This is a genomic window from Halomonas maura (genome assembly GCF_030409305.1).
Classification (GTDB): domain Bacteria; phylum Pseudomonadota; class Gammaproteobacteria; order Pseudomonadales; family Halomonadaceae; genus Halomonas; species Halomonas maura.
Genome location: NZ_JAUFPQ010000031.1, coordinates 113,142 through 170,076 on the forward strand (window position 1 = coordinate 113,142; position 56,935 = coordinate 170,076).

Below are 56,935 nucleotides of genomic sequence, written 5' to 3' on the forward strand. Positions count from 1 at the left end.
CGGCCGTTACATTGTGACGCGACGGCCTCCTTCAACGTCACCAGGTACTCCGAAAACGCCTCCCTCGAGACGACGCCGACATTGGGATCATCGAAGGTATAGCCGTCCGCGCTGGCCTGCAGGATCATCTCGGCATCGCCCTTGGACCAGCCTTCCGCATAGGCACTCAAGTATTCCACTGTGTTCATCGTCGTCACCCTCTCGTCATCCTGGGATAGCACTCACGGGAGGGGGCGAAGCACAGTGCCGCAACACGGCGGCGAAGTGACGGGCACGCTGACGACCTGCCCCCTTGATCAGTGTTGGCATCATGATGCCCCCTCATAGGCTGATCTTTTTAAACGCCTATCATGACCAGGGATGAGCGGGGCTCCCCACAGCACCGGGGTAATGGCCGGACAAGCCGCTCATGCTGCCTCGTGCGGCGCAGGCAACGTCGTCGACGGGAGCGCCTCCGGCATCCCCTGTCGGCGATTGCCGCGCGCGATCACCGCAACGGCTTGCGGTAGCGCAGTTCGCACAGTTCCTTGCCGCCGAGCCGCAGGGATTCCCGGCGGCCGTCCGGCACATAGCCGACCCGGGCATAGAAGCACCGCGCCCGATGGTTGGCCTCGAGCACCCAGAGGCTGGCCAGCCGGTGGCCGTCCCCGGCCAGTCGCCGCTCGGCGGCGGCCAGCAGCGCCCGGCCCACGCCCCGCCCCCACTGCTCGGCCCGCAGGTAGATGGCGTAGACCTCGCCGGCCTCGGCGACGTCCTGGTCACGGCTGCGCCCCATGGCGACCCAACCCACCACGCGGCCGCCGGGCGCCGTGGCCACCAGGGTGCCGCCCGGCGTGGCCGTCAGCGAGCCGAGCCAGCGGCGGGTGAAGCGCGCCGCCGAGAGGCGCTGCAGGTAGCCATCTGGCACGATGCCGGCGTAAGCATCGTGCCAGGCGCCCACGTGGATGCGGGCGATGGCGCGGGCGTCCCTCGGGCCGGCGTCACGGATCACGGCGGCGGGTCCACGGATGAACGGCATCGGCTGGTATCTCCCCAGTGGTTGGCAGCGGAACGGGGCCGGCATGACGGCTCCGCCAGCCTAGCATCCCGCGGGAATGGCGCGCCCGCCCGGGTACGGTCGCCAGGATGATGGCCCAGCACGTATGCTGAGGGCCTGTCGGGAGCAAAGGGGGAAGGAACCAGCATGTCATCCTTGACGCTCAAGCCGCCCCGGCGCGGCGGCAGGTGGCCCAGGCGCCTCGCCTGGCTGGCGGTGATCCTGCTGATCGTGGCCGCCCTGCTGATGGGCGGCGCGGGGCCGGCCTACCGGCTCGAGCTGGTGTCGCTGTCCACCTCCTTCGCCTGGCTGCGCCAGGGCGCGCATCTGCTGATCGGTGCCGGGGTGGTGGCGCTGGTGACGCTGGTCGTCGCCATGGTCTGCCGGCGCTGGCGGGTGGCGCTGGTGGGCGCCCTGGTGATCGCCGCCGGGGCGAGCCTGGTGGCCCTGCCGGCCCAGTGGATGCAACTCGCCCGCAGTGTGCCGCCGATCCATGACATCACCACGGATCTGGAGAACCCGCCCGCCTTCGACGCTCTGGTACCCGCCCGGGAGGCGGCGCCCAACGCCGTGGCCTACCCCGGCGAGGCCACCGCCCGCCAGCAGCGGGCCGGCTATCCGCGGCTCGGGCCGCTGACCCTGGACGCCACGCTCGGCGAGGTGCGGGGCGCCGCCGAGGCCACGGCCCGGGAGCATCGCTGGGAGATCGTGGCCATCGAACCGACACGGATCGAGGCCACCGCCACCACCCGCTGGTTCGGCTTCCGGGACGACGTGGTGATCCGCCTGACCGAGATGGACGACGGCGTGAGGGTCGACATGCGCTCCGCCTCCCGGGTCGGCAAGAGCGACCTCGGCACCAACGCGGCGCGCATCCAGGCCTTCATGGAGGTCCTGGCCCGGCGGGTCGACGGCGCCACCGCGCCGTGAAGCGAATTGCGAATCGCACGCAAAGATAATCGCAACATTCTGAATTAAAAGGAAAACTTGACCAAGGACGTGACTCTTCATAGGATGCAGCCCTGACATCCCCTGCGCCAGGAAAGGACTCCCATGAAAGGCCATCCCGAGATCATCGACGCCCTGAACGGCCTGCTCGCCGCCGAGCTCGCCGCCATGGACCAGTACTTCATCCATGCCGAGATGTACGCCGACATGGGCCTCGGCAAGCTCCACGAGCGCATCGCCCACGAGTTCGACGACGAGAAGGGCCATGCCAAGCAGCTGATCGAGCGGATCCTGTTCCTCGAGGGCAAGCCCGACATGCATACCCGCACCCCGGTGCGCATCGGCCAGGACGTGGAGGAGATGCTCACCAACGACCTGCAGCTGGAATACGAGGTGGGCGACGCCCTGAAGGCCGCCATCGCCCTGTGCGAGCGGGAGCGCGACTTCCAGACCCGCACCGTATTGCTGCCGCTGCTCTCCGATACCGAGCAGGACCACGCCTACTGGCTGGAGCAGCAACTCCGGCTGATCAAGCTGGTCGGCCGGGAGAACTACCTGGCCGCGCAGATGTGACCCGACGCGCTCGCCGGGTCAGACAGCCCCGTTGGGCCGGATGGCCCGGCCTCACCGCGGGACCGGCAGCGCCTCCAGCCGGCGCAGCACCGCCCGGGTGATGGCCTCGCGCTTGGGCAGGTCGGCCAGGCGCTCGGGCGTATCGAGGTTCAGGGCGAAGAACACCGGGCCGCCGGGCCGCTCGACCCACCCCACCCACCAGCCGACCTGGCCGTCCCAGCCGCTCTTGGCGCGCAGGATCCAGTCACGGCCCGCTTCATTGATCATGATGTCCTTGACCAGCCGCTGGTCGGCCTCGGCGAAGGGCAGCGCCAGCGCGTAGAGCCGCTCGAGGAAGTCGACCTGCTCGATGGCCGTGACCCGCAGGCTGCCGTCGAGCCAGAAGCGCTCGACGTCGTCGCCGAGCGTGGCGTTGCCGTAGCCGATCTCGCTCAGGTATGCCCGCTCGCGCTCGCGGCCGATCTGCTCGGCCAGGCGCTGGAAGACCCAGACCGTGGAGTAACGAAGTGCCGAGCGCAGGGTCTGGTCCTGGTTCCAGGCCGCCACGTCACGTTCTTGACCGTCCCAGGGAATCACCTCGAACTCGTCCTCGACCACGCCGGCACCCAGCGCGAAGAGCGCATGGGGCACCTTGAAGGTGGAGGCCGGCGAGAGTCGCTCTGCGGCCCGCTCGGGATTCACCACCCAGCGCTCCTCGCGACCCTCCCGCTGGTCGACGATCACCAGGGTCGCGTTCTCGGCCCCCTGCTCGGCGAGGATCCCGGCCCAGTCGGGGCGTGGCTGCCAGTCGCCAGCCAGAGCCGACATCGGCAAGAGGGTCAACAAAGCCTGGCCTAGCAAGGTGGGTAAACGTTTCATCGTCAATGTCTCTCTCGCCGAGTGTCGCCACCATATCCAGTCTGGTGGCCATGGAGAGGCAAGCGTAGCCGCCCGCTTTGCGAGAGGACAAACCATGATATCTTGCATGACCCATTAGCTGAGCTTGGCCTGGCATGACACGTCCCTACCTGCCCCTCAATGCCTTGCGTGCCTTCGAGGCCGCTGCCCGGCATGCCAGCTTCACCCGCGCCGCCGAGGAACTGCACGTCACCCAGGCGGCGGTCAGTCATCACGTCAAGCAGCTGGAACTGCACCTGAACCGCAGCCTGTTCCGTCGCTTGCCTCGGGGCCTCGCGATCACCCCGGAAGGGGAGGCGCTGCTGCCGGTCCTCGGCGATGCCCTCGACCGCATGGGCGAGATGCTGCAGCGCCTTCAGGATGGCGAGGTCCGCGAGATCCTGACGGTCGGGGCGGTCGGTACCTTTGCGGTGGGATGGCTACTGCCGCGGCTGAATGACTTCCACACCCGGCACCCGCTGATCGAGGTGCGTCTCTCCACCCACAACAACAAGGTCGACCTGGCCGCCGAAGGGCTGGATTGTGCCATTCGTTTCGGCGACGGGGGCTGGCACGGCAACGAGGCGATGCCGCTGTTCGAGGCCCCTCTGTCGCCGATCTGCACGCCCATCCTGGCAGCGAGCCTGACACACCCGACGGACCTGCTGTCCCACACCCTGCTTCGCTCGTACCGCGATCAGGAATGGTCACAGTGGTTCGCGACGGCGCGGGTGGCCCACCCACCGCCAATGCGTACGATGCGCTTCGATTCCTCTCTGGCGATGATGGAGGCGGCACGGCAGGGCGCCGGAATCGCGTTGTTGCCACCGTGCATGTTTGCCCATGCACTCGCCATGGGCGAGGTGGTGCAGCCCTTCCCCACCAGCATCTCCCTGGGCAGCTACTGGCTGACGTGGTTGAAATCACGCAAGCCAAGCCCAGCCATGGCCGCCTTCCGGGACTGGCTGGTCGGAGCCGCGGAAGAGCCAGGCTAGCCGCGGGCCGCCAGCGCGCGTTGGAACTCGTCCCGCCAGGCCTCGGCATGGCCCGACGGGTCGGCCGGGAAACGCCCCAGTTCCACGGCGAGGTCGAAGAAGCCCTGCGCCGGCAATCCCTCGCCTCGCCGGCTGACCACCAGGGCGGCGATGAAGGGACGCCCCTGGCGGGCGTCCTCCCCCATCAGCGCCTCCAGTGCCCGGGCGACGCGCTGGATGGTCCGCGGCGGGGCGAGCCCCAGCGCCTCGGCGAGCTGCTGGTAGGTCATCGGCAGCAGGCTCTCGGGGGCCTGCTCGAGCACCCGACGGGCCCGGACGGCGAGCGCCGCCACGGGGTCTGGTGTCGTCATGGCGGTGTCTCCTCCGTAGGACTGGGTAGCGTGGTGGCTCAGGCCAGGGCCTCGGTGATCACGCGCTCGCCGTCCAGCAGGTGGAACTCCCGGTCGACCAGCCACCGGGCCTGCACCAGGTGCAGCAGCGCATGGGCCACGTTGGCCCGCGACACGGTGTTCTCGCCGCCGGTCTCCTCGAGCGAGGTGGCGACCCTGTCCGTGGCGGGCTCGTCGGTGAGCCGGCCGGGCTTGAGGATCAGGTGCGGCACGCCGGCCGAGCGCAGGTAGGCATCGGCGGCGAACTTGGCGGCCATGTAGGGGCGCAGTGTCTCGGGCGCGGCCTGGGGATCCTCGGCGCGCAGGGCGCTGACCATCACGAAGCGCGCGAGCCCCAGCTCACTGGCCAGGTCGACGGCGCGGGTCGCGGCGTACAGGTCGATCAGCAGCGTCTTGTCGGGCCCGGTATGCGGGCCGGAGCCGGCGGTGAAGAGCACCTGGTCGCAGCCCGCGAAGGCGTGGCGGAAGTCGCCCTCCAGGTCGGCCACCACCGTGGCGATGCCGCGCTCCTCGAACCAGGCGCGCTGTTCCTCGCGGCGGACCATCGCCTTGATGGGCACGCCGGCCGTCTGGGCGAGCGCGCAGAACTGGCGGCCGATCTGGCCGTTGGCGCCGATCACCAGTGTCGTCATGCTGCTTCCTCCCTGTCGGTTGCCTGTCGCGGGCCGTGGCGGAGACGGCGCGTCGCGCGAACGGCAAGCCTAGCATGAAGGATAGGCCGACTGGCCTGGCAGGCGGCGGCCCGGTGCCGTAAGCTGCCACGCCATGCTTACCGCACCCCAGCGCGCCGAGGAGCGAATCCCGTGAACCCCGAAGACCTGGAACGGCTGGTCACCCTGCGCATGCCCTTCGGCAAGTACGAGGGCACCCTGATCGCCGACCTGCCCGGCCCCTACCTCAACTGGTTCGCCCGGGAGGGCTTTCCCGAGGGCCAGATCGGCCGCCTGCTGCAGCTGATGCACGAGATCGACCACAACGGGCTGAGCGAGCTCCTCGAGCCCCTGCGCCGGGGCACCTGAGCCCCCTTACGAGGTTGCCATGCTGCGTATCTCCAACACCGTGGAGCTGGCCGAGCACGAGATCGAGATCACCCAGATCCGCGCCCAGGGCGCGGGGGGACAGAACGTCAACAAGGTCGCCTCGGCCGTCCACCTGCGCTTCGACATCCCCGCCTCCAGCCTGCCGCCCTTCTACAAGGAGCGGCTGATGGCGCTCTCCGACCAGCGCATCAGCAAGGAGGGGGTGGTGATCATCAAGGCCCAGAACCACCGTACCCTGGAGCTGAACAAGGAAGACGCTCTCACCCGCCTGCGCGAGCTGATCCGCCACGCCATCAAGCAGCAGAAGGCCCGCAAGCCGACCAGGCCCACCAAGGGCTCCCAGCGGCGTCGGGTCGACAAGAAGGTCAAGAAGGGCAAGACCAAGGCGCTGCGCGGCAAGGTGAAGCCCTAGGCAATATGTCTGAAAAGTGCCTGCGCTCGGCTATACGGCGTTAAAAATCGGCTCAAAGTGCTCATTTACTACCTGTAAACTCCGCCTTTTCACCGATTTTTGCCTTGTCTAGCCTTCGCTCGTCGACTTTTCAGAAAAAGCCTAGGCGCCTGTCGGACCGCTCGCCAGGTGGGCTCGATCGCGGCCGACGCTCGCCCGGCCCGACGCCTATAGTGACTCCTGACGTCCCTTCATTCGCAGGAGATCGCCATGAGTGCCGACAAGACCCCGGACGGCCCCGACCTGGCCGCCGGCATCGAACTGAACGCGCTGGCCGAGGGCCAGATGCTCACCGGCCATGTCGGCGAGAAGGCCGTGCTGCTCGCCCGCAGCGGCGGCGACTTCCACGCCGTCGGGGCCCACTGCACCCACTATGGCGCGCCGCTCGGCGACGGCCTGATCGTCGATGACACCCTGCGCTGCCCCTGGCACCACGCCTGCTTCAGCCTGCGCAGCGGCGAGGCCCTGGCCGCCCCGGCGCTGGACGGCCTGACCTGCTGGAAGACGGAGGTGGTCGGCGACCGGGTGATCGTGCGGGAACGTGCCGACCCGGGGCCCGCGCGCCGCCCGGCCCGCTCGCCGTCCTCGGTGGTGATCGTGGGTGGCGGGGCGGCCGGCGAGGCGGCCGCGGAGATGCTGCGCCGCGAGGGCTACACCGGGCCGGTGACGATCGTCAGCGATGACACGCACCCACCCTGCGACCGCCCCAACCTCTCCAAGGACTACCTGGCCGGCACGGCGAAGGCCGCCTGGATTCCCCTGCGCGGCGACGACTTCTATGCGCAGCACGACATCACCCTGCGACTCGCCACCGAGGTGGTAGCGATCGAGCCCGAGGCCTCGCGACTGCGGCTCGCCGACGGCGAGACGCTCGACTACGGGGCGCTGCTGCTGGCCACCGGCGCCGAGCCGCTGCGCCTGACGGTGCCTGGTGCCGAGCTGCCCCACGTGCATACCCTGCGCAGCCAGGCCGACAGCGAGGCGCTGATCAGTGCCGTCGAGGCCGGCGCGCGCCGCGCCGTGGTGGTCGGCGCCAGCTTCATCGGCCTCGAGGTGGCGGCGTCGCTGCGCAAGCGCGGGCTCGAGGTGCGGGTGGTCGCCCCCGAGACGCGCCCGCTGGCGCGGGTGCTCGGCGAGACGCTGGGTGACTTCATCCGCGCGTTGCACGAGTCGAAGGGGGTGGTCTTCCACCTCGAGGAGCAGGTGGCCGGGATTACCGCCGATGCCGTCGAGCTGGAGGGCGGCGAGCGCCTCGACGCCGACCTGGTGGTGGTGGGCATCGGCGTGCGCCCGCGCACCGCGCTGGCCGAGGCGGCCGGCCTCAGGGTGGACGATGGCGTGTGGGTCAGCGACACCCTGGAGACCAGCGTGCCGGGCATCTATGCCGCCGGCGACAGCGCCCGCTGGCCGGACCCGATCAGCGGCGAGCGCGTGCGCATCGAGCACTGGGCGGTGGCCCAGCGCCAGGGGCAGCGCGCCGCCCGCAACATCCTCGGCGCCGGGGATGCCCGGGCCGCCGTGCCCTTCTTCTGGAGCCAGCATTACCACATCGCCATCAACTACGTGGGGCATGCCACGCACTGGGAGCGCATCGAGACCGACGGCGACCCCGCGGCCCACGACTTCACCGCGCGCTTCATCGCCGATGACCGCCTCCTGGCAATGGCGACGATCTTCCGCGACCGGGAGAGCCTCGAGGCCGAGGCGGAGATGGAGGCCCGCTTCCAGGCGCCTTGACACCGTCACCCTGGCGGGTCGTCCAGCAGAGACTGGCGTGGAAATTGCCCCGGCTGGTGCCTGCTGGCCCGGCCCCACGTCTGCGTCTCTCGCGAGGAAACGGCCGATGCGATCGACGCCGGGGAGGGCCCTGGCGTCGATCGAGTTGAAGTTACTCGGTGGGGGTGGCCATCTCGTCGAATTCGCTCTTGAACTCCTCCAGGTCATACTGCATCCCGTTCAACACCGTGCTCCAGTGCCGCGTTTGCGCGGCCAGTGCCACCGCCTCGCGAATCTCGTCATCGGTCGCCCCCGCGGCCCGGGCGCTCGCAGTGTGGGCGTAGGAGCAATACGAGCACGGGATCTGGGCCGCAACGGCGAGGCCGATCAACTCACGGGTCTTGGCATCGAGTACGGCCTCTTCCCCATTGAGGGCACCCTGCGCCTCCATTGCCGGCTGGAGTGCATGAGCGGGATAGGTCTCGGTGTAGAACTTCGGCGCGTCCTGGGCCAGGACGGTGCCGGACACCCCGAGAAGCAGGGCGATGGGCAGAACGAAAGCTTTCATCTTGGTGCCTCCTCCAATCAATCATCTGATCACCCAATTTCCAGTATAGAAGCGGCAACTTCGGTGGTAGGGCCCCTGCGACGATGCCAACGACGAGCCCTTGGCCTTCGCTTATCAGGTCGTGAGCCTTGCCCCCGATAGCCGCCGCGAGGAGGCTCAGGGGCGGTCGAAGGGGAGCATGGTCGGCTTGCGCGATGAGGGCCAGGCGAGGCGCGCCGTGTGGCCACGACCGTCGATGAAGGCCCGCCTGCGTGCGGGCCGGCAATCCGGAGGCGCCCCCCCGATCACCCCGGCCCGCGCCACTCGCGTTCAGGCCATCCGGGCGATGACCCGCTCTCTCGGCCAGCGCACCTTCTTGAGGCCGGCGAGCCAGTCGGCGTCCTGGTCCCGGTAGCCCAGCGCCACCACCACGGCGCTGCGCAGCCGGCGCGCCTCCAGGCCGAGCACCGCATCCAGGGCCGCCGGATCGAAGCCCTCCATGGGCGTGGCGTCGACTCGCTCCAGGGCGGCCGCGGCCAGCACCATGCCCATCGCCAGGTAGGCCTGCTTGGCCGCCCAGTGCCGGCGATCCGCGGCGCTCTCGAAGCCGTTGACCACGCCCTTCAGGGTGTCGCGATAGCCCGCGAGGCGCGCCTCCTCGAGTCCGCGCTCCCGGGCCACCAGGCGGATCAGCTCGTCGACCTCGGCCTCGCCCGTGGTCTCCCAGGTGGCAAACACCAGCAGGTGCGAGCATTCGCCGACCTGGGGCTGGTCGAAGGTCGCCGGCCGGCAGCGCTCACGCAGCGCCGGGTCGTCGACCACCACCACCGAGTAGGGCTGCAGGCCGTAGGAGGAGGGGGCGAGATGGGCCGCATCGAGGATGCGTTCCAGGGTGGCCTCGGGAATGCGCTGGCCGTTCATGCGCTTGGCGGCATAGCGCCAGTGCAGGGCGGTATCGAGGGACATGCGGTGACCTCCGGGAGTGTCAGGGGAACGAGGTGGCGTCAGGGACGCCCGTAGCAGGACGCGTCCGGCGCGGGCCTCGCCGGCCGGGCGGCGCCGCGCTGGAAGATCAGGGTGCCGGCGACCACCAGGCCGGCGGCCAGCGCCAGGTTGGGTGGGGCGGGCTCGCCGAGTCCCAGCACGGCGACGGCGGTGCCGACGGTGGCGGCCACCGTGCCGATCTGGCTGAGATACACCGGGCCGGCCAGCCGCTGGAGGATAAAGAAGAACAGGTAAAGCACGGTGAATACCGTCACCTCGAGCCCCAGCAAGCCTGCGCTCGCCGGCGAGGCGAGCAGCTCGCCGATCCGCCCGGGCTCCATGGCCAGGCTGAGCGGCAGCAGGGTCAGGGCGGCCCCGGCCAGCACCAGCGCGGTCAGGTACACCAGCGGAACACCCGCCGGCCAGCGCAGGGTGCGATAGATGTTGCCCAGCGCCAGGGTCACCGGCATCAGCAGGACCAGCAGCGACCAGCCCAGCGGTCCGCCGCCGGCGCCGGCCTTGGAGAGCGCCAGCACGATGCCGCCGGATAGCCCCAGCAGCACGCCCCCCAGACGATCCCAGCGCAGCGCCTCGAGGCGCAGCAGCACGGCCAGCAGCCAGGTCACCAGGATGGGAAAGGCGAAGCTCAGCGAGATGAAGCCCGCCCCGACGTGACGCACCGCCAGGAAGCCGAGCGCGTTGGGCAGCGCCAGCAGGCTGCCGGCGACGGCGGCGTACTCGAGCACCCGGCGGTCGAGGCGCCAATCGCCGCGCCGCGGCAGGCCGATCAGCAGCAGGCAGCCACTGGCGCTGGCCAGGGCCACCATCAGGAAGGTCAGGCGAGGCAGGGCCGCCGCGTCCGCGAACTTGGCCACGGTCAGCGACATGGCCAGCAGGGTGCCCACCAGCAGCAGGCAGCCCAGGGCCTTGAGCCCGCTGCGATCGTGGCGCTTGTGTCCGGCGTGGGCGTTGGTCATCCTTGGGCTCCTATAGCTTGGCATCGTGTATCACGATGAAAAGAATCTTAGTATCAAGATAAACAGGTGGCAAGTCCCATGAACCGAGTGAGTGTTGCGATCGACCAGTGGCGCCAGGAACGGCCCGACCTGGACCTGCTGCCCATGGAGCTGACGGCCCGGCTGACCAGCGTCGGCCGACACCTCAGCCAACAATACCTGGACCCCTTCTTCAAGGCGCGGGGCCTGCAGCCCAGGGAGTTCGATGTGCTGGCGACCCTGCGCCGGGCCGGCGCCCCCTACGCGCTGACCCCGACCCAGCTGTTCGAGGTGCTGATGCTCTCGTCGGGGGGAATGACCAACCAGCTGGACCGCCTGGAGAGAGCCGGGCTGATCGCCCGACAGCCCAATCCCGCCGACCGGCGCAGCATGCTGGTGACCCTGACCGAGGCCGGCCTCGGCCTGGTGAACGAGACCGTGCCGCAGCACCTGGACAACGAGGCTCGGGCGCTGGCGACGCTGAGCCGCGAGGAGCAGCAGGCCCTCAATGCCCTGCTGGGCAAGTTGCAGGATGGGCTGGAGGCACAGGCTGCCGAATCATGAACGCCTGACGAGGCGGGTCAGCCATCGCCCTCGATGAGCGGCTCGACCCGCCGAGCATCCACGGCCGGTCGCCCGGCGCCGGCGCTAGTCCGCATCGATGCGCTTGATCAGCAGCAGCCAGTCGCCGCCGTGCTTGCCGCCGGGGTAGGGCTCGATCGGCAGCGAGGCCGCTTCGCGAAAGCCCTGGTGCTCGTAGAAGGTCCTGGCCACGCCGTTCTCGGAGGCGACGATCAGGCTCATCTCGGTACAGCCGGCGGCGATGGCCGAGGCCTCGGCCTGGGCCATCAGCAGGCTGGCGACGCCCCGGCGGCGCGCCGCCTTGTAGGTGGCGATGGCATTGATGTACCAGCTGCCCGGTGCCTGGGCCTCGAGGCGCAGCAGTGGCTGGACGACCCGCGGGCAGTCGTCGAGATCATCGAGGTCGTAGGGATCCGGCAGCCGGTAGTCCAGGATCATCCCCAGCAGCTTCTTCTTCTGCAGGCAGACCTTGGCATGCCGATAGCTGAAGCCGCCCTCCTCCCGGGCGGCGCGCTGCTCGCCGACGTCCATCGGCGACTCGTTGCCCGTGGTCATCTGCCCCCACAGGTACTCGGGCAGGCCCTCGCCCGCGAGGTTGATCAGGTAGGCCAGGTCCCTGGCATGGGCCTTGGTGGCATCACGAATGTTCATCTCACCTCCCGGACGACTGGCCGACACGGAGGACGCCGACTGGCGCCCCTGCCGATCTCGCTGGGGTCGACACAGCAAGGATAGATAAGGGACCACGATGGCCGGAGGGAATTCCGGGAAAGTCGCCCGACATGCCCCCCGTCTCGGGGCCCGCCCCCAGGGCTGCTAGCTTGAAGGAAAGCCCCCTGAGAGGACCGGGACATGAGCGACGCCTTTGAGCTGACCGACGAACTGGGACCGGAGAAGGTCCTCTACCTGCATGATCCCGCCACCCAACTGCGCGCCATCCTGGTGATCGACAACGTCGCGGCCGGCCCGGCGATCGGCGGGACGCGCATGGCCCCGGACGTGAGCCTCGAGGAGTGCGCCCGCCTGGCCCGCTCCATGACGCTGAAGAACGCCTCGGCCGGTCTGCCCCACGGCGGGGCCAAGGCGGTGATCTTCGCCGATCCCCACATGCCCACCGCCGACAAGGAACGGCTGATGCGGGCCTATGGCTACGCGATCCGCGCGGTGACGGACTACATCCCCGGCCCCGACATGGGCACCGACGAGATCGCCATGGCCTGGGTGCATGACATGACCGGCCGCGCGGTGGGCCTGCCCCGTGAACTCGGCGGCATCCCCCTGGACGAGATCGGTGCCACGGGGTACGGCCTGGCCGCGGCCATCGACGAGGCGCAGGCCCATGGCGGCTTCCGGCTCGCGGGGGCACGCATCGCCATCCAGGGCTTCGGCGCCGTGGGCCAGCATGCGGCGCGCTACCTGGCCGAGCGCGGTGCTCTGCTGGTGGCGGTCAGTGACTCCGCCGGGACCCTGGCACGCCCGCAAGGTCTCGACGTGCCGGCCCTGATCGACTGGAAACGCGGCGGCCATGGGGTGGCCGAGTTCCGCAGCGGCGAGGCCCGCGAGCGGGACGCCATCATCGATGTCGAGTGCGAGGTGTGGATTCCCGCGGCGCGTCCGGATGTGCTTCACGAGGGCAACGTGGACCGACTCCGGGCCAGGGTGGTGGCCGAAGGCGCCAACATCCCCGCGACCGAGGAGGCCGAGCGCCGGCTCGCCGAGCGGGGCGTGCTGGTGTTGCCCGACTTCATCGTCAATGCCGGCGGGGTCATCTGTGCGGCGGTCGAACACGCCAACGGCAGCCAGGGCGAGGCCCTGGCCCGCATCGAGGAAAAGATCCGCCACAACCTCGACGAGGTGCTCGGCCGGGCCAAGGCCGAGGGCCGGCTGCCCCGCGCGGCGGCGGTGCAGATGTCGCGGGAGCGGGTGTGTTCCGCGATGCGCTTCCGCCGGCCCTGGTGATGTCCGGATGGAGCGGCACGCGTCGGGGCGTCGATCCCGCCCGCCTCGACGAGGCGCCGCGCCGCCAGTCGAAGCCGAACGCCATGCACTGAACCAACGGATCTTCCCGGGCCTGAATCCCGAGCGGTGCGCCCACGAGGTCATCGCGCCCCGATCGACGCGGGCCCGGTCGTCACCGGGCCCGCGGTCATGAGGCGGAGGCGTGGTAGGGCTACTGGAAGGTATCGCAGACGGCCGTCTGGGCCGAGGGATCGTGGCTCTCCACATGGGTGGTAGCCTGGCCGCCCGCCTCGAGGGTCACGCTCCACTGGTGGTCGTTGTCCATGGGATCGCAGTTGCCGGCGCTGCCGCCGCCGAAGTTCGAATCGATCCAGTAGTGCACGGCATAGCTGCCGCCTTCCTGCATCACGCCGGGAAACTCCAGGGAGAATGCCGGATCGCCGTCGGCGGAGACCTCACCGGTCTCCACGGCGATGGTCTCGTCGTTGGCCGTGTCCACCAGCGCCGCCTGGATCGCCTGGCCGCCGTGCGGCCCGTTGAAGCTGGCATCGCCCTGGAAGGTCAGGTCATGGCCGTCACTGGCCAGGGCCGCGCCTGCCACCAGGGGCAGCGCCAACAGCAGGCCCCGTCCGAGGCGTGCCGCGCAGAGCATCGTGGTCGTCATGGTGCACCTCCCGAAGAGTGACGGATCAACGTGAAGCCCCGAGGGCTGACTCCAGCATAGTGCCCCATGCCGCCCAGTGCCGAAGTCGTCGGGCCGGCGATCGGCACGACGCGGACGCCTGGGCGCCTGCCGGCCAGCGGCGCTCCCCGGGCGCACCGCCCTCGAGGGTCACGGACGCGGGGCAGAATGATTCGAAATGGCTTATATTCTGGTCCACGCCCTGCCCAGGCGGGCTCGACGGTCGCGCCGCGGTGCGGTGAGCGGCCAGGACGAGGAGGTCCGGCGTTTGCCCAGGCAATATTAAAACGATCGTTTGCATTTCTCGAGCGGCCGGCTAGGCTGATTGACGAACACTGTTTCAAAACCTTCCAGGGACGGGAGACTCGATCATTCCAGCCCCTCACCCTCGATCCCGCCGCGAGGTTCGCTGATGGATACGCATTCGCTACTGATTCAGGTCCTGCTGTATGTCTTCCTGCCGCTGTGGGGCATCGCCGGCTTCGTCGACTGGTGCTGCCACCGGGCCACCCGCATCGAGGCGACCTCGGGGCTCAAGGAGTCGCTGGTCCATTCGCTGATGGGCGTGCAGGTCGGCCTGCCGATCCTGCTGTGCCTGCTCTACCGGGTCAACGTGCTGGTACTGCTGATCTGCCTCGCGGCCTGGCTGCTGCACGAGCTGGTGGCCCACTGGGACGTGCACTATGCCGCCCCGCGGCGACATATCAGCATCTGGGAGATGCACGCCCACAGCTACCTGGCCAGCCTGCCGTTCTACATGCTGGCCATGATCGTGGTGATCAACTGGCCGGTGATGCGGGACCTGCTGACCCTGGACTGGGCCGGCCAGCTTCGGCTGGTGCCGCTCGACGCGCCCCATGGCGGCGAGGGTTACCTGCCCGTCTACCTCGGCTTCATGGCCCTGCTGGCATTCTTCCCCTATGCGGAGGAGAACCTGCGTTGCCTGCGCTATGCCCTCAAGCAGCGAGGGACGACGGCATGAGCGTCTACATCACCAGCACCGGCCACCATCTGCCCGGCGAGCCGGTCGACAACGCGCACATCGAGGAGGTGCTCGGCCGGGTCCACGGCCGGCCCAGCCGGCTGAAGCGGCGCATCCTCAAGTCCAATGGCATCCAGACGCGCCACTACGCCATCGACGCCGAGCACCGCACCACCATCGGCAACGCCGCCATGGCCGCCCGGGCGGGCGAGGACTGCCTGGCGCAGGGCTACCTGGCCAAGCGGCGCATCGAGATGCTGAGTGTGGCCACCAGCCAGGGCGACCTGGTGCTGCCGGGGTTCGGCAGCATGGTGCAGGCCGAGCTGGGCGTGTCGGACGTGGAGCTCAACACCAGCCACGGCATCTGTTCGAGCAGCATGATGGCGCTGAAGGCGGCCTACACCGGCGTGAAGGCGGGCGAGCACGGCAACGCCCTGGTCATCGCCAGCGAGCTGGCCTCGCGGCTGTTCAAGGCCAGCCGCTACGAGGCCGCCGGGGCGGAGGTCGACTTCGACGCCGAGTTCCTGCGCTGGATGCTCTCCGACGGCGCCGGGGCCCTGCTGCTGGAGACGCGTCCCCGGGAGCTGTGCTTCCGCATCGACTGGATCCGCGGCATGTCCCACGCCGATGCCTTCCCGGTGTGCATGAGCGTCGGCCGACCGGCCGGCGGCGAGGGCCACGCGAGCTGGCAGGACTACCCCACCTACGCCGAGGCGGAGGCCGCCGGCGCCTTGCTGATCCGCCAGGACGTGCGGCTGCTCGACAACCTGGTCAAGCTCGGCGTGGACGGCCTGCTGCGGCTGATCGACGAGGGCCGGGTCGCGGTGGACAAGCTCGACCACCTGCTCTGCCACTACTCCTCGCATCACTTCCGCGGCAAGATCTTCGACATGCTCAGCCAGGCCGGGGCGGCCATTCCCGAGGAGCGCTGGTACACCAATCTCTATACCCGAGGCAACACCGGCTGCGCCTCGCTGTTCATCATGCTCGACGAGTTCCGCCGCACCCAGCGCTACCGCGAGGGCGACACCCTGCTGTGCTTCGTGCCCGAGAGCGGTCGCTTCAACAACGTCTACATGCACCTGACGGTCGTCAAGGAGTCGTCATGAACAGCGTCATGAACCATCGGGTCACCACCCAGGCCGGGCAGGACTGCCTGCAGGGGCTGATGCGCATCTGGTTCGATTTCGAGCGCCAGCTGGGACGCGTTCCCGTGATCCAGCGTCTCGAGCGCGGCCGCTTCACCCTGGAGGACTATCGCCACCTGCTGCTGCACCTGCGCCAGCAGGTGGTCGAGGGCGCGCGCTGGATCACCCGCGGCGCCTCGAGCTTCGACCGCGACTTCACCGAGGTTCGCGCGATGGTGATCGGCCATGCCGGGGAGGAGCACCGCGACTACGAGATGCTCGAGGCGGACTACGTGGCCGCCGGCGGGGAACGCCGGGCCATCGTCGAGGGCGAGCGCAATGCCGGCAGCGAGGCCCTGCACGCCTTCATGATGTACCGGGCGAGCCAGCCCAACCCCGTGGACCTGATCGGCGCCATGTGGATCATCGAGGGGCTGGGCCAGAAGATGGCCAGCGACTGGGCGCGCCGGGTCGACGACGCGACCGGCGGCGACGGCGGCTACACGCGCTTCATGCGCTATCACGGCGAGAACGACGACGCCCACCTGGACAAGCTGTATGCCCTGCTCGACCGGGTCTGTCGCGATGCGGCCGACCGCCGGGCCATCCTGCGGACCGCCCGGGTCGTGGCCCGGCTCTATGCGCTGCAGCTCGAGGAGGTGGACCATGACTAGCCGGCGCAGCCCCTTCCTGCGGGCCCTGGAAGTCGACGACTCGCTGCCCATCGAACCCGAGGCCATGCGCCTGTGGCTCGCCGACCTCGAGCGCCCGACCCGCTGGTGGCTGCGCCCGCTGCTGCAGGGACTGCTCGGGGCGCTGCTGCATTTACTCTGGTTCCTCAAGCGCCTGCCGCTGCCCCAGTTCCGGGCCCACGGGCTGCTGCAGCGGCTGATCTGCTGGTTCTGTACCCATGCGGTCAGCCCCGAGGCCAACCTGCTGATCCTGCGCCACTTCGCCACCGAGTCGAACGTGATCAACTTCCTGGTCGATAACGGCGAGGCGGCGGACGTCGCCCCGCTGGCGCTCTATCCCCGGTGTATCCGGGACATGCGGGAGGCGAGCTTCGTCGACCACGACCAGGAGCTGTTCCGCGCCTTCGCGGCGATGGGCCACTGGCGAGCGCGTCCGGCCCCGCTGGCCCCGGAAACCCTGCGCTGGACACACTGGCGGCCGATCGCCATGGCGGACTTCAGGGTCCGCCGGCGGCGCACCCAGGTGCTGGACTTCGAGAGTGCCCATGGGCTGTTCATGTGCCTGTTCTGCCTGCTGCTGACCCGGGAGGAGTACCGCGACGCCATCAACGGCTTCAACCTGGACCAATCGCTGGCCATCCGCATCGGCCAGCTGATCGGCGACCCGGGCCTGGCCGAAATGGCCTACAACAAGTACCCGCATTACCTGGTGGGGCCGTGGAACCTCAGTCAACGCTTCCTGATGCATGGCTTCTTCACCGAGTACCTCTACGCGCGACTGGAGGGGCTGCGACAGGCGTCGGCAGGAGTGCCTCGCTCGGCGCAGCGCCCGGCCGGCCGCCAGAGTTACACGACGTGACATTTCCCGGGGCCTTGACCATATTATCCGGGTGCGCCAGGCGCACGGCCTCTCATCGCAAGGGATAAAGGGATTATGTCGATCTATCGCAAGGCTGCGCTCGTGGCCCTTCCACTACTGTGCTACACGGCGGGGGCCCAGGCCCTGGAATGGGAAGCTGCCCCCTCCTACGGCACCGTGAACCTCGTCTCCGGGTTCCAGCCCGACCCGCACCGCACCAGCCTCACCGCGGGCGGCAACCGCTCCGCCGACGAAGCGGGTCGCAACTGCAGCGGCTTCGTCAGCGACAAGCCCGACCTGGACCTCAACTACGAGGCCGGCCAGCACGTGCTGAGCATCTTCGTGGAGTCCCCGGCCGACACCACCCTGGTGGTCTACGACGGTGCCGGCAACTGGCACTGCAACGACGACTACTCCACCGCGGCCGGCAGCAACCCGGGCATCAAGTGGAACAATCCGCCATCCGGCAACTACAACATCTGGGTCGGCACCTATGCCGCCGGCGAGCTGCAGGACGCCGTGCTCAGCATCTCCGAGGCCAGCCCGTCCTGGGGCGCCAGCAACGCCAGTACGGACAGCCGCACCGGCGGCATCGAGTGGGGGGACAACACCAGCCGCTGGGCCAACGACGGCGAGTGCGACGACCCGCGCTTCGGCGGCCCCGGGGTGCACTCGCTCAACATCGACGAGGACCGCTACCACGACGCCAGCGACTGCCGCGGCCTCTACGAGCAGGGCCAGGTCTACCTGAAGTGAGCCGGCCGTGATCCCGCTGCCGGCCACCGGCCGGCAGCGGACCCGCCTAGTGTTGCTTGACCCGCCAGATCCGCCACGCCAGCAACCCGATGACCAGCACCGCCAGCGGGCCGAATACCCCGGCGGCGACGCGCGGCTCGATGGGCATGCCCAGGGCCCCCAGGCTCTCCAGGGCGAGCTTGATCAGGCTGAAGATGTAATAGCTGATGACGATGATCGACAGGCCCTCGACGGCCTTCTGGATCTTCAGCTGGCTGCTGGTGCGCTCGTTGAGGCTCTTGAGCATCTCGGCGTTCTGCTCCTCGATCTCCACCTGGGCGCGGGTTCGCAGCAGGTCGTTGAGGCGCGCCACGTTCGTGGCCAGCTGCTCCTGGCGGCGGTCCACCGCGGCGCAGTAGCGCACCGTGGGCAGGAAGCGTCGCATCAGGAAGACCCCCAGCCGCTGGCAGTCGCCGACCCGGGTCTCGCGCAACTCCTCCACCCGGGTGAAGACGATCCTGGCGTAGGCCTCGGTGGCGCTGAAGCGGTGACGACTGCGGGCGCCGCTGCGCTCGAGGCGGGCGGAGAGCGAGGCGATGGCAGCCAGCAGCGGGCGCGGCCCCTCGGAGCCGTCCTCGGCATTGCGGTCGGAGAGCTCGCCCAGCTCGGCCTCGAACCCCGCCAGCTCGCTGCCGAGCCGCTTGGCCTGGGGCAGCGCCAGCGAGGCCATCATGCGGTAGGTCTCGATCTCCAGCAGCCGCCGTGCCATGCGCCCCAGGCGGAAGTCATTGAGGGCACGATTGACGATCAGCAGCCGATTGACGCCCTGCGCGTCGAGGCGAAAGTCGCTCCACACCGTGGCATCGCCACCGCCGATGCGCGACCCGGCGGGGTCGCGAAACCCGCAGGCCTCGGTGTCGCTGCCCCAGGAGGCCTGTGACTCGACCAGGATCACGGTGGCGTTGATCAGGGCTTCCCGGTGGGCCTCGGCGATCTCGGCCAGGCGCGGCGGGGGCGGCGGCCAGATCTCCCCGTCGGCTGCCCTGGGCACCATCAGGGTCAGGGTGAAGAACTCGGTATGCCGCTCCCACTTCAGCACCTGGCCATCCTCGAGGGTCAGGATGCCCTGCACCGCACCGGGGGCGAGGCTGGTCCCGGCCAGCTCGCAGAGGCGCGTGATGATGCCGTCGCAGACACCGTCGGTGTCGAGGAAGGCGTAATGGTGGAGGTGGGCCGGCTCCGAGAAGTAGATCGACGGGCGGGCATGGAGCTCGTTGTGCAGTTGCTCTCGCTGGGGATGCATGGTCGGGTCCGAAGGGGATGGGTAGACCGAGACTAAGGTCCAATCCCCGTCGGGCCAACCGCCGCCCTCAACGCGGCGCGACCCGACGGGCCCGCCTTGCCGCCCCCCCGGCTGTGGAATCAACGGCTTGCAATGCCCTGCCAAGGATAGCGAAGCAGCGACGACCGGCCGACTGCGTCCTTTTGCCCCACCCGGCCTCAGGGCACGCGACTCACAGGCGCCGGCTCCCCACAGCGGGCCGGTAGCGGTCATATCATCGCTTGGTCATCCTTTGACGCAACACTGTGAGCAGTTTGCGGCACGAGCCCTCGTCTTGCCCAGTCCCGCCACCCCATCATCGCCCGGAGTCAGCATGACCGACAGCCATCGCGCCGGCGAGGTCTTCCGCGCCTTCCTGCTGCTGGGGCTGAGCGCCTTCGGCGGTCCCATCGCCCACCTGGGGTACTTTCGCCACGAGTTCGTCACCCGTCGAGGCTGGCTCGACGAGCACGCCTACGCCGATCTCGTGGCGTTGTGCCAGTTCCTGCCCGGCCCGGCCAGCAGCCAGGTGGGCTTCGCCCTGGGCCTGCTGCGCGGCGGCCCCCTCGGTGGCCTGGCGGCCTGGACGGCCTTCACCCTGCCGTCGGCGCTCCTGCTGATGCTGTTCGCCCTGGGTGCGGCCAGCCTGGAGGGGCCGCTGGGCAGCGGGCTGCTGCATGGCCTGAAGGTGGTGGCGGTGGCCATCGTCGCCCACGCGGTCTGGGGCATGGCCCGGACCCTCTGCCCCGACCGGGCGCGTGCCACCATCGCCGTGGCGGCTGCCCTGCTGGTGATCGCGGCGGCGGGTCCCGGCGGCCAGGTGTTGGCCATCGGGCTCGGCGGCCTGGCGGGGCTGGCCTGCTGCCGCGGGGACGGCCAGGCCAGGCCCCCGGTGCCGGGCTTCGCCATCTCGCGCCGGACGGGGCTCGCCTGCCTGGTCGCCTTCGTCGGGCTGCTGCTGGGGCTGCCGCTGCTGGTCCAGGCGGGCGCCGGCCAGGGCGTGGCCCTGGTGGATGCCTGCTACCGGGCGGGCGCCCTGGTGTTCGGCGGCGGGCATGTGGTGCTGCCGTTGCTGGAGGCCGAGGTGGTGCGGTCCGGCTGGGTGGCCGCCGACGACTTCCTGGCGGGCTATGGGGCGGCTCAGGCGATCCCCGGCCCACTCTTCACCTTCTCCGCCTACCTGGGCATGGTCATGGGCCCTGCGCCGGGCGGGGTGCTCGGCGCGCTGCTGGCGCTGGTGGCGATCTTCGTGCCGGGGCTGCTGCTGCTGGTGGGCACGGTCCCGTTCTGGAACGCCCTGCGCGCGAGACCCGCCGTCCAGGCGCTGATGCGCGGCGCCAATGCCGCCGTGGTGGGCCTGCTGGCGGCGACGCTCTATCAGCCGGTGTGGACCAGCGCCATCCTCGGCCCGGCGGAGTTCGCCCTGGCCCTGGTGGGCTTCACCCTGCTGTCGGTATGGCGGCGGCCGGCCTGGTTGGTGGTGCTGGTCTGTGGCCTGGGGGGCATGGCGCTGGGGCTGCCCTCGCCGCCGTGAGGCCAGGGAACCGCTTGCCGGTGGGCGGCGAGCGCCACCGGCGATGGCCGTTCCGGGTCAGGCCTCGGCTTCGTGGGCCGACTTGAGCCGGTAGAACTCCTCGACCACCTCGTCCATGGCCGCGGCGTCGTAGGGGCACAGGCCACTCACCACCAGCTTCTTGGAGCCGGTACCGACCTCCTCGCCGCCGGCGATGATGCGGAACTCGAGCAGCGCATCGCCACGCTTGCCGGTCACCGCCAGGGAGGAGTCGACCAGTTGCAGGCCAGGCGCGATGCCGTCCAGGCGCTCCAGGGCAAAGCCCATGCTGTCGTAGATGACCAGTGGGCGCCTGGGGTTGAACATCACGCCCTGGTCTTCCATCAGCGGCTTGAGGTAGTGCGGGAAGTTCTTCCCCGAGAAGGCCACGTAGCAACGGGTGAAGGCCTCGACCACGGCTTCGTCGTGGGTCACCTCACCGTTGCGCTCCGCCTCGAGATAGCACTTGCCGCCGTCGTCACGCACGCGAATCAGGCCATCGTCGTCCTCGGCGAAGGTCAGCGGGACGTTGTCCCCCACCATGCTCAGGAAGCGGAAGGTCATGCGCTGGGAGAGGCCGAAGCGCGCCAGCACCAGGGCGAAGAGCAGATCACCCGGCACGCAGAAGCGGCGTGCGTCCGGGTTATGGATGGGGTTGAAGTCACCGGCGACACGCTTGGCAAAACGGCTGGCCTGCTCTGCGGAGATGCAGAGGCGTGAGCCCGTGCGCGAGTGGTAGTCATCGAGAAACATGCGTCTTGAGCCTGCCCTGAGTCATTGGCGTTGCGATGGTGCGCCCGGTCGCGACCGGAAGGGGCAGATGATGCCATAAATTCCCCCTCGGCGGGGGATCGAATCGCGGCGAGCTGCCCGGGATCAGGGAAGCGCCGGAAGGCTTCCGCCCCCTACCAAAGGGGCAGTCCAGAAAGCGTTCCGATTCAGCACGATATGGTAAAATTCGCGCGTTTTCGAACCCTTTCACCCACTTTCTGCTCATTGGATGAACACCGCCATGCTGACCACCTGTTGCTCCCCCAGCATGCCCAGGCACCCCGCTCGATGGCCTGGCTGTCTGATTCTCTTCCTCTCGCTCGTCGCTTTCGCCTCTCCCGCCGTCGCTTCCCGAGGTGAGCTCGACCTGACCACCTCCTTCGTCGGCCTGCTGGCCGTGGTGATCTTCGTCCTCGCCTATGCCCTGGTCATGGCCGAGGAGAAGATCCACATGCGCAAGTCCAAGCCGGTGCTGGTGGCGGCCGGCATCATCTGGGGCCTGATCGGCTGGGTCTATGTCAAGGCCGGGATCCCGGCGGAATCCGAGCACGCCTTCCGCACCACCCTGCTGGAGTTCACCGAGCTGATGCTCTTCCTGCTGGTGGCGATGACCTATATCAACGCCATGGACGAGCGTCGCGTCTTCGATGCCTTGCGCGCCTGGATGGTACGCAAGGGCTTCAGCTACCGGACCCTGTTCTGGATCACCGGCCTGCTGGCCTTCGTCATCTCGCCGGTGGCCGACAACCTGACCACCGCCCTGCTGATGTGCGCGGTGGTCACCAAGGTGGCCGAGGGCGACAAGCGCTTCATCAACCTGGCCTGCATCAACATCGTGGTCGCCGCCAATGCCGGCGGCGCCTTCAGCCCCTTCGGCGATATCACCACCCTGATGGTCTGGCAGGCGGGCATCATCCAGTTCCAGGAGTTCTTCGAACTGCTGGTGCCGTCGTTCGTGAACTTCATCATCCCCGCCGTGGTGATGAGCGCCTTCATCAAGAATCGCGTCCCGGCGAGTCTCGAGGAGGACGTGCCGCTCAAGCGCGGTGCGCGGCGGATCATCCTGCTGTTCCTGGTCACCGTGGCCACCGCCGTGGGCTACCACACCCTGCTGCACCTGCCGCCGGTGCTGGGCATGATGACCGGGCTCGGCTACCTGCAGTTCTTCGGCTACTACCTGCGCCAGAGCCTGCCGCGCTCCCTGGAACGCAAGCGCAGCCTCTACACCCGGCGCGGCGACTGGAAGATGCTCGAGCAACTGGGCAGCGTGGTGCCCTTCGACGTCTTCAACCGCGTGGCCCGGGCCGAGTGGGACACCCTGCTGTTCTTCTATGGCGTGGTGATGTGCGTGGGGGGCCTCGGCTTCATGGGCTACCTCGGCCTGCTCTCGGATGCGCTCTACACCGGCTGGAACGCCACCTGGGCCAACGTCGCCCTGGGCGTGATCTCGGCGGTGGTCGACAACATTCCGGTGATGTTCGCGGTGCTGACCATGGAACCGGACATGTCCCACGGTCACTGGCTGCTGATCACCCTCACCGCCGGCGTCGGCGGCAGCCTGCTGTCGATCGGCTCCGCGGCCGGGGTGGCGCTGATGGGCCAGGCCCGCGGCAACTACACCTTCATGGGACACCTGCGCTGGTCGCCGGTGATCGCGCTGGGCTATGTCGCCAGCGTCCTCGCCCACCTGTGGATCAATGCCGCCAGCTTTAGTACTTTCGGCTGAGTTGCTCGCCCGGCGGTCTCACCCGCCGGGCTTAGTCTTCAGAATCAGTCATCGCGTTGAAATCCCTCCTGTACATTGGCCTCCCTTGATGTAGTTTATGAAGGTAAGCTGTGACAAAGCCTGAGGCTGGGCACTGAGAGATGCCCCACGTTTGCCTGATATCGATAATAACCAGGCCCGATACGGGCTGCAGGGAGAATGCGTCATCGACTCACCAATGCCCCATTTTCCAACACGGGCCACCGAGCACCGCTGGCCCCGCAGGCCAAGCGAGTTCAGCGCGCCATGCGAGCTCCATCTCTGAGCCCTCCCCGCCTGCCGTCGCCCCTCCGCGATATCGACGACCGCTGGAGGCCCGGCGCATGAGGCGGCTGAGATTCGTGGCCCTGCTGGTGTGGGGCCTGATGAGCGTCATGCCCTCGGCAATGGCCCAGGACGCCGACGTGCTGCTGGTGGCCAATGCCGATGTCGAGACCCACCGCCTGACCCGGGATACCACCCGGGCCATCTTCGCCATGCGGCAACGCACCTGGCCCGACGGCCAGGCCGCCAGGGTCTTCGTATTACCCAATAGCCACCCGGTGCATGCCCGCTTCGTCAAGGGGCGCCTCTCGGTCTATCCCCATCAGCTTCAGCTGGCGTGGGACCGGGTGGTCTTCTCGGGTACGGGGCAGGCTCCCAACCGAGTCCGCACCCAGGCGGAAATGCTCGAACAGATTGCCAGCACTTCCGGTGCCCTGGGATATGTAGAGAGGGAGTATCTGGATGACCGTGTCCAAGTCATTTCGATGGAGTAAGCCGCGCCCTGCCCTGCTCATGGGTGCCGCGCTGCTCGCGACCGTCACCCAGGCACACGGCGAGGAAGAGAACGTGCTGGATACGCTCCAGTTGCATGGCTTCCTTAGCCAGGCGCTGGTGATCACCGATGACAACAACTTCTTCGGCCCCAGCAGCAGCGACGAAGGCAGCCTCAAGTTCACCGAGATCGGGGCCAACGTGTCGCTGCGCCCCCACGAGGACGTGCTGATTGCCGCCCAGGTGCTCAGCCGGCGGGCCGGTGGGGACGGCAGCGAGGCCAGCCCCGAGCTCGACTATGGCCTGATCGACTACCAGATCCAGTCGAACCAGCAGCGCAACTTCGGCGTCCAGGTTGGCCGCTTCAAGAACCCCTTCGGCTTCTATAACCAGACTCGGGACGTGGCCTTCACGCGCCCGAGCATCCTGCTGCCGCAGTCGATCTATTTCGACCGTACTCGGTCGCTGGCACTGTCGGCCGATGGGGTGCTGAGCTACTACGAGGAACGCCTGTCCCAGGGCACGCTGCGCTTCCAGGCCGGCGTGGGACGCGTCCAGGCCGGCGACGACCTGCGCCGCACCCTGCGCCTCGACCGGATCCCCGGCGATCTCGAGCCGGAAACCTCGGCGATCGGGCAGGTCCGCTACGAACACGACGGAGGACGCATCGTTGCCGCCTTGGGAACCGCCCAGGTGGGAGCGTCGTTCGAATCGAACACCCCGGGCCTGAGCGATGGCGATTTTTACTTTCGTCCGGTGATCCTGTCGCTCCAGTACAACGCCGAGTATTGGAGCCTGACGACAGAATATGCCCTGCGCGAGTCGGGAATGGAGAACTTCAATGATCCACGCCTCAACTTCGACGCGACGGGGGAAAGCTGGTACATCCAATACACACGACGCTTCCTGGATGACTGGCAGTGGCTGGTACGTTACGACAGCTTGATCAGCAACCGCGATGATCGTTCAGGCAAAGCCTTCGAAGCCGCGGGGGCCGGGCCGGCTCACTCCCAGTTTGCCAAGGACATGACCTTCGGTCTTCAGTGGACCCCTCACCCAAGGTTGTTGCTCTCCGGTGAGTACCATCATGTCGATGGCACCGGCTGGCTACCGGCCCAGGACAACCCGGACCCTTCCGAGACGAGTCGATACTGGAACATGCTGCTGTTCCAGATGTCGCTGCGTTTCTGACGCTCTCTCCGCGCCCCCCATCCGCATCAGGGAATCGGAGAGATGACCACCACACCATTCTCCTCCAGCCGCCATCGACTCAGCCTGACCTGGCGCGTCATCGCACTCAGCAGCCTCCTGCTGCTCGTGCTGGTCACGCTGTTCACCTGGCTGGGTCACCAGAACCTGACCCGCCAGTTCCAGGAAGGCCGGATGCAGCACCATGCACGCCAACAGCGTGAGATCCAATTGGCCCTGCGTCGCTCAGAGGAGAACCTGCGTCAGTTGGCCAGCCTGGCGGCGGCCTCTCCACGACTCGGCCCCTCGCTGCAGTCCGGCGATAACGATGCCATCCTGGCCGCCCTGAAGCCCCAGTGGCCGACCTTGCAGCTCGATGCCGGGGTGGAGGAGATCATGGTCTTCAATCGCCAGGGAAGCGCGATGGGGAACTGGGGCGATGACATGGTCAGCAATGAGCGCACCGTACAGGCCTGGGTGGATCGCGTGATGAGCACCGAGATGCCGTTTACCACCCTGCGCTGCACCATCGACTGCCGGCAGTATGCCGCCGTTCCGGTGCTGGTGGAGGGGCAGAGCGTGGGCCTGGTCATCCTGTCGCGCTCGCTGGCCGACGTCACCCGCCAGGCCAAGTCGGTCTCTGGCAGTGAAGTGGCGCTGTTGGTGACCGGCCCCATGGACGCCAGGGGCTTGCCCCAGGAGCGCCGCCTGGACGACTGGGACGGCCAGTTGATGGCGTTGACCGAACAGGAAGAGAGTCTGCCCTTGCTGCGCCAAGCCTCGGGAAAGGCCAGCCTGACCGTGCTGATCGAGTCTCCCTTCTACCTACAGCACGAGGGACTCCACCTGGAGGTGTCGGCGTCGCGAATGGAGGAGGAGGAGGACGAGGACAGGCGCAGTACCGGCTATTTCCTGCTGGTCTCCGATATCACCGACCAGATCCAGGCCATCAACCACGATACCCGAACCCTGCTGTACGCCGGCGTGGCGGGCTGGTTGGCGGCCGAACTGCTGCTGCTGATCATCCTGCTGGGCCCCATGTCGCGGCTGCGCCGGATCGCCAGTGTGCTTCCCGCTCTCGCTCGTGGCGGCTTCGCCGAGGCCAGGGAGGCCATTCCCGGCAAGATTCGCCGGCTGCCGGACGAGATCGACGTTCTGGAAGGCACCACCCTCGAGTTGTCACGGCAGCTGGAGCTGCTCGAGGGAGAGGTCCAGGCAAGAGGTGAGCAACTGGCCGAGCGCGTCGATGAACTGGCCCAGGAACGGGATTTCGTCGGCAGCCTGCTCGATACCGCTCGCGTCTTCATCATCGCCCAGGATGGCGTGGGCCGCATCAGCCTGGTCAATGCCTATACCCTGTCCATGCTCGATATCGGCGAAGACGTGCTGATCGGTCGACATTTCGACGATATCTTCGAAGCGCCCGGCCATTCTCCCGTCGCGACGGCCGAAGCCCCCCAGCAAGAGGAACGCACCTTGCTGACGCCCGACAATCAGGTCCATACCATCGTCTGGTACCATGCCCCCCTGCCGACCGGCAACGATGCCAGCATGGCTCGCATTTCCGTGGGCCTGGATATCACCGAGCGCAAGGCCGCCGAAGGGCGCCTGACCTGGCTGGCCGAGCGCGACCCCCTGACCTCGCTCTACAACCGCCGCTACTTCCAGGAAGCCATCCAGCTGGCCTTGCAGCAAGGCCATACGGGCGCCGTACTGCTGCTGGACCTGGATCAGTTCAAGGAGGTCAACGAGCTCAGCGGCCATCATGCCGGGGACCGCCTGCTGCGCGAAGTGGCGGATACGCTCCAGCTCAATCTGGATCACCGCAGCATCATCGCCAGGCTCGGCGGTGACGAGTTCGCCCTGTTGCTGGAAGATGCCGACGCCGACCAGGCCATCACCATCGCCCAGCATTGCAACCAGTTGCTGGAAGGCATCAGTTTCTCCGCCGGGGGGCGCCGTCACCGGGCGGTGGCCAGTATCGGCATCGTCCAGTTCCCGATTCACGGCGAGACCCCCATCGACCTGATGGCCAGTGCCGACGTTGCCATGTACAAGGCCAAGGAAAGTGGCGTGCAACGCTGGCACCTGCTCTCCACCCTGGAGAGCGCCAAGGACGAACTGCAGGAGCGGGTCTACTGGGTCGAGCGCCTGCGCAAGGCCCTGCAGGATGATGATTTCATGCTGATGGTGCAGCCCATCGTGCGGCTCGAGGATCGTGACGTGAAGCACTACGAGGTGCTGATCCGGATGCGTGAAACGGATGGCCGATTGATATCCCCCGCCAACTTCATTCCCGTCGCCGAGCGCACCGGCATGATCGTCCAGCTCGACCGCTGGGTGCTGCACCACAGCCTGAAGGCCCTGCGACAGCTGCAGGAGCAGGGAGTCAGCCTGGCGGTGAACCTCTCGGGCCATTCCCTCCACGACAAGGGGCTCGAATCCTTCCTTGCCGAGGAGCTGGCCAGCAGTGGCGCCGACCCCCATCACCTGATTCTGGAGATCACCGAGACGGCCGCCATCACCGACTTCTCCACCGCACGCGGCGTGCTCCAGGCCATCCGAGACCTTGGATGCCGGACCGCCCTCGATGACTTCGGTGTTGGCTTCAGCAGCTTCCATTATCTCGGACAGCTGCCCGTGGACTACATCAAGATCGATGGTTCGTTCATCCGCAGCCTGATCCTCAGCTCCGATAGCCGGGTGATCGTGCGCGCCATTGCCGATATTGCCACCGGTTTTGGCAAGCAGGCCATCGCCGAATTCGTCGATGACGAGTCCTTGCTCCCCATACTACGTTCCTATGGCATCGTGTATGGACAGGGATTCCATCTTGGAAAGCCCAGGTTGCTGCAAACAATAATTGAAACCGCAACTTGAAACCTCTTACCTATCAAGGCTTTGGGAATGCGGAAACCAGGCACACCGTCTCAAGGAAACCGGATCATGCCATATAAAGCGCTGGCTGACAGGGAACGCAAAGAGCAGGAGCCCAACCGGCTGCTCGAGAGGTTTCGTAACGATTTCACCTTCAGGCTTGCCCAGGATGATGCAACCCGCAAGCGCGTATATCGACTTAGATACGACGTCTACTGTGCAGAACTTGGCTATGAGCATCCAGACAATCCATCAGAGCACCAGGAGCATGATGCGCATGATGAGCATGCCATCCAGTGTTTGGTGGAACATCGGAAGAGTGGGCTGGCAGCGGGCTGTGTAAGGCTCGTGCTACCTCAATCCAGCGAAGAGGGGGATGCCCAGACACTGCCGCTACAGGAATATGGTGGCAATAGCCTTAATCACGTCACGTTACATCCCTCAAGGTTCTGTCATGGCTCCATCTGCGAAATATCGCGACTCGCCATTTCCCCGCTTTTCCGCAAACGCTCAACACGCGATGAGATTGCCAGCATTGTCCGCACGAATCACGCCTTTACGGACGCCGAGCGCGAAACCTTTCCGCTGATTGTCATTGGCCTTTTCCTGGCGACCTATGCCCTTCTCGGGCTCTCGAAACGCCCCCACGCCTTCGCCATGATGGAGCCAAGGCTGCCTCGCCTGCTCAGGATGTCGGGATTTTATTTCACCAAGGTCGGTGAAACCATCGATTTCCATGGCAAGCGAAGCGCCTTCTACATTGACCAAAGGCGGGTCGAAAAAGACATGCACAAGGAGCTGATGCCCCTTTATCAGCACATCCAGTCGACCTTGGCCCCCCAAATCGAAGGTGCACTCGCCAGCGTCGCCACAGAATCCATCTACTGAACCGGCAGCTCCAGCAATGGACCTGGGTGCAGGCGACCCGGCCAGTCGAGCAGCATGATTGCCAGCACATTGCGGTGCTCACCACGGCTCAGGTCGGTCCCACCGCGCTCCGATGGCACCATTTTCGCCCGGGAATCATAGGCCCGCACCAGCGCATCCCGTAACCGCTGCACCGCCGGGTGATCCTCCCGGCCCGCCAGCAGGAAGCCGATGCCCACCTCGGTGTAGATATCTTCCTTGGTGTCGGCCAGGATGCGATCCAGGTGGGACGCGAAGTATGCCAGTATCCAGTCGAATTCCCCATCCGGCACCCGTCGCTGATAGTAGTCGCTCGCCGCGATCACCAGGTGCGTCATGCCATAGATCTTGTTGCGATAGGAGGCTCGGGAGAGTTCACCATCCCGCGACGGGGGATAATGGTGTCGGAGGGCCGCGATCACCGGTTCACGCAGGTCCGCCACGCCGAGATGGTGGAGGTAGTACACCAGGTTGGCCACCTGGGCGGCATAGATCTCCATCACCCCGGGATCGGTCAGGAAGGGCCGGAAGTCGACCCCCTCGAGATAGGCCAGGGCGCGGCGATATCCCGGCAGGTGTTGCTCATCGAGCAGGCCATGATAGCTGGCCTGGACGAGCCGAAAGGCCAGGCTCTTGGCGTAGCCGATCTCCCCCCACTCGCCGAGCATGCGCTTGCGCCGCCGCTGCTTGGGCGAACGCGAGGGGTAGTCCGCCACCTTCTCCCGGGCCCGTCGCGCGACATAGCCGGGCTCGGCCAGGCCGTCGATCTCCTGGCGCAGGGATATCAGCAGGCGTTTACCATAGGCCCGATTGAGGGGCAGATAGCGGTCATCCCCGGTCAACCGATAGAGCCGCTGGGCATAGTGGCGCTGCTTGCCGGCCGGCAGCGTCGGCAGCGCCTGCTCATAGGTCGCCCGGATCTCGGCCGCCACCTCGGCGGGCGGCAAGGCGGTCGTGCGACCCTCGAGGGCGCAGCCGACCAGCAGGGCCAGGATCCACAGCCACAGCAGCGACGACCGGCACGCAAAGCGGCTCATGACGATTTCCCTTTCCGCCGCCGGGCGCGTTTCGGCGGGATGAGTTTCACGCGAGCCTTGGGCCGCCGGGGCTTGGGAGGCGGCTCGCCCGACGCCGGCGCCTGCTCGGGAGGTGGCGGACGCGACACCACGACCCAGGCGAACACCGGCAGGGCGAGCCGCCAGTGGATGGCGGCCAGGCGAAGCCCCAGGGTGATGGCCAGCGAGGCGGCGATGGAGACACCGAAGGGCGCGTCCAGTGCCTCGAGGGCCACGAAGGTCACGCCGCCGGCGATGGAGGCCGTGGCGTAGACTTCCTGGCGCAGCACCATGGGCACCCGACGGGCCAGCACGTCGCGCACCATGCCGCCGGCCACACCGGTCAGCAGGCCCATCAGCACCGCGACCACCCCGGGGGCCTCGAGCGTCAGCGCCTTGTGGGTACCGATCACGGTGAACAGCGCCAGGCCGAAGGCATCCGCCACCGGCAGGAAGACCCGCGACAGGCGATGGATGTAGTGGAAGCCGAGGATCGAGAGCGCCACGGTAACGAGGATCACCCACAGGTAGGCCGGATCCGTGACCCAGAAGACCGGTCGCACGCCGAGGATCAGGTCACGCAGGGTACCGCCACCGATGGCGGTCACCGCCGCGAGTACCAGCATGCCGAAGGGATCCATCCGCGAGCGACAGGCGAGTATCACGCCCGAAAGCGCGAAGACGATCACCCCCGCAATATCCAGCCAGTAGACCAGGCCTGTCACCGTCGTCCTCCCCGTGTGATTGCCGCCAGCATAGCAGCCGGGCCGGGGATGCCCCCCAACGCAAGCGGGCGGCCCGCAGGCCGCCCGGAAGCACTGGATCCCAATGAAAGAAGAAAAGCGCTGATTGACGTGGCGAGCAAGGATAGGCCGGTCGTCGAGCGCAGCAGAAAATCGGCCTTGTCTCAGCCGACGGTGCCGCCGCCGTGACGCGTGATCGCCACCACCGAGGGCCGCGGCGGCATGCCGTCCTCGAAGTCCGGCCAGCGGGTGGCGGGCGTCTCGAAGCTGGAGCGGCCCGAGTGCCCCGGGAAGGCTTCGGCGCCATCGGCGGCGGGGTGCTGTACCGCCACGAACAGGGCGGTATCGTCGGGGGTAAAGCAGGGGCCACACATCTCGGCACCGATCGGCACGCGGAAGAACATCTTGCCGGTCCCGCGTCGCTCGCCCTCGGTCTCCAGCGCCCAGACGCCATCGGCGGTGCCCGATTTGGGCCACTTGTCGCCCTGGTCGGTGGTCACCCAGAGGCGGCCCCGGGCATCCACCACGCAGTTGTCCGGCGAGGCGAACCAGCCGTTCTCGCTGGTCGCCGGGTTCCACGTCGTCCCGACCTCGCCTTGCGACGGGTCCCCACAGCACACCAGGACTTCCCAGCGGTTCTCGGTGGCGGTATGGCGGCCTTCGGTGACGATCTCCAGCACATGACCGAAGAGGTTCTCGGCCCGCGGATTGGCCGCATCGACCTGGTCCTCGCCGCGCTCGTTGTTGTTGGTGAGCATCACGTAGACGTCGCCGGTGAGGGCGTTGGCCTCGATGTCTTCCGGCCGATCCATGGGGGTGGCGCCCAGGGCATCGGCCGCCAGTCGGGTATCGATCAGCACGTCGGCCTGGCTGGCGAAGCCGTTGTCGGCGGTCAGCGGCCCCTCGCCATGGACCAGCGGCAGCCAGGTCACGCCGCCCTCGGCATCGAAGCGGGCCACGTAGAGGGTGCCGTGATCGAGCAGGTCGCGGTTGGCGGCCGGCTCGGCGGTGTTGACCACGTCGCGGCTGACGAACTTGTAGACATAGTCGAAGCGCTGGTCATCGCCCATGTAGACCACCAGGCGGCCGTCCTCGGCGATCAGCGTCGCCGCCCCCTCGTGCTTGATGCGGCCCAGGGCGGTGCGCTTGACCGGCGTGGAGGCGGGATCGAGCGGGTCGATCTCCACCACCCAGCCGAAGCGGTTGGGCTCGTTGGGCTCCCGGGTGATATCGAAGCGGGCATCGTGGCGCCCCCAGCTGTAGGACGCCCCCGGCACCCCGTAGCGAGCCAGCTTGTCCTTCTCCGGGTGATGGGTCGCGTCCCCCAGGAAGTAGCCGTGGAAGTTCTCCTCGCAGGTGAGGATGGTCCCCCAGGGCGTCATGCCGCCGGCGCAGTTGTTCAGGGTGCCGATCACGCGGCGTCCTTCGGGGTCGGCGTCGGTGCGCACCCGGGCATGGCCGGCCACCGGCCCGCCGAGGGCGATCTCGGTGCTGCGCGGGGTGATGCGGCGGTTGTAGCGGCTGTCCTGCACATAGCTCCAGCGACCGCCCTGGCGGCGGATCTCGACCACCGAGAGGCCATGCGCCGCCTTCTCGATCTCAGTCATCTCGGCGGTGATGCCGCTGAAGTCGTGCTCATCCTGGGGGCCGGGAAGCCCGGGGAACATCAGTTCCTCGTTGGTGTACTCGTGGTTGACCACCAGCAGGCCGCGATCCAGGCGACCCTCCAGGGGCACGAAGCCGACATAGTCGTTGTTGTAGCCGAACTGGCGTTCCTGGACATCGGCCTGCTGGTCGTGCGGGTCGAAGGCCGGCGCATCGGCGAACAGCGGGTCGCCCCAGCGGATCAGCACCGCGGCGTCATGGCCGGGGGCCACATGATGAGTGGTATCGACGCCGTGGCGGATCTCGTCGAAGGCGAAGCGGTCGAGGCCGTCCCCCTCGGCCGCCATGGCGGCGGCCAGCGGGTTCATGGCACCGATGGCCGCCGCGCCCAGGCCGGCCGATCCCGCCCCCTTGAGAAACCCGCGACGCGAGAAGCGACGCTCGATGATCTCGCCGATGGGCGAGCGGACCTCGGGGTTGCTGGGCGTGTTCTCGGCGTTCTCGTAATGGGCGCGACGGTTGAAGGCCATGACAGCGTTCCTCTGATGATCGGCGGTGACGGGCCACAAGTGATACGCCCCTAAGGTGTCAATCTAGTTAAGCGGACGTGATTCGGCATTGCCGCGGGCCGCATGCACCGCATTATGCTAATAATGGCTTGTAGTCCTCATGCCGAGGCGGCAGACAGCTTGTCAGCAGTGCCTCCTAGGCAGGATAAACGACACCAAGGAGCGCCCATGGACTGGAATCCCGCCTATGCCTGGCTGGCCATTGCCCTGCTGCTGGGGCTCGCCGAGCTGACGTCGGGCGCCCTGCTGCTGCTGGCCCTGGGGGTGGCCGCCGCCCTGACCGCCGGACTCGCCGCGTTGGGCCTGTCCCTGACCTGGCAGCTGCTGGGAATGGGCGTGTTCTCGGGCCTGCTCGCGCCGCTGGCGATCATGGTGATCCGCCCCTGGTTCTCGCCCAAGGGGGTGGCCTACGGCACCACCGGCACCGGCGTGGAGAAGGGACGCACCTTCACGGTCCTGGCGCGGGACTTCGACGACGCCCGCGGGATCAAGATCAATGGCGACTTCTACCGGATCCGCCTCGCCGGCAACGGCGATGGCGATCTGCCGGAGGGGACCCTCGTGACCTTCGAGGCATTCGATGGCACCACCGCCGTCGTCAGCCTCGCCACTGCCAAGGAGCAATAAGCATGGACCTGCCCATCAATCCGGGATTGATTCTCAGCCTGATCATCGTCGTCATCGGCATCCTGATCATCGCCAAGGGCCTGGTGGTCGTTCGCCAGTCCGAGGTGATGGTCATCGAGCGACTGGGGTCCTTCAGCCGGTTTCTGGAAAGCGGCATCAACATCATCATCCCCTTCATCGAACAGCCCCGCGCCATCACCATGATCCGCTACCGCAAGCTCGGCGAGGACTACCAGGCCATCACCAGCGACGAGGTGCGCATCGACCGCCGCGAGACGGTGATGGACTTTCCCGGCCAGCCGGTGGTGACCACCGACAATGTCACGGTCACCATCAATGGCGCCCTCTACTACCAGATCATCGATCCCAAGCGCGCCGTCTACGAGGTGGAGAACATGAGCCAGGCGGTGGAGGTGCTGGCCAAGACCACCCTGCGCTCGGTGGTCGGCAAGATGGAACTCGACAAGCTGTTCGAGTCGCGTGCCGAGGTCAACAACGAGATCCAGTCCTCCATGGAGGAGGCCGCCTCCAAGTGGGGGGTGAAGATCTCCCGGGTCGAGGTGCAGGATATCGCCATGCCCGAGGAGGTGGAGTCCGCCATGCGCCTGCAGATGGCCGCCGAACGCCGGCGCCGGGCCACCGTGACCGAGGCCGAGGGCGAGAAGGCGGCGGCCATCGCCAAGGCCCAGGGCCAGCGGGAGTCGGCGATCCTCAACGCCCAGGGCGACAAGGAATCGGCCATCCTGCGCGCCCAGGGGGAGCAGGAGTCGATCAAGCTGGTACTGGGCGCCATCGGCGACAGCGAGGAGAACAAGCGCACCGTGGTGGGCTACCTGCTGGGCCAGAGCTATATCAAGGCCCTGCCCACCATGGCCCAGCACGGCGAGCGGGTCTAAGTATAGAGCAGTTTTTGTGTAATTTACTGACTGACTGACTGAATGGCCCATGAATACTGCGCCTGTGGTGCATCTTCATATTTACACACTGTGTAGCTTGGTGTGTAAAGAAGATTCGCTGCGTGTCTGGCACCGGGAGATGGCCGCTGGTACCGCTTGATATCATGCGACTCTAGGTTCTGTCTGGAAAGTCGGCACGTAGGCAACGATCTATGCAGGCCAGGCATACCATCGCTCTGAAGCTGCTGGCCAACTTGTCGTAGCGGGTGCAGACGTGGATCGCTGGTTCAGAGATGAAGCCACCTCAGGGGCTTATCAAGGCCAAGCAAAGGAAGGGCCTCAGTGAGCTAATGAGCCATGTCCGAGAGGGAGATACCGTCATCGTCTACGCCATAGACCGACTAGGACGGAACACCATCGACGTACTAGAGACGGTGGATGCCCTCAAAGCTAAGGGAGTAGCCGTCTTGTCTCTCCGTGAAGGCTTCGATAAGCCTCGTTTCTCTGAATGACTTGGCCGCCTGTCGGAATGGCAGAGCTTGTATTCAGCGAAAAATTCGTGTGAAGTGATTGAAGTTAAAATAAATAAGGACATGAAATGGATTCGGAAGGTGGCGACAACTTAAAAAAATGTCCGGAATGTAGAGAAAGTATCGACAAGGATGCTAAACGTTGTAAGTACTGCCACTCCTCATTATCTTGGCAGCGCCACCTTTATCTTTCTAGGTTCTGTACGAAAAGTCAGCTCGTAGGCAGCGGCTTATGCAAGCCAGGCATACCATGGCGCGAAAGCTACGAGCCAGCTTGTCATAGCGCGTAGCGATTCGCCGTAGCGCCTTGAGCCAGCTAAAGGCACGCTCTACCACATTGCGCTCCCGATACTTGGGCTTGTCGAACCCTCGGGGGAGGCCAGGACGAGGCTTTCGGTACATCTTGCGCTGCGCGATGATCGGCTTCATCCGGTATCGATCGCAGTAGCGGCGTAAGTCATCGCTGTCGTAGCCTTTGTCGGCCACGATATAGCGACAACGCTTTCGTGGCCGCCCCGCCTTTCCTGGCAGGCGGATCGTCTCCATCGTGGGCATGAAATGACGTGTGTCGGCGTCCTGACCCGGTGACAGCGTGAAGGTCAGCGGCCATCCATGTCGGTCGCAGACCAGATGGAGCTTGGTGGTCAAGCCGCCCCGGCTGCGCCCCAACGCATGGTCTACCGGTTCGTCCGGTCCCCCTTTTTTCCGCCTCCCGAGGCGGCCCGTGTGGCACGAACGGCCGTGGAGTCGATCATCCAGGTATCCAAGTCCATCAGGCCATCCTCGCGAAGCTGGAGCTGGAGGCCTGTCTGCACGGCGCCGAAGGTGCCATCATCACGCCACTGGCGGAATCGGTCATACACCGTGGACCAGGGACCGTAACGCTCGGGAAGATCGCGCCACTTGGCGCCCGAGCAAAGGATCCAGAAGATGCCGTTCAACACCTGGCGGTCATCGCGACGGGGACGCCCCCTTGTCTTCGGCGGCGACACGATATCCTCGATGAGGGCCCAACCGTTGTCGGAGATCTCGTAGCGTCCTGCCATACCTCACCTATGTTGTTGCGGCATAGGGGGAATTAGCAAATTCTACTTTTCGTATAAACCCAAGAATACCCGGTCCGCTTCAGACCCTACACGTAGCCATCTTGATCAGCACACCAGTTTAGCCCAGATAAATTAGAAAAAAATACTTGACCTGGCGGGGCAGGGAGGTATAAATATATAAGGGATAGAGTATATATCGTTTTTTGGTGCAGTAATGGCACAATCAAGTGGAAAGAACAGGGGTCGCTGCCTAATACGTGATACGCCATTGCCTTCATCAACCACCTCTTCGTTAGCGAGCTAGCACGCGCTTTATCACTTTGTTGTTTCTGATTCTCCACCACCAAGCATCACTGAAAGGTTTCGCTAGACCCTTAGACTCTACAGTCATGGATAGGGAGATCCAAAAATGAAGAACTATAAGATTAACCTGCCATATACTCGCATGGCTGACTGGACTACTCTTAGTTTTCTATTTTCAGCTTGTATAATATTCTTGCTATCGTTTATCAACGAAGCTAGAGCCGCAGCAGTCGACTTCGACGGATATCCGTTAGGAACGGAGATCACGGATCAGTATATTGACTTGGGTATTAGATTTTCTTCAGGCCAATCAGAACCTCCATACGTAAGTTACCCCTCATATTTTGGCGTCGAAGATCACGCTCTACTTGGTCCGAATCAGAGCTATGGAAGTGGTCCAGTCATTATATCTTTTGTCGATCCGAATAGCGGCGATCCAGCGCACGTCACCTCCAATAACTTTTCCCTTCAATATTATATTCTACTTAGCAACACTGTAACGTTCACTTTCTACGACACTGAGGGAGTTACCCTAAGCGAGCAAGTGGTAGATAGCTCTAATCTATATGACTTTGAGCTTGTCAACCCTCCTCAGTTTCATAAATTATCCATTGTCACTAGCGGAAATACTTATATTTGGTTAGATGAAATTATCTTCCAAGTAACATTGCCACCCCCGCCACCGCCATCACTCATTGATCCTGGTCCCTCAATGGAATGTGAGGCCGAGGCAGGCAAGCCGATAAATCTGATGACGGGCAATGTCTGGATGTCCACCACAGATTACTCGGTACCGGGCCTAGCGGGAGGACTCTCTGTAGAGAGAACTTGGAATAGTCTTTGGAACCACAGTAACCCGCCTTTCACCGCAGGGATGTTCGGCAAGGGGTGGACGAGCGACTTCGAAGAACGATTACAGGTCTTCAATAGCAATTACATCATCTACTGGCGTGGATCAGGAAATACCTGGGTCTACGAGAAACCCGATGGATGCTCCTGGTGCAACTACAGCGTGGTCAGCCCTGCCAATAAACAAGGATCGCTAGAGTACGATAATACAACGGCCGAGTATACGCTTTCATTTTCCGATGGGACCAAAAAAGTTTTTAGTAGCGAAGGGAATCTAGTAGGGGTGATCGACCGCAATGGCAATCACACTACGGTTTCCTATGACAGTCTCGATCGCATTAGCATGGTCACCGCACCGGGTGGACAATTGATGTCATATACCTATGGTGACCCACAGAACCCAAACCTGGTCACAACTGCCCAAGATGCTGTCGGGACCATCGCGACATACAGCTACAGCGACGACAAGCTAACGCAGGTGACCTATGCCGATGCCAGTCAGCTCAACTATGGTTACGATGCTGCTGACAATATTATCAGCGTAACCGATAGTGAAGGAAAGGTACTGGAAACGCACACCTATGATGCCAGCGGGCGTGGATTATCCTCATCAAGTGCCGATTCAGTAGAGTCAATTACCTTACAGTACCCATCCACTTCTTCCACTATATTGACCGACTCGACAGGCAATCAAACCACCTATCAGCACACTACGATTGCCAATCAAAACTATTTAACAGATATCCAGGGGCCTGGATGTAGTAGCTGTGGTGGCAGAAACAATCGGACCTTTGTTCTAGATGGGTCTGGGAATCGACTGAGTGTAACAGACGCCAATGGCAATGAGACATCATACACCTATGATTCAGCGGGCAATGTCCTCTCAAAAACGGATGCGGCTGGTACCTGGACCTATACGTACAACGGTTTTGGTGATGTGCTGAGTGCTCAGGACCCTCAGGGAAATACTACGCTCTATGAGTACGACGTAAATGGCAACTTAACATCAGAGACAGCTCCCTCGCCCCAAGCAGGAACCGCTGGACCGGAGACAAAGTACCAAGTCGATGCCAGCGGGCAAGTAACCCAAATTACCGATCCCCTGGGGAATGCGACCAGCGTGACCTATACGCCGGAAGGACTGATAAGCACCATCAAGGATGCCAGCAGAAATGTAACTTCATTTAGTTATGATGGGAGAGGGAATACTACTGCCGTAGTCAACGCATTACAGCAAACGACGACCTTTGTTTATGATGTCATGAATCGCCTGGAGCAGGTGGTCTATCCGGATGGCACAACTCAATCCTATGCTTACGACACTCGGGGACGCAGGATTTCGGCTACTGATGCGAACCAGCTGACCACCACTTTCAATTATGATGACGCTGATCGCCTTGTTTCGATAATTGATCCGGAAAGTGTAACAACATCCCTATCCTATGATAATGAAAATAATCTCACAGCCGTAACAGATGCGAAAGATCAAGCTACCAGTTATGAACACGATAGTTTGGGACGTGTAATAAAAACGACTTACCCATCCGGGCTGTTCGAAACCTTCAGCTACGACAATGTAGGGAATCTCCTCAGCAAGACGGATCGCAATGGTCAGACGATCTCCTACACGTATGACACATTGAATCGGATGACGCAAAAAAGTTACACTAATTATACGGCGACCTATAGCTACGATAGCCTGCACCGCTTGACGCAAGCCAGTGATCCGACGGGTACTTACCAGTTCGTCTATGACAACATGGGGAGACTTATCCAAGCCATTACGGACTACACTTTCCTACCCGGTAATTCCTTTACGCTTTCCTATGCTTACGATGCGGCCTCGAACCTCACGGTAATGACCGATCCGCAAAGCGGCGTCACATCGTATGCGTACAATAAACTCAATTTAATGACTTCACTGATCACTCCTGATAATGATCGATACAAGTGGAGCTACGATGATATTGGACGCAGGAGCAGTCTTTCTCGGCCGAATGCGGTAGCCTCCAGCTACACCTATGATGTGCTCTCAAACCTTCTTTCCGTTTCCCACGAGAAACGTAATAAGATGCGGGATGGCACGAGCTATACTTACGACGCGGTCGGTAATCGTGTCAGCAAAACTCCTCTGCCTGATGGTATCACCACGGACTATACTTATGACAATCTTTATCAGCTCGTGGCTGCAACCCAGAACGCGGGGACCATCGAAAGCTACTCCTACGATGCTGTCGGTAATCGGCTGGCCTCGCTTGGAATCTCACCCTATAGCTATGATGCATCAAACCAACTTACCTCAACTCCCAATACGACCTATGCCTATGACGGGAACGGCAACCTGCTAAGTGAAACGGATGCAGGTGGTACAACTAACTACGTCCTGGATCAGGAAAACCGGCTTACCAGTGTGACCCTGCCAGGCTCAGGGGGCAATGTCAGTTTTCAATACGATCCCTTCGGACGGCGAATCTATAAGTCTTCACCATCGGGAACAACCATCTACGTCTATGATGGTGTAAATGTGCTGCAAGAAGTGAGCGACAATGGCACGGTGGTGGCGCGCTACACCCATGCTCTCGGGATTGACGAGCCCCTTGCCATGCTGCGCAGGGGCACCATGAGCTACTACCTGGCGGATGGTCTAGGTTCGATTACATCGCTCACCGATTCCAATGGTGATATCGTTTCGACCTACCAGTATGACTCATTTGGCAACCAGACCGCTGTAACGGGTTCGATCGTCAATCCTTTCCGATTCACTGGCCGAGAATTCGATGCCAAAACGGGCCTCTATTACTATCGTGCCCGATACTATGATCCAGTGATCGGGCGGTTCATACAGAGTGATCCGATTGGGTTGGCAGGCGGCATAAATACCTATGCTTACGTCAACAATAATCCTATAAATTTCATTGATCCTCTTGGGCTTTGGCGATGGCCCCAAGTTATCTATGACGATGCGTTGAGGGATGCAGCTAATCGCTTTCCTGGCACGACGCACAACGGAATCGGCGACGCATACCGCCACTGCTTAGGTAGCTGTATGCTTGCCCAAGAAAACAGTCAGCTTGAATCCCAGATTCTTGGCTGGGCGAATGAAAAACGTGGCGATTGGTGGCGTAACCAGGAAGAAGGTGAACGCGTTATGGATGATTTTAATAACCAATGTGGTCGTGATGCCGCGAAAAATGCGAATTCAACTCAGGATTGTATTAGCTCCTGCCTGAGCAAAGCCAATTCTGGCCAGTTGCAAATATATACGCCAGGTACTACACCCGGATATTGGGACGGCCCAAATAGACCGTGGAATCGTTACCCATGATCATGAAAAATGCAAGATTGCTGATCGGATTCATTATGTTGGCTACCGTGTTCGGATGCACGGACTCCGAGCGCTTTGACTCTATGGAACCGCCTGTGTCACTGATTGACGACATTGTCAGTTATCAATCACTAGATGTTTTCAAGGCGTCTCTTGGATCTGGTTATTCTTGGGAACTATTGCCGGACCAGCGTAGCAGTTTTTCTGGCGACAAGTATCGTCCCCCATTTGAGGTAGAGAGTCTCTTAATACGGGACTTCTTTCATCTTGGGCACAGGGGTAATCTGTTGGTTGTCTTTTTTAACAATCGACTAGCCAAAACACTTTTTTATCCGTCTAACTATGATGGCTATCTCGCAGCCTTATCATCCGAGATTGAGGTGGACTTAATAGTCATTAAAGAAGCTCAGGTTCGATCTCATGTGCGAATTTGGGTGGCCACAGACCATCAGGGTAATAACTATATTGGTTGGGAGGATGAGCGTCTTGCGGATGAGATGATCAAGTGGATAAAAAAGTACGCCTAACGAGGTAAGGCGCGTTGTATTGCATCATTAATCACATGCCCTAGGCAGGCATAGTAGTCTGACCGCCATGCTTGTTTGATCTAGGGCATCTTACTCAACAGTAATGATGAGATACTTGTTTATAATCCTGACTTTGAGTTGGTCTCGTCTTCTATGGTGGAAACTTGTTGTCCCAAGGTTTTCCGCCTAACCTGTGACATAAGACCCCTAAGGGAGTGAGTGTAAAGATGATTGAATTCCTAGAGAGTTCATGCAAAATATTACTTGCTCAGTAGTTTACCGAATAGTGAACTAGTGCCGTATCCACCATTTAAGTAGCTTACCAAGCGAGATTGAGGCAACCATGAGCGAATATATAGAAATGATACTGATTGCCTCACCACTCATTTTGGGTAGTGTCGTGGTCGCCTGGAGCGCGTATCGAATGAGTAAGAAGAAATAATCAAGATTTATCGGTTCTCTCCGGCCCTCTCTAGGGCCCCGGTCTCGTCATCGGCATTCAAGAAAATTCTGACGCGTTACGTAGAGTGAACAGCTTGCATGACAGATCAAGGGGCTCCGCCCCTACCCCCGCCCCTCGCCCCTCGCCCCTCGCCCCTCGCCCCTCGCCCCTCGCCGGGGAGGCAGGGGGCGCAGGTAGCGCTTCGCGAACCTGCACCCCCTGCAAACAGGGTAGGCGCTTCGCGGTGAAGGCATGTCAAGAAAAATAACGGTTTCCACTTCGTGGAGCCTCCGCGATTTTTCTTGACATGCCCCTTACCTGAACTCACCCTGGAAGAACTTTACCATCGAGGTTCTACGTAAGAGATCCTGTGAAATAGAGATATAGGTCTCCTGTCTAATAAACTCTACCTGCACGTTTCGGCAGCCTTATTCATTCATTGGGAGTGAAGCACTTATATTAGTTATGCGTTTTGAGAATAAGTTACCTCTGCGTAGCGCTCTATCTATAAGAACTGAGTCGCCCATCAGGACAAGCTCTTTGGTGGGGCGGGTAACAGCCGTGTAAATCAGAGACTGATCAGTCATACGAGATGCGTAGCTCGGCAGCATCAAGATGCATTTGGCCCACTGTGATCCCTGAGATTTATGGATCGTGATAGCGTACCCAAGGTCAATGCTTTGAATCGTGTCATCAGTGATGTCGATGTCGTTTCCGTTTATTTGCATGACTCCGTATGAACCGCCACTGGGGCGGTCATAAACTTTAGCAATAACCCCCAAATCACCATTGCGAATATCGACATTGTAGTCGTTGCGAGTCACCATAACATGGTCGCCTAGTCTGAGCTTCGCTCCGCTGCTTGTTATCCAGGGAAGCCATTCCATGAAATTAGACTCTTTGTAATAAAGTTCTTGAGGGTGAAACTCGTCGTATTGAGCTTGGATCAGCTTATTAATTGCGGTGACACCAAGAGGCCCCTTGCGGGTAGGCGTCAGTACGATACACTCGGCTCCATTTCTTGCCTTGACATACTCCTTTAAAAGCGCCTCGTGAGTCGACTGAGGTATGTAGCGTGTATCACCAGATGCGCTATTAAATAGCGAACTATCCATCTTTCCTGTGCGAACGGCAGTGGCTAACTGATGGATGCCACTTTGTTCACCCTGTCGCTTAACCTGTGTTAGCTCAAAGACAGGCAGAGCGCTGTTCATTGCCGCATGGAAAATCAGCCCACCCCCTACAGGAGGAAGCTGAGATACATCCCCTACCATGACAATGCGCGTAGCATAAGGCAGCAGTCCCACGATTTTATAAGCAGAGATCAGATCCACCATTGAAGCTTCATCGATTACCAGCAAGACATGCTCTTCTAAATCTGGCTTATTGGCGTTGAAATGATCAGATATAAACTTGGCGATGGTTTGCGCCTGCCGCCCAGTGCTCTCAGCCATGCGTTGAGCAGCTCGACCTGAAAGTGCAACTTGATACTGTGCAAGGCCTATCGAAAGTTGATCATAAATGGCGAGCATCGCTAACAGGATCGTAGTTTTACCTGTGCCAGCCCCACCCGAAATAACCGACACTGGAAATTTTACAGCTCCCACGACTGCCTCTCGTTGCTCATCAGTCATCGTAAATGGCAACGAACCCTCAAAAGATTTCAGCGCCTCTACAATTCTCTCCTCTGTAAGCTCTGCTTCCCAAGAAGCCACTATCGAACCAGCCCCTTGAGGGCGCTCGTTACACTGTTTGAGAAAGCGACCTACCGTTCGCTCCTGGATGGCTGAGCCAAGGCTTTGAAAGCCGTTCTCCACTTTAAGAAGAGAGCCATGCGTGAGTGAAGCCTCAACTACTTGAGAAGGATCGATGCCGATGGACTCACAGACTTCTATGGCACCTGCAAGCAAATCGCCTTCTGGAATAACGGTTGAACCTGTTTCGTAACAGTATTTGACGGCTACCTGCTCAGCCACCGCTGCGAGTATCCGACTTTCAGGAATATCAATCTTAATGCGTTTGACGAGCTTAAGAGCATCCTTGAACGACACGCCAAATGCTGTGAGTATCAAGGGGTCATCGGATATGGTCTTAACTGGATCATCATAAACCCGTGCTAAACTCTGCGCCAATGAGAGAGGGAGCTTGGACTTCTGTAACCATTCTAATGCTGCATAGAAGCGCTCAGAGGGCCATTTCTCAACAATGGCGTATGCAGATTCCACTGACACACCTGCAACGCTTGATAGGGCCGCTACATCCTTCTCACGAACACGCTGATCAAGATCAGGAAATTGTCGCACCAAACGGTTAGCTTTTACCTCACCGACGCCTTCGATGTTGGCAGCTATCCAGCGAGCCAAGAGTTCGCCGCAGGGGCGAAGAAACTCCAATTTCTTGACCTTCATATGGCGTTCGGTGATTTCATACTCTCCCGCCTTGAATGTGTGGTTTTTTATCAATCCATCAACATTCCAGACAGTCCCAACTTCAGCTGCGCCAATTGCCTTTGCAGGAAACCTGAGACAAAGTGTATGTTTTTGCCTGATAATTGAGCCGTCCTCCGCAATCTCCCAAGCGGCACGAACGCCTGATTCGCGTATTTTAGCGATCTGAACTTTCATCATCGTGGCTGGTATCCGGTTTCCAGGAGCACCTCTTTCATAGCGGAGTACTTCTCATTTTCGCGTTTTAGCTGTGCATTCTCGGCCTTTAGCTTGACGATTTGATCCATTAGCTTGCTGATTTCAGCATTGGTTGCTGCTGCCTTCTTCTCGGAGCGCTCACGAGCTGCTTTATGGGCTTTTGTATCGACCTCTTTGTTGCCGTACCAGCGAACATCAGCATCTTCAATGAGCGCCCTTATTTGAGGGTTCGATCCATAGGTGGATCGTGATATGTTTAGCTCCTCAAATAGAGCTGAGCGGTTAACAATGCCTCTTCGTTCGTACTCGCCGTAATCAGCCAGGGCATCACGCTCAGCTATCCATTGCTTAACAGCTTGTAAATTCTCTTGCCCTTTTGCCTGACCATTACTCATCAATCTCTCCCAGCAGTTTTTTGAGCCCTGTCAAGAATCCACGAGGGAGGATTTCGGTACCATACGCATCTTTCACTTGGCCTAACGAATTTTCCTCAAAGTCTAGTTCATCTAGCCATTCCTCAGTACATATGGATTTTAACGCCTTGATCTCGTTATCGGAGCAGATTCCCTTTATCGATGGTAATAACTCTACGGCGGAGTCTGCCTGACTTTCAGTAAAAGGAGTAGGCCGCTTATCGATAACAAGTTTCGTCTGGCTCTTTAGCATGTTTACTTCGCTCTTGTAGCGATCACGCTCACGGACAATTTGCCCAAAGAGAGCCCGTACTGCCAAGTCATCAATACGCTCCAGTAGTTGATAATCATCTCCAGTCTTCTTGGAAGATGCGATAGAAGGCTTTTTGGTGCTGGTCTGTGCCTTGGCAGCCCATGCTTCGATCAAGTCGCGATAGTGTTTATTAGCGGTTGCACGTATGGACTGGTATCCCACGCCACCGTGCTCATTAGACACACGCCCAATAGTGGTGATTGAAAAATCTCTAGCACCTGACTTATAGTAGGTTTTTAGTGTTTCGTTGAGTTTGACCAATGATTCTTGCGTTCGTGCGGTTTTGCCGTCTTTGAGAGTATCCAACACCGCTTCAGTATCAATACTCATCAATCATTCTCCACTAGTGAAATTCGCTTGAGGGGCGCTACCGACAACGTGAGCGGCGCGGACTTTTGAAGCTCATTGAGGCCCGTTTGAAGCAAGCGTGCGTCCACCAGATACTCTTGCGCATCAATATAGCTTGAAGCTATTCGATAACCTTCCATCTTGTCATCGGGGTCGGCGATTTTCGCCATTTTTCGCATAAGGGCATTGCCCACGATGAGCTGGGCTTGCTCATCCATCTCCAGAAATACTGGCTGGTAGCCAGAGCGAGCCATCATGCGACTCAATGCGTTGCTACGCTTGGCGATTGCGCTAGTCGTGCGTAAATCGTCGTGTAGATCGGGGTAGAACTCTGCATCATCACACAAGAGCGACAAATGCAGCAGCTCTGACTTGGTTTCGATGAATTTCATGCTAAGATTTAGGTCATCAGCAGAGCCCACGGCAATAACCCTCTGTGCCTCATCGCCCTTTTCACGTTGGTTCTCAATCTCCATGATTCGGGAGATGAGGTTAAAGGTGGCGATATAGTCCTTCGCATACTCATCAGCCTCGACACGCTGCTTTTCGTAGCGCCGCTCTGTTGCTTGTAGCTCACTGTGCTTGAGGAATATATCTCCCGACTCTTCAGCGATAAACAGTTCATCTTTTAACGCCTCCAACTTACCCTCAATTTCAGCCGCAAGTTCAGCGTGTTGATGAGCCTTGTAACTTATCTGATTGAAGCGTGCATTAAGCGCTGGCAGGTAGGTCGCATCCGTGATGTGCCAGCGGCAACGTACACAGTTTTCTGGTCCATGGGGAACGGGACCGTATGCGCGAGAGCTAATTTGAATATTGTCTTTTATGAGTTCCCCTCCATTCCAGCACCCACCCACGGTAGACAACTGATCAGAGCGTACCGCGTTACCACCGACCAAGCATAACCCTGTTACGCGCTCTTCCCAGCCAATGGGATTTCGATGAGAAATCGCGGCTTCGACAGAGTTGTATTTATCAGAGTGGTACACACTGCGGAGCTGGATTTGATTAAGCTCCGCATCGGCGAGAAAGTTGCGCAGGGAGTCTTCACCTTTCTCAGCAAGGGCGACGCTAGCCTCTTCCATTTTCTTGGCCATCACGGAGGGCGTGATTTTGTTATAATAAATTGTCATTAACAAGCGTGAGTGACCTGCTAATAGTTTGGAAACCACGGGTAGAGGCAAGTCCGTATCCATAGTATAGCAAGTGATCAGCGAGACCCGTAAACTGTGCAAGGGATACTCAGTTACAGTCTTGCGATATTCTTTTTTATCGTAGTCATCACCATAATCTTTAACGAACCTCAGGCGGTCACCATTAGCCAGAGTGTGGCCAGTTGCGAATACATCCTCCTCTAGTTTTGACAGCAGGCGATACCACGGATTTTCTGCAAGAGTTCGATGCATCGGCAAATTAGAGTTTCGATCTCTAAACAAAAACGAAAACTCGCCCATTTCTGCCAATTGTTTTTCTGGCTTTGCTGCGCCAAGAATATTTCGACCAAGCTTTTCACCTTTACACAAGCTATGAATAGGATTGTATTTTTCTTGCCAGTTTCGAAGCTTTTCTAGCCAATACAACAGCTCTTCGTGTTGCCAGGGGATGGTGTAGCCGCGCTGAACTTCATCCTTGTTTTGGTCGGCTGTCTTATTGGTTGAGATATACAATCCTGTTGAATAGCTTTCACTAATAGGATCGTAAATACGTCTAAAAACACCCTTTTGATAAGGACGCTTGGGTGAGCCGTATTTGAAGGCGTGCTTTGTGTTTTCGACCCATTGACCGTGTTCATAACGCCATGTATCGCCCTCGCCAGAATCTAGGAGTCGCACCTGAATTGAACGCAACGGCAGGTGGAGCTTGGTAAACATAAACATCGCAACAACAGGCGACCAAATTTCATGGATTTCAATAGGTTTAGTTCTACTTATAGATTTTCGAATGATCTTTCTTGTACGAACAATGCAGTCAGGGTCCTTAGGGTCGATGAGGTCGGGGGAGATTTCCATCCAAGCCCAGCTAGCTGCTTGAAGGTTTTCGATTGCCCACTTCCAATCACTGAAGTGGCGACCGACCCAAGGAGTTTTGTTTTTAGAATCATTAACCGGATAAGGGCAAAGAATCTGGCGTAATTGCTGTATATACCTATAAGGCAAAGGGCTGTGCACGCTTTCATCATTTGAAGGCGTGTGTATTCTTATTTTTTCAAATGGATTCACGAAAATAGGGGTGTCAACCCCACGATCATCTTTAGCATTCAGATGATGTTTTAAGATGAAGTCACATAGCTTGACTATATAGCCGATGTATACACTGGCTTTAACTTTCAACCCATTTTCTAAAAGAAAAGATTTGAACTCTTCAGATGAAACCCTGTGACCACCGGGATGGCCTCTGAACATCGAAACCACATCAGAAGCATAAGGGGCTTTATTTTTAAGGTAAGTGATAAAATGTTTCACTGCCGGCAATCTAACGTTTGCGCTATTCCCTTCCTTGGCAACCCATTCAGCAGCGTACTGTTGCCACTGAAGCCATTCTTCACCAAAATCTATAGTTATCCAGCCCAATGTCAGGTCGGTAGTATACCCCTTAACACCCTTATGTTCTTTGATCATTGTCATTTCTTCCCTAGCCGTGGATTCTTCCCTGTGAAATCCCCATTCGGATCAATATCTTCAAATCCGTGTTCTGTCAGGGTTTTCCAGTCGAAGGAGGTCGTCGGTTTGCCTTCGACATCTTCTGATTCAAGTCGAATTGATGCATCAGAAAGCATCTGTGATACCTTCGCATTGGACTTCAGTGTGTAAACTACTTGCGAATCGATCCTTTTATGGTGCATGCATCTCTTGATTATCAATGGATTAAGGTCTGCGTCAGCGAGTCTGCGCCCATAGTTGTGGCGATGCCCATGAGGGTCTAATCCCTCTGATTTGTTGGGCTCCAGGCCAATTCGCCTAAGCCCAGCGGCATAGTTTTTATCAAACGCAGTGTAGGTATATGGGCGACCCAGATACCGCGTATCAAAACTGATGAATGCGTAGGGGTGATGACATTCGACGGATGCTCGGTAATTCAAATACTGCCGCCATAGAGACATAAAGACTCTAGCGAAATCCTCTGGAAAAAAGTACGCTTCTAGATAACCATCTTTATGATCGAGAACCTTCGATTTCCAGCCAAGCTGCTCTGTGCTTTGCATCTCGGCACGGGGGATGCGTCCGTACTTTTCTTTCAGGTAAGCTGCACGCGTTTTAACGCCTTTGCGTGACTTCCAGCTGTTAGGTGCTGCGCCCTCTGTCTCGTTGTAAATACGAACAATAGCCCGACCTGGATCAGACGGGTCTTCGAATACGTCTGTTACCCACAGCGCAAGTGCTTCACTTCGCCTAAAGCCAGCCCCATGCATAAGCAACAACACAAGCTTATCTCGAAGTGCAACACGTGGATTTTTTGCGCCGCCAAGACCATAAATATAAAATTCTTCAAACTTTGAGTCAGGGAAAGAGATTGCATCATCATCAGTCTTTGTGAGTGGCGTTCTTCCCTTGATGCTACGAGCCCTTTTGATAGTTCCGCTAATGGACTTGTCTCTAATGTGGCCCAAGAAGTCATTCTGATTCCGTCTGAACCACGCAGCGTACTGAATACGCTCCTCATGGCGCGAAGCTGTGCGCAGTGTGTTGATCTGCTTGCCTAGTCCCTTATCTGACATCCAGTTTGTGAAGTTCGTCAGATTATTTATGTGGCTAGACACTGTACCCGTAGATGCAGGTATCCAGTAGAGTTTAGACGGATCCAATCCATCCTCACCAACGGTCCCGCTGTAAAGCCTTCTGACAAATACAGAGAACATCTCTTCGGGATTCTCAAACATACCCCTGTTAGCATCCATGAATTCAATCAAGAGCATGATGGACTTGATATGCTTATTGATCGTAGAGAGTGATTTTCCATTCAGATGAAGACTAAGAACGTAGTCCGTCACTGATTCCAGAATACCTTCATCAGTCAGGATGACGGGAATTTCGGTTGTGACACCGCTGCTGTCCTGCACTACTTGAGCAGTCACTTTTGTAGCTATCATCTCAACCCCCTACACAATTACACAATTTATAGTCTGCACCTGATTATAAGTCAAGCATAAAATAACCTGCCTTAGGACAGGTCATGAACGATATTACACAGTTTTCAGAACTCTATACTTGGGTCTTCGTGCCCTACGAGTCCTCCGCCCTGCTCGGCTCCATGGGCATGTTCCGCGAGATGGCCGGCTCTCCCGAAGACGCCGTGGCCAGCCACCTCCGCTCGCAGGCGCCCCGGGAGGGCCTGCGCAGCGGCATGGTCGGCGGGGCCGCCTCGGCCGGCGACTGAGCAGTCCGCGACGCGGGCTCGGCGCGGCGGCGCGGGCCGATCGCGGGTCATGAGCGTGACGTCCTCGCCGTGACCGGCGAGGGTCTCGTGATCCTGCTGACCCAGCCGGCACTACGGCGCCTGCTGGTCCGGGGTGAACGGATCCAGCCGGTCGCTCCCTTGACGCCAGGCCTCGTCGTCACCTTGGACCTTCGTCGTAGCCATCATCGGTCCCGCCGGCCTCTCGGGCATAATACCAGGCCAGCCATGCTCGTCTCGGGAGTCCCGATGCCGCTGATCCAGGAAAAGCTCGCGCCCCCACCATTGCCCGTCTCACTGGTGGCCCGACCGCGCCTCAACGATCACTTCGTCCTCGACGAACGCGTCAGGGTACTGCTGGTCATGGCACCGCCGGGCTACGGCAAGAGCACCCTGGTCGCCGAGCGGCTTCCTGCCCTCGAGCAGCGGGCCGCCTGGCTGCGCCTGGATCGCCGCGACGACCAGCCGGCGCGCTTCGCCGCCTACTTCGCCGCCGCCCTCGCGCAACTGTGCCGGGAACACCTGGCCGTCTCGCTGCCGGCCATGGATGACGCCCTCCCCCTGGATGCACAGCTGGAGGCCTGGCTGGCCAGCCTGCCCGCCGAGGCCGCCCCCTGCCGGCTGGTGCTCGACGAGTTCGAGCACATCCGCCACCCGGCCATCCTCGAGGGGCTCGCCCACTGGCTGCGCCACCAGCCGCGCTGGCTGACCCTGACGCTGGTGTCGCGCACCCGGCCGGCTCTGGGCCTGCCGGCCCTGCGCCTGCGTGGCGAGCTGGAGGAGATCGACGCGGCGCAACTGGCCCTCGACCTGGAGGAGGCCCAGACCCTGTGCGCCGAGCAGCTCAGCTTCCCGCCGACCCGGGTCAGCCTGGAGCGTGCCCTGCGCCTGACCGAGGGCTGGCCCATGGCCATGACCTGGCTGATCGAGCGCACCACCACCCGGGCCGGCTTCGATGCGCTGCTCGAGCGGCTATCCGGGGCGCATCCCGATTTCGTGGCCTGGTTCGACGACCTGCTGAACGCCAGCCTCGACGCCCCGGACCAGCAACTGTTGCTGCAGCTCGGCGTGCTGGAGCGATTCTCGCCGGCGCTGGTGGCACGCCTGCTGGAGGGCGAGCGGGTCACCCAGCGCCTGGAGGCCCTGGAGCAGGCCGGGCTGTTCCTGCATCGCCCCGACCCCCACGACCAGTGGTACCGCTTCCATGCACTGTTCGCCCAGTACCTGCGTCACCGCCGCCACGAGTTGAGCCTGGACACCCAGCGCCGGCTCCACGGCCGCGCCAGCCAGGCCTGGCTGGCGCTGGGCGCCCCGGCCCTGGCACTGGCCCAGGCGATCGAGGCCGACGCCCCCGACGCCCTGGCGGCCTTGATCGAGGATCAGGGCCCCTACCTGCTGGCCCACGGCCACTTCGCGCTGCTGGCGCGGGCCCTGACGACGCTCGGCGAGCCGCGTGTCGGCGCCTCACCGCGCCTCACGCTGATCCACGGCTGGGCGTCCCACGCCCAGTCCCAGTTCGACCGTACCGCCCAGGCCATCGGCTGGATCGAGGCCCAACTCGACGAACCGGCCTGGCAGGAACTCGCCGCCGAGTTCGCCACCCTGCGCGCCCAGCTGGCGATCAACCAGGGCGATGCCGAGCGAGCCGCCCCGCTGGCCGAGCAGGCCCTCACCCTGCCGGCGCGTTACCTGGCCGCCACCCCCGTCTCGGCCGGCGCCATTCTCTGTGAGTCACGCTTCGTCCAGGGCCATCTCGAGGAGTCCCTGACCCGCATCCAGGCGGTGGAACAGCACGCCAGGCACATCGGCGATGACCAGCTGATGCTGTGGGCGCTGTGCCACCATTCGGAGACCCTGGTCGCCCAGGGACGGCTGCAGGCGGCCTTCGACATCCAGGAGCGCGCCTTCGCGCATATCGAGCACTGCGGCCTGGATCGCCTGCCGGTGGCCGAGTTCCTGTATCGCATCCGCAGCCAGCTGCTGTGGGAATGGCACCGCCTGGACGAGGCCGAGCAGGCGGCGCTGGCGGGCATCGCCGTGCTCGACAATCAGGGCGAGCACTGGACCCTGCAGTGTCACGTCGGCCTGGCCAAGGTCGCCCTGGCCCGCGGCGACCAGGCCCAGTGCGCCGACCATGTCCGCCGGCTGCGCAAGATACTGGCCGAGGGCGACTACCATATCGACTGGCGCGCCAATGCCCACGCCGCCCTGCTGGCCTGGTGGCAGGCCAACGACGACCGCGACGCCGTGTCCCGCTGGCTGCAGGAGGCGCCGCCCGCCGAACCCGACACCGCCAGCAATCACTTCGCCCAGGCCAACGTGCGCAACCACGCCCGCGCGCTGATGCTACTCGACCGGCCGGACGAGGCCCGGCCCCTGCTGGAGGCCTTGGAGGCACAGGCCGAGCGCTTCGGGCTGGTCACCGACGCCAACCGCGACCGGCTTTGCCTGGCGGCGCTGGAGTGGCAGTGCGGCCAGGAGGCAGCGGCGCTGACGCATATGACGACTGCCCTCGAGCTGGCCTCGCGCACCTCCGTCACCGGTAGCTTCCTGCGCCTGGGCAAGCCGCTGGTCGAGATGCTCGCGGCCCTGCTCGAGGGCGGTGAGCTCGATGAGCTGTCCCGCGCGCGGGCCGAGCGGCTGATCGAACTGGCCGGCCGCCAGCGCGACTTCGGCCGCGCGGTACGCCTGATGCTCGACGACGCCGTGATCGCCGACATCGTCACCCGCCCCGATGTGCCGGAGTTGATCCGCACCTCCCCCTTGACCCGTCGCGAGTGGCAGATCCTGGGCCTGATCCACGCCGGCTTGTCCAACGAGCAGATCGCCGAGCAGCTCTCGGTGGCCCCCACCACCGTCAAGACGCATATCCGCAGCCTCTACCAGAAACAGAACATTCGCCGCCGCGAGGAGGCCATCGCCCTGGCCGGCGACCTGCTGGCCCGCATCCAGGGGGAGTAGCCACCGGCTCACTCATCCCCTCCTCCCCCCGCCTACGCCTGCCTTGTCCCCGACGGGAGGATTTCTCCCGTCGACACTCCCGGCACCATGGCGCGACACCCGTCCCGTGCGGTTGATGCCCCGCGGACCGGCGCGAGACCTCGCGCCCGACGACTAAGGACAAGGCCCATGACCACAGAGACTTCGCGATATCTCGGCAAACAGGGCGCCGACTGGTGGCGTGGCGCGGTGATCTATCAGATCTACCCACGCAGTTTCCTGGACACCAACGGCGATGGCATCGGCGACCTGCAGGGCGTGATCGACAAGCTCGACTACATCGCCTCGCTGAATGTCGATGCCATCTGGCTATCGCCCTTCTTCACTTCGCCGATGAAGGACTTCGGCTACGACATCAGCGACTACCGCGACGTCGAGCCGATGTTCGGCACCCTCGCCGACTTCGACCGCCTGGTGGAGGCCGCCCATGCGCGGGGGCTCAAGGTCACCATCGACCAGGTGCTCTCGCACAGCTCCGATCAGCATCCCTGGTTCCAGGAGAGCCGGGCGAGCCGCGACAACCCCAAGGCCGACTGGTACGTGTGGGCCGACCCCAGGCCCGACGGCGCCCCGCCCACCAACTGGCAGGCGATCTTCGGCGGCAGTGCCTGGCAGTGGGACACCCGCCGCTGCCAGTACTACCTGCACAACTTCCTGGTCGAGCAGCCGGACCTCAACTTCCAGAACCCCGAGCTGGTGGAGGCCGTCCTCGGCGAGGTGCGCTTCTGGCTCGAGCGCGGCGTCGACGGCTTCCGCCTGGATGCGGTCAACTTCTGCACCCACGGCGAGCTCAAGGACAATCCGCCCCGCGAGGATATCGTCGAGGGCTTCATCGGTGTGCGCCCCGACAACCCCTATGGCTATCAACTCCATATCCATGACAAGACCCAGCCGGGAAACCTGACCGTCCTCGAGCGGCTGCGCGCCCTGCTCGACGAGTATCCCGGCACCACCAGCGTCGGCGAGGTCGGCGACGACGACTCGCTGGGGGTGATGGCCGCCTACACCCAGGGCGGCAACCGCCTGCACATGGCCTACTCCTTCGACCTGCTCGGTGAGCGCCATGACCCCGCCTTCCTGCGCGAGACGCTCGCCACCATGGAGGCGCGCATCGGCGACGGCTGGCCGTGCTGGGCGCTGGGCAACCACGATGTCACCCGCCTGGCCACCCGCTGGGGTGCCGAGGGCAACGCCGCGGCACTGCGGCTCTATATGGCCTTCCTGCTCACCCAGCGCGGCAGTGTCTGCCTCTATCAGGGCGAGGAGCTGGGCCAGAGCGAGGCCGAGCTCGCCTTCGACCAGCTGGTCGACCCCGCCGGCATCACCTTCTGGCCGGCCTACAAGGGCCGCGACGGCTGCCGCACGCCCATGCCCTGGCGGGCCGACGCGCCCCACGGCGACTTCTCCACGGTAACGCCCTGGCTGCCGGTGCCCGAGGCCCACCTCGGCCTGGCCGTGGACCAGCAGGACGGTGATCCGGACTCGCTGCTCAACGCCTATCGCGCCTTCCTGGCCTTCCGCCGCACCCAGCCGGCGCTGGTCAAGGGCGAGATCCGCTACCACCCGGTGCGTGACGAGGTGCTGTGCCTCGAGCGCACTCATCAGGGCAGCCGCCTGCTGGTGGCGCTGAACTTCGCCGGCGACCCCCGCGAGCTGCCGGCCCCAGGCGCCGCGCGCGCCCTCGAAGAGGCTCCGGCGATGGTCAACGGCGCCTGGCAGGACGGCACTCTCACTCTCCCGGCGTATGGCATCGCCATCGCCCGCTGCCCGCAATCCGACGAGGAGGATGCGCAATGGGACGTCTGACACTCGAAAGCATCGGCAAGGACTACGACGGCGTCGAGATCTCGCGCGACATCGACCTGGCCATCAACGACGGCGAGTTCGTGGTCTTCGTCGGCCCCTCGGGCTGCGGCAAGTCGACCCTGCTGCGCATGGTCGCCGGCCTCGAGGACATCTCCCGCGGCGAGATGTGCCTCAACGGCGAGCGGATCAACGAGATCCCGCCCCAGGAGCGCGACATCGGCATGGTCTTCCAGTCCTACGCGCTCTACCCGCACATGACGGTGGCCGAGAACATGGGCTTCGGCCTCAAGCTCGCGCGCACCGACAAGGCCGAGATCCAGCGCCGGGTCGATCACGCCGCCGGGATCCTCCAGCTGACCCCGCTGCTCCAGCGCAAGCCCAAGGACCTCTCCGGCGGCCAGCGCCAGCGGGTGGCGATCGGCCGCACCCTGGTCAAGGAGCCGGCGGTCTTCCTGTTCGACGAGCCGCTGTCCAACCTCGATGCCTCGCTGCGGGTCGAGATGCGCGTGCAGATCGCCGAGCTGCACAAGCGCCTCGGCGCCACCATGATCTACGTGACCCACGACCAGGTGGAGGCCATGACACTCGCCGACCGCATCGTGCTGCTGTCGGGCGGCCGCATCGCCCAGGTCGGCGCGCCGCTGTCGCTCTATCACTTCCCGAAGTCACTCGAGGTGGCCGAGTTCATCGGTTCGCCGCGCATCAATACCCTGCCGGTGACGGTGGTCGACCCCGGCCCGCGGCGCACCACCGTGCGCCTGCCCGCCGGCGAGACCCTGGCCGTAGCGGTAGACGGCCGCGGCCTCAAGGCCGGCGACACGGCCACCCTGGGAATTCGCGCCGAGGACTTCGTGTCGCCCGAGCAGGGCGAGGCGACCCTCAAGGCCAAGCTGATGGTGGCCGAGAAACTCGGCTACGAGACGCTGGCCCACCTGAAGGTCGATGGCGTCGAGGGCACCATCACCCAGCGCCTGGACGGCCTGGCCCACCTCGAGGAACATCAGGTCATCGATCTGGGCCTGTCCAGCGAGCATTGCCACCTGTTCGCCGACGATGGCCGGGCCTGCCCGCGCCAGGTGGAGATTCCCGGCATCGCCCACTGAACGAGAGGCTTTCCTGCCGACCACGCCCCGGTGCGCCTCGCGCCCGGGGCGTTGTCGTTGGGGCCTTGTCGTTGCCATGGCCCTTCATCGGGCTTCATGGCTCCCCTGCGGGGTAGCGGCCGATGCCGGCGCTGCCCACGACCCCACATAAAAAACCCCGGCGAAGGCCGGGGAAGCGGGAGTCCCGGACGGGACGAGGAAGCAGGGAGCGAGGGGATTCAGCCCTTGACGCCGCCAGCGGTCAGCCCGCCGGTGATCCAGCGCTGGCAGAGCAGGAAGACCAGGGTGATGGGCAGCCCCGAGAGCACCGCGGCGGCGGCGAAGTCGCCCCAGCGCTGGTTGTGCTCGGCGAGGTACTGCTGGGCGCCGACGGCCAGGGTCAGCTTGTTCTCGTCGAGCAGCAGCACCGAGGCCATCGGGTACTCCATGATCGACATGATGAAGGCGAGGATGAACACCACCACCAGGATCGGCACCGACAGCGGCAGCAGGATATGCCGGAAGGCCTGCCAGGTGCTGGCGCCGTCGACCATGGCGGCCTCCTCCAGCGAGCCGTCGATGGATTCGAAGTAGCCCTTGATCGTCCAGATGTGCAGCGCCACCGCGCCCAGCGAGGCGAGGATCAGCGCGCCGTGGGTGTTGATGCCCAGCCAGGGCACCAGTTGCCCCAGGCGGTCGAACAGCGCGTAGAGGGCCACCAGCGAGAGCACCGCCGGGAACATCTGGAAGATCAGCATGCCCTTGAGGATCGGTGCCTTGCCCTGGAAGCGCATGCGCGCGAAGGCATAGGCGCTGGTGGTGGAGAGCGCCAGGATCATCAACGAGGACACCACCGCCACCTTGATCGAGTTCCACAGCCACAGCATCACCGGGAACGGCGGCTGGACGACGGTGCCGTCGGGGCGCTCCCAGGGGATGCCGAAGGCCAGCGCCCAGTGTTCCAGCGAGAAGCGCTCGGGGATCAGGCTGCCGGTGGCGAAGTTGCCCTCGCGGAAGGAGATCGAGATCACCAGCAGCAGCGGGAACACCACCAGGCTGACGAACCCCAGCAGCGCGAGGTGGGCGCCCAGCTTGCGGGTGCGGATGGAACGGGG

The 56,935-nt window shown here is 62.9% G+C and carries 49 protein-coding genes and 1 pseudogene (2 of these 50 only partly in view); 28 read left to right on the plus strand and 22 right to left on the minus strand.

Annotated elements, in window-relative coordinates; translation table 11 throughout:
* Positions 1 to 197 carry the 5' portion of a nuclear transport factor 2 family protein gene (locus tag QWY76_RS19440; RefSeq protein WP_290313197.1) on the minus strand. It extends 181 nt beyond the left edge of the window, so the window shows 197 of its 378 coding nt (coding positions 1-197); it begins with the start codon at positions 195 to 197; the stop codon falls past the left edge of the window.
* 290 nt (positions 198 to 487) lie between these two features.
* Positions 488 to 1,018 carry a GNAT family N-acetyltransferase gene (locus QWY76_RS19445; protein ID WP_290313199.1) on the minus strand — a complete coding sequence of 177 codons (531 nt, stop codon included), beginning with the start codon at positions 1,016 to 1,018 and terminating at the stop codon, positions 488 to 490.
* 165 nt (positions 1,019 to 1,183) lie between these two features.
* On the opposite strand from QWY76_RS19445, the gene QWY76_RS19450 reads away from it, so the two are divergent.
* Together QWY76_RS19450 and bfr are read left to right on the plus strand one after the other, a co-directional pair.
* Positions 1,184 to 1,966 (plus strand): DUF1499 domain-containing protein, encoded by a 783-nt coding sequence (locus QWY76_RS19450; protein WP_290313200.1) that lies wholly within the window; start codon positions 1,184 to 1,186, stop codon positions 1,964 to 1,966.
* Between the two features lie 123 nt (positions 1,967 to 2,089).
* A complete protein-coding gene (gene bfr, locus QWY76_RS19455) occupies positions 2,090 to 2,557 on the plus strand; it encodes a bacterioferritin (RefSeq protein ID WP_290313201.1) in 468 nt (155 codons plus the stop codon).
* A gap of 51 nt (positions 2,558 to 2,608) precedes the next feature.
* On the opposite strand, the gene blaOXA is transcribed toward bfr, so the two are convergent.
* Positions 2,609 to 3,397: a class D beta-lactamase gene (blaOXA, locus tag QWY76_RS19460; protein ID WP_435389006.1), complete on the minus strand. Its 789-nt coding sequence runs from the start codon at positions 3,395 to 3,397 to the stop codon at positions 2,609 to 2,611.
* 152 nt (positions 3,398 to 3,549) lie between these two features.
* Here blaOXA and QWY76_RS19465 point away from each other — a divergent pair, with 152 nt between their 5' ends.
* A complete protein-coding gene (locus tag QWY76_RS19465; RefSeq protein ID WP_290313204.1) occupies positions 3,550 to 4,428 on the plus strand; it encodes a LysR family transcriptional regulator in 879 nt (292 codons plus the stop codon).
* On the opposite strand, the gene QWY76_RS19470 is transcribed toward QWY76_RS19465, so the two are convergent.
* Both QWY76_RS19470 and QWY76_RS19475 read right to left on the minus strand, forming a co-directional pair.
* Positions 4,425 to 4,778, minus strand: coding sequence for a hypothetical protein (locus QWY76_RS19470; protein WP_290313205.1), 354 nt, complete (start codon positions 4,776 to 4,778; stop codon positions 4,425 to 4,427). The two genes, QWY76_RS19465 and QWY76_RS19470, sit on opposite strands and share 4 nt — an antisense overlap.
* A 38-nt stretch (positions 4,779 to 4,816) precedes the next feature.
* The gene (locus QWY76_RS19475) at positions 4,817 to 5,449 is read right to left on the minus strand and encodes an SDR family oxidoreductase (RefSeq protein WP_290313207.1); all 633 of its coding nucleotides are present in this window, start codon (positions 5,447 to 5,449) and stop codon (positions 4,817 to 4,819) included.
* A 171-nt stretch (positions 5,450 to 5,620) separates the two neighbouring features.
* Between QWY76_RS19475 and QWY76_RS19480 the strand changes: the two genes are divergently transcribed.
* From QWY76_RS19480 to QWY76_RS19490, 3 genes are all read left to right on the plus strand, one after another.
* On the plus strand, positions 5,621 to 5,836 hold the full coding sequence (locus QWY76_RS19480; RefSeq protein ID WP_290313208.1) for a DUF3820 family protein: 216 nt from the start codon (positions 5,621 to 5,623) through the stop codon (positions 5,834 to 5,836).
* 19 nt (positions 5,837 to 5,855) lie between these two features.
* Positions 5,856 to 6,269, plus strand: coding sequence for an alternative ribosome rescue aminoacyl-tRNA hydrolase ArfB (gene arfB, locus QWY76_RS19485; RefSeq protein ID WP_290313210.1), 414 nt, complete (start codon positions 5,856 to 5,858; stop codon positions 6,267 to 6,269).
* A 249-nt stretch (positions 6,270 to 6,518) separates the two neighbouring features.
* Complete coding sequence (locus QWY76_RS19490; protein ID WP_290313211.1) at positions 6,519 to 8,045, plus strand: FAD-dependent oxidoreductase; 1,527 nt, start codon at positions 6,519 to 6,521, stop codon at positions 8,043 to 8,045.
* A 151-nt stretch (positions 8,046 to 8,196) separates the two neighbouring features.
* Here QWY76_RS19490 and QWY76_RS19495 read toward each other — a convergent pair whose 3' ends face one another.
* From QWY76_RS19495 to QWY76_RS19505, 3 genes are all read right to left on the minus strand, one after another.
* Positions 8,197 to 8,592, minus strand: a complete 396-nt coding sequence (locus QWY76_RS19495) for a carboxymuconolactone decarboxylase family protein (RefSeq protein ID WP_290313212.1) — start codon at positions 8,590 to 8,592, stop codon at positions 8,197 to 8,199.
* 309 nt (positions 8,593 to 8,901) lie between these two features.
* Positions 8,902 to 9,537 (minus strand): NAD(P)H-dependent oxidoreductase, encoded by a 636-nt coding sequence (locus QWY76_RS19500; protein ID WP_290313213.1) that lies wholly within the window; start codon positions 9,535 to 9,537, stop codon positions 8,902 to 8,904.
* Between the two features lie 38 nt (positions 9,538 to 9,575).
* A complete protein-coding gene (locus QWY76_RS19505; protein WP_290313215.1) occupies positions 9,576 to 10,532 on the minus strand; it encodes a DMT family transporter in 957 nt (318 codons plus the stop codon).
* 78 nt (positions 10,533 to 10,610) lie between these two features.
* On the opposite strand from QWY76_RS19505, the gene QWY76_RS19510 reads away from it, so the two are divergent.
* The gene (locus QWY76_RS19510; protein ID WP_290313216.1) at positions 10,611 to 11,114 is read left to right on the plus strand and encodes a MarR family winged helix-turn-helix transcriptional regulator; all 504 of its coding nucleotides are present in this window, start codon (positions 10,611 to 10,613) and stop codon (positions 11,112 to 11,114) included.
* Between the two features lie 84 nt (positions 11,115 to 11,198).
* Here the strand turns inward: QWY76_RS19510 and QWY76_RS19515 are convergent, their stop codons facing one another.
* Positions 11,199 to 11,783, minus strand: a complete 585-nt coding sequence (locus QWY76_RS19515; protein WP_290313217.1) for a GNAT family N-acetyltransferase — start codon at positions 11,781 to 11,783, stop codon at positions 11,199 to 11,201.
* 201 nt (positions 11,784 to 11,984) lie between these two features.
* Here QWY76_RS19515 and QWY76_RS19520 point away from each other — a divergent pair, with 201 nt between their 5' ends.
* Positions 11,985 to 13,091 carry a Glu/Leu/Phe/Val family dehydrogenase gene (locus tag QWY76_RS19520; RefSeq protein WP_290313218.1) on the plus strand — a complete coding sequence of 369 codons (1,107 nt, stop codon included), beginning with the start codon at positions 11,985 to 11,987 and terminating at the stop codon, positions 13,089 to 13,091.
* A 211-nt stretch (positions 13,092 to 13,302) separates the two neighbouring features.
* Here QWY76_RS19520 and QWY76_RS19525 read toward each other — a convergent pair whose 3' ends face one another.
* Positions 13,303 to 13,755 carry a hotdog family protein gene (locus QWY76_RS19525; RefSeq protein ID WP_290313220.1) on the minus strand — a complete coding sequence of 151 codons (453 nt, stop codon included), beginning with the start codon at positions 13,753 to 13,755 and terminating at the stop codon, positions 13,303 to 13,305.
* A 430-nt stretch (positions 13,756 to 14,185) separates the two neighbouring features.
* Here QWY76_RS19525 and QWY76_RS19530 point away from each other — a divergent pair, with 430 nt between their 5' ends.
* From QWY76_RS19530 to QWY76_RS19550, 5 genes are all read left to right on the plus strand, one after another.
* On the plus strand, positions 14,186 to 14,755 hold the full coding sequence (locus QWY76_RS19530; protein WP_290313221.1) for a diguanylate cyclase: 570 nt from the start codon (positions 14,186 to 14,188) through the stop codon (positions 14,753 to 14,755).
* On the plus strand, positions 14,752 to 15,864 hold the full coding sequence (locus QWY76_RS19535) for a beta-ketoacyl-ACP synthase III (RefSeq protein WP_290313222.1): 1,113 nt from the start codon (positions 14,752 to 14,754) through the stop codon (positions 15,862 to 15,864). Before QWY76_RS19530 ends, QWY76_RS19535 begins: the two co-directional genes overlap by 4 nt.
* Positions 15,861 to 16,556, plus strand: a complete 696-nt coding sequence (locus QWY76_RS19540) for an iron-containing redox enzyme family protein (RefSeq protein WP_290313224.1) — start codon at positions 15,861 to 15,863, stop codon at positions 16,554 to 16,556. The genes QWY76_RS19535 and QWY76_RS19540 overlap by 4 nt, the downstream gene beginning before the upstream one ends.
* The gene (locus QWY76_RS19545; protein ID WP_290313225.1) at positions 16,549 to 17,433 is read left to right on the plus strand and encodes a DUF6999 family protein; all 885 of its coding nucleotides are present in this window, start codon (positions 16,549 to 16,551) and stop codon (positions 17,431 to 17,433) included. The genes QWY76_RS19540 and QWY76_RS19545 overlap by 8 nt, the downstream gene beginning before the upstream one ends.
* A gap of 102 nt (positions 17,434 to 17,535) precedes the next feature.
* Positions 17,536 to 18,189, plus strand: a complete 654-nt coding sequence (locus tag QWY76_RS19550) for a hypothetical protein (RefSeq protein WP_290313226.1) — start codon at positions 17,536 to 17,538, stop codon at positions 18,187 to 18,189.
* 46 nt (positions 18,190 to 18,235) lie between these two features.
* On the opposite strand, the gene QWY76_RS19555 is transcribed toward QWY76_RS19550, so the two are convergent.
* On the minus strand, positions 18,236 to 19,471 hold the full coding sequence (locus QWY76_RS19555) for a DUF3422 domain-containing protein (protein ID WP_290313228.1): 1,236 nt from the start codon (positions 19,469 to 19,471) through the stop codon (positions 18,236 to 18,238).
* 352 nt (positions 19,472 to 19,823) lie between these two features.
* On the opposite strand from QWY76_RS19555, the gene chrA reads away from it, so the two are divergent.
* A complete protein-coding gene (chrA, locus tag QWY76_RS19560; RefSeq protein ID WP_290313230.1) occupies positions 19,824 to 21,023 on the plus strand; it encodes a chromate efflux transporter in 1,200 nt (399 codons plus the stop codon).
* A gap of 57 nt (positions 21,024 to 21,080) precedes the next feature.
* Here chrA and QWY76_RS19565 read toward each other — a convergent pair whose 3' ends face one another.
* Positions 21,081 to 21,794 (minus strand): DUF3581 family protein, encoded by a 714-nt coding sequence (locus QWY76_RS19565; protein WP_290313231.1) that lies wholly within the window; start codon positions 21,792 to 21,794, stop codon positions 21,081 to 21,083.
* Between the two features lie 259 nt (positions 21,795 to 22,053).
* Between QWY76_RS19565 and nhaD the strand changes: the two genes are divergently transcribed.
* From nhaD to QWY76_RS19590, 5 genes are all read left to right on the plus strand, one after another.
* A complete protein-coding gene (nhaD, locus tag QWY76_RS19570) occupies positions 22,054 to 23,538 on the plus strand; it encodes a sodium:proton antiporter NhaD (RefSeq protein WP_290313233.1) in 1,485 nt (494 codons plus the stop codon).
* A 362-nt stretch (positions 23,539 to 23,900) separates the two neighbouring features.
* Positions 23,901 to 24,335: a hypothetical protein gene (locus tag QWY76_RS19575; protein ID WP_290313234.1), complete on the plus strand. Its 435-nt coding sequence runs from the start codon at positions 23,901 to 23,903 to the stop codon at positions 24,333 to 24,335.
* The gene (locus QWY76_RS19580; RefSeq protein WP_290313235.1) at positions 24,304 to 25,524 is read left to right on the plus strand and encodes a hypothetical protein; all 1,221 of its coding nucleotides are present in this window, start codon (positions 24,304 to 24,306) and stop codon (positions 25,522 to 25,524) included. The genes QWY76_RS19575 and QWY76_RS19580 overlap by 32 nt, the downstream gene beginning before the upstream one ends.
* A gap of 42 nt (positions 25,525 to 25,566) precedes the next feature.
* Positions 25,567 to 28,401, plus strand: coding sequence for a bifunctional diguanylate cyclase/phosphodiesterase (locus QWY76_RS19585; protein WP_290313237.1), 2,835 nt, complete (start codon positions 25,567 to 25,569; stop codon positions 28,399 to 28,401).
* Between the two features lie 66 nt (positions 28,402 to 28,467).
* On the plus strand, positions 28,468 to 29,286 hold the full coding sequence (locus QWY76_RS19590) for a PEP-CTERM/exosortase system-associated acyltransferase (RefSeq protein ID WP_290313238.1): 819 nt from the start codon (positions 28,468 to 28,470) through the stop codon (positions 29,284 to 29,286).
* Here QWY76_RS19590 and QWY76_RS19595 read toward each other — a convergent pair.
* The 3 genes from QWY76_RS19595 to QWY76_RS19605 all read right to left on the minus strand — a co-directional run bounded on the left by QWY76_RS19595 (position 29,280) and on the right by QWY76_RS19605 (position 33,237).
* On the minus strand, positions 29,280 to 30,341 hold the full coding sequence (locus QWY76_RS19595) for a DUF3541 domain-containing protein (RefSeq protein WP_290313239.1): 1,062 nt from the start codon (positions 30,339 to 30,341) through the stop codon (positions 29,280 to 29,282). The two genes, QWY76_RS19590 and QWY76_RS19595, sit on opposite strands and share 7 nt — an antisense overlap.
* On the minus strand, positions 30,338 to 31,084 hold the full coding sequence (locus tag QWY76_RS19600) for a trimeric intracellular cation channel family protein (RefSeq protein WP_290313240.1): 747 nt from the start codon (positions 31,082 to 31,084) through the stop codon (positions 30,338 to 30,340). The genes QWY76_RS19595 and QWY76_RS19600 overlap by 4 nt, the downstream gene beginning before the upstream one ends.
* 182 nt (positions 31,085 to 31,266) lie before the next feature.
* Entirely contained in the window at positions 31,267 to 33,237 is a 1,971-nt protein-coding gene (locus tag QWY76_RS19605) for a PhoX family protein (protein WP_290313241.1), read from the minus strand.
* A gap of 207 nt (positions 33,238 to 33,444) precedes the next feature.
* On the opposite strand from QWY76_RS19605, the gene QWY76_RS19610 reads away from it, so the two are divergent.
* From QWY76_RS19610 to QWY76_RS19620, 3 genes are all read left to right on the plus strand, one after another.
* The gene (locus tag QWY76_RS19610) at positions 33,445 to 33,903 is read left to right on the plus strand and encodes an NfeD family protein (RefSeq protein WP_290313242.1); all 459 of its coding nucleotides are present in this window, start codon (positions 33,445 to 33,447) and stop codon (positions 33,901 to 33,903) included.
* 2 nt (positions 33,904 to 33,905) lie between these two features.
* Positions 33,906 to 34,799 (plus strand): SPFH domain-containing protein, encoded by an 894-nt coding sequence (locus QWY76_RS19615; RefSeq protein WP_290313243.1) that lies wholly within the window; start codon positions 33,906 to 33,908, stop codon positions 34,797 to 34,799.
* A 350-nt stretch (positions 34,800 to 35,149) separates the two neighbouring features.
* Positions 35,150 to 35,311, plus strand: a complete 162-nt coding sequence (locus tag QWY76_RS19620) for a recombinase family protein (protein ID WP_290313286.1) — start codon at positions 35,150 to 35,152, stop codon at positions 35,309 to 35,311.
* Between the two features lie 210 nt (positions 35,312 to 35,521).
* On the opposite strand, the gene QWY76_RS19625 is transcribed toward QWY76_RS19620, so the two are convergent.
* A protein-coding gene (locus QWY76_RS19625) for an IS5 family transposase (protein ID WP_290313244.1) occupies positions 35,522 to 36,375 on the minus strand; the annotation gives its coding sequence in 2 pieces (ribosomal slippage) (positions 35,522 to 36,033 and positions 36,033 to 36,375; 855 coding nt in all).
* A 409-nt stretch (positions 36,376 to 36,784) separates the two neighbouring features.
* Here QWY76_RS19625 and QWY76_RS19630 point away from each other — a divergent pair.
* On the plus strand, positions 36,785 to 40,852 hold the full coding sequence (locus tag QWY76_RS19630) for an RHS repeat-associated core domain-containing protein (RefSeq protein ID WP_290313245.1): 4,068 nt from the start codon (positions 36,785 to 36,787) through the stop codon (positions 40,850 to 40,852).
* Positions 40,849 to 41,379 (plus strand): hypothetical protein, encoded by a 531-nt coding sequence (locus QWY76_RS19635; protein ID WP_290313246.1) that lies wholly within the window; start codon positions 40,849 to 40,851, stop codon positions 41,377 to 41,379. Before QWY76_RS19630 ends, QWY76_RS19635 begins: the two co-directional genes overlap by 4 nt.
* 870 nt (positions 41,380 to 42,249) lie before the next feature.
* Here QWY76_RS19635 and QWY76_RS19640 read toward each other — a convergent pair.
* The 5 genes from QWY76_RS19640 to gmtY are packed head-to-tail and all read right to left on the minus strand — an operon-like array spanning position 42,250 to position 49,627.
* Positions 42,250 to 44,448 (minus strand): AAA family ATPase, encoded by a 2,199-nt coding sequence (locus QWY76_RS19640; protein ID WP_290313247.1) that lies wholly within the window; start codon positions 44,446 to 44,448, stop codon positions 42,250 to 42,252.
* Entirely contained in the window at positions 44,445 to 44,861 is a 417-nt protein-coding gene (locus tag QWY76_RS19645) for a VPA1267 family protein (RefSeq protein ID WP_290313248.1), read from the minus strand. The genes QWY76_RS19640 and QWY76_RS19645 overlap by 4 nt, the downstream gene beginning before the upstream one ends.
* Positions 44,854 to 45,522: a gamma-mobile-trio protein GmtX gene (gmtX, locus tag QWY76_RS19650; RefSeq protein WP_290313249.1), complete on the minus strand. Its 669-nt coding sequence runs from the start codon at positions 45,520 to 45,522 to the stop codon at positions 44,854 to 44,856. Before gmtX ends, QWY76_RS19645 begins: the two co-directional genes overlap by 8 nt.
* Complete coding sequence (gene gmtZ, locus QWY76_RS19655; protein WP_290313250.1) at positions 45,522 to 48,158, minus strand: gamma-mobile-trio integrase GmtZ; 2,637 nt, start codon at positions 48,156 to 48,158, stop codon at positions 45,522 to 45,524. Before gmtZ ends, gmtX begins: the two co-directional genes overlap by 1 nt.
* 2 nt (positions 48,159 to 48,160) lie before the next feature.
* The gene (gene gmtY / locus QWY76_RS19660; protein ID WP_290313252.1) at positions 48,161 to 49,627 is read right to left on the minus strand and encodes a gamma-mobile-trio recombinase GmtY; all 1,467 of its coding nucleotides are present in this window, start codon (positions 49,625 to 49,627) and stop codon (positions 48,161 to 48,163) included.
* 122 nt (positions 49,628 to 49,749) lie between these two features.
* On the opposite strand from gmtY, the pseudogene QWY76_RS19665 reads away from it, so the two are divergent.
* The 4 genes and pseudogenes from QWY76_RS19665 to ugpC form a co-directional block, all read left to right on the plus strand.
* Positions 49,750 to 49,914 (plus strand): annotated as a pseudogene (locus tag QWY76_RS19665) (SPFH domain-containing protein); the annotation flags it as partial.
* 267 nt (positions 49,915 to 50,181) lie between these two features.
* Entirely contained in the window at positions 50,182 to 52,893 is a 2,712-nt protein-coding gene (gene malT, locus QWY76_RS19670; RefSeq protein WP_290313254.1) for an HTH-type transcriptional regulator MalT, read from the plus strand.
* 168 nt (positions 52,894 to 53,061) lie between these two features.
* On the plus strand, positions 53,062 to 54,738 hold the full coding sequence (locus tag QWY76_RS19675; RefSeq protein WP_290313255.1) for an alpha-amylase family glycosyl hydrolase: 1,677 nt from the start codon (positions 53,062 to 53,064) through the stop codon (positions 54,736 to 54,738).
* Entirely contained in the window at positions 54,726 to 55,841 is a 1,116-nt protein-coding gene (gene ugpC / locus QWY76_RS19680; RefSeq protein WP_290313256.1) for a sn-glycerol-3-phosphate ABC transporter ATP-binding protein UgpC, read from the plus strand. Before QWY76_RS19675 ends, ugpC begins: the two co-directional genes overlap by 13 nt.
* 218 nt (positions 55,842 to 56,059) lie before the next feature.
* On the opposite strand, the gene malG is transcribed toward ugpC, so the two are convergent.
* A protein-coding gene (gene malG, locus QWY76_RS19685) for a maltose ABC transporter permease MalG (RefSeq protein WP_290313257.1) crosses the window boundary here: on the minus strand, positions 56,060 to 56,935 show its 3' portion. 15 nt of this gene lie beyond the right edge of the window; only the last 876 of its 891 coding nucleotides appear in the window; its start codon lies off the right edge, out of view — the gene reads right to left on this strand; the stop codon is at positions 56,060 to 56,062.

What these genes read in the sequence shown, in the direction of transcription:
- QWY76_RS19445 (WP_290313199.1), bottom strand. Translation starts at nt 1,018, where the DNA reads ATGCCGTTCATCCGTGGACCCGCCGCCGTGATCCGTGACGCCGGCCCG.
- QWY76_RS19450 (WP_290313200.1), top strand. Translation starts at nt 1,184, where the DNA reads ATGTCATCCTTGACGCTCAAGCCGCCCCGGCGCGGCGGCAGGTGGCCC.
- bfr (WP_290313201.1), top strand. Translation starts at nt 2,090, where the DNA reads ATGAAAGGCCATCCCGAGATCATCGACGCCCTGAACGGCCTGCTCGCC.
- QWY76_RS19465 (WP_290313204.1), top strand. Translation starts at nt 3,550, where the DNA reads ATGACACGTCCCTACCTGCCCCTCAATGCCTTGCGTGCCTTCGAGGCC.
- QWY76_RS19470 (WP_290313205.1), bottom strand. Translation starts at nt 4,778, where the DNA reads ATGACGACACCAGACCCCGTGGCGGCGCTCGCCGTCCGGGCCCGTCGG.
- QWY76_RS19475 (WP_290313207.1), bottom strand. Translation starts at nt 5,449, where the DNA reads ATGACGACACTGGTGATCGGCGCCAACGGCCAGATCGGCCGCCAGTTC.
- arfB (WP_290313210.1), top strand. Translation starts at nt 5,856, where the DNA reads ATGCTGCGTATCTCCAACACCGTGGAGCTGGCCGAGCACGAGATCGAG.
- QWY76_RS19490 (WP_290313211.1), top strand. Translation starts at nt 6,519, where the DNA reads ATGAGTGCCGACAAGACCCCGGACGGCCCCGACCTGGCCGCCGGCATC.
- QWY76_RS19495 (WP_290313212.1), bottom strand. Translation starts at nt 8,592, where the DNA reads ATGAAAGCTTTCGTTCTGCCCATCGCCCTGCTTCTCGGGGTGTCCGGC.
- QWY76_RS19500 (WP_290313213.1), bottom strand. Translation starts at nt 9,537, where the DNA reads ATGTCCCTCGATACCGCCCTGCACTGGCGCTATGCCGCCAAGCGCATG.
- QWY76_RS19505 (WP_290313215.1), bottom strand. Translation starts at nt 10,532, where the DNA reads ATGACCAACGCCCACGCCGGACACAAGCGCCACGATCGCAGCGGGCTC.
- QWY76_RS19510 (WP_290313216.1), top strand. Translation starts at nt 10,611, where the DNA reads ATGAACCGAGTGAGTGTTGCGATCGACCAGTGGCGCCAGGAACGGCCC.
- QWY76_RS19515 (WP_290313217.1), bottom strand. Translation starts at nt 11,783, where the DNA reads ATGAACATTCGTGATGCCACCAAGGCCCATGCCAGGGACCTGGCCTAC.
- QWY76_RS19520 (WP_290313218.1), top strand. Translation starts at nt 11,985, where the DNA reads ATGAGCGACGCCTTTGAGCTGACCGACGAACTGGGACCGGAGAAGGTC.
- QWY76_RS19525 (WP_290313220.1), bottom strand. Translation starts at nt 13,755, where the DNA reads ATGACGACCACGATGCTCTGCGCGGCACGCCTCGGACGGGGCCTGCTG.
- QWY76_RS19530 (WP_290313221.1), top strand. Translation starts at nt 14,186, where the DNA reads ATGGATACGCATTCGCTACTGATTCAGGTCCTGCTGTATGTCTTCCTG.
- QWY76_RS19535 (WP_290313222.1), top strand. Translation starts at nt 14,752, where the DNA reads ATGAGCGTCTACATCACCAGCACCGGCCACCATCTGCCCGGCGAGCCG.
- QWY76_RS19540 (WP_290313224.1), top strand. Translation starts at nt 15,861, where the DNA reads ATGAACAGCGTCATGAACCATCGGGTCACCACCCAGGCCGGGCAGGAC.
- QWY76_RS19545 (WP_290313225.1), top strand. Translation starts at nt 16,549, where the DNA reads ATGACTAGCCGGCGCAGCCCCTTCCTGCGGGCCCTGGAAGTCGACGAC.
- QWY76_RS19555 (WP_290313228.1), bottom strand. Translation starts at nt 19,471, where the DNA reads ATGCATCCCCAGCGAGAGCAACTGCACAACGAGCTCCATGCCCGCCCG.
- chrA (WP_290313230.1), top strand. Translation starts at nt 19,824, where the DNA reads ATGACCGACAGCCATCGCGCCGGCGAGGTCTTCCGCGCCTTCCTGCTG.
- QWY76_RS19565 (WP_290313231.1), bottom strand. Translation starts at nt 21,794, where the DNA reads ATGTTTCTCGATGACTACCACTCGCGCACGGGCTCACGCCTCTGCATC.
- nhaD (WP_290313233.1), top strand. Translation starts at nt 22,054, where the DNA reads ATGCTGACCACCTGTTGCTCCCCCAGCATGCCCAGGCACCCCGCTCGA.
- QWY76_RS19575 (WP_290313234.1), top strand. Translation starts at nt 23,901, where the DNA reads ATGAGGCGGCTGAGATTCGTGGCCCTGCTGGTGTGGGGCCTGATGAGC.
- QWY76_RS19580 (WP_290313235.1), top strand. Translation starts at nt 24,304, where the DNA reads ATGACCGTGTCCAAGTCATTTCGATGGAGTAAGCCGCGCCCTGCCCTG.
- QWY76_RS19585 (WP_290313237.1), top strand. Translation starts at nt 25,567, where the DNA reads ATGACCACCACACCATTCTCCTCCAGCCGCCATCGACTCAGCCTGACC.
- QWY76_RS19590 (WP_290313238.1), top strand. Translation starts at nt 28,468, where the DNA reads ATGCCATATAAAGCGCTGGCTGACAGGGAACGCAAAGAGCAGGAGCCC.
- QWY76_RS19595 (WP_290313239.1), bottom strand. Translation starts at nt 30,341, where the DNA reads ATGAGCCGCTTTGCGTGCCGGTCGTCGCTGCTGTGGCTGTGGATCCTG.
- QWY76_RS19605 (WP_290313241.1), bottom strand. Translation starts at nt 33,237, where the DNA reads ATGGCCTTCAACCGTCGCGCCCATTACGAGAACGCCGAGAACACGCCC.
- QWY76_RS19610 (WP_290313242.1), top strand. Translation starts at nt 33,445, where the DNA reads ATGGACTGGAATCCCGCCTATGCCTGGCTGGCCATTGCCCTGCTGCTG.
- QWY76_RS19615 (WP_290313243.1), top strand. Translation starts at nt 33,906, where the DNA reads ATGGACCTGCCCATCAATCCGGGATTGATTCTCAGCCTGATCATCGTC.
- QWY76_RS19620 (WP_290313286.1), top strand. Translation starts at nt 35,150, where the DNA reads ATGAGCCATGTCCGAGAGGGAGATACCGTCATCGTCTACGCCATAGAC.
- QWY76_RS19630 (WP_290313245.1), top strand. Translation starts at nt 36,785, where the DNA reads ATGAAGAACTATAAGATTAACCTGCCATATACTCGCATGGCTGACTGG.
- QWY76_RS19635 (WP_290313246.1), top strand. Translation starts at nt 40,849, where the DNA reads ATGATCATGAAAAATGCAAGATTGCTGATCGGATTCATTATGTTGGCT.
- QWY76_RS19640 (WP_290313247.1), bottom strand. Translation starts at nt 44,448, where the DNA reads ATGATGAAAGTTCAGATCGCTAAAATACGCGAATCAGGCGTTCGTGCC.
- QWY76_RS19645 (WP_290313248.1), bottom strand. Translation starts at nt 44,861, where the DNA reads ATGAGTAATGGTCAGGCAAAAGGGCAAGAGAATTTACAAGCTGTTAAG.
- gmtX (WP_290313249.1), bottom strand. Translation starts at nt 45,522, where the DNA reads ATGAGTATTGATACTGAAGCGGTGTTGGATACTCTCAAAGACGGCAAA.
- gmtZ (WP_290313250.1), bottom strand. Translation starts at nt 48,158, where the DNA reads ATGATCAAAGAACATAAGGGTGTTAAGGGGTATACTACCGACCTGACA.
- gmtY (WP_290313252.1), bottom strand. Translation starts at nt 49,627, where the DNA reads ATGATAGCTACAAAAGTGACTGCTCAAGTAGTGCAGGACAGCAGCGGT.
- malT (WP_290313254.1), top strand. Translation starts at nt 50,182, where the DNA reads ATGCCGCTGATCCAGGAAAAGCTCGCGCCCCCACCATTGCCCGTCTCA.
- QWY76_RS19675 (WP_290313255.1), top strand. Translation starts at nt 53,062, where the DNA reads ATGACCACAGAGACTTCGCGATATCTCGGCAAACAGGGCGCCGACTGG.
- ugpC (WP_290313256.1), top strand. Translation starts at nt 54,726, where the DNA reads ATGGGACGTCTGACACTCGAAAGCATCGGCAAGGACTACGACGGCGTC.